At 35.3% G+C, this 57671-nt stretch carries 45 protein-coding genes and 2 tRNA genes (2 of these 47 running past the window's edge); 29 read left to right on the top strand and 18 right to left on the bottom strand.

Annotated features, from left to right (window positions below):
* The 7 genes from ACY0M5_RS04070 to ACY0M5_RS04100 all read right to left on the bottom strand — a co-directional run.
* Positions 1-2689: the 5' portion of a TonB-dependent receptor gene (locus ACY0M5_RS04070; protein ID WP_461630886.1), read on the bottom strand. Its footprint begins 29 nt before the window's first position; only the first 2689 of its 2718 coding nucleotides appear in the window; the start codon lies at positions 2687-2689; its stop codon lies off the left edge, out of view.
* An 11-nt stretch (positions 2690-2700) separates the two neighbouring features.
* Positions 2701-3390, bottom strand: a complete 690-nt coding sequence (locus tag ACY0M5_RS04075) for a hypothetical protein (RefSeq protein WP_461630887.1) — start codon at positions 3388-3390, stop codon at positions 2701-2703.
* 11 nt (positions 3391-3401) lie between these two features.
* Positions 3402-4526 carry a DUF4249 domain-containing protein gene (locus ACY0M5_RS04080; protein WP_461630888.1) on the bottom strand — a complete coding sequence of 375 codons (1125 nt, stop codon included), beginning with the start codon at positions 4524-4526 and terminating at the stop codon, positions 3402-3404.
* A 14-nt stretch (positions 4527-4540) separates the two neighbouring features.
* Positions 4541-5674, bottom strand: coding sequence for a DUF4249 domain-containing protein (locus ACY0M5_RS04085; protein WP_461630889.1), 1134 nt, complete (start codon positions 5672-5674; stop codon positions 4541-4543).
* Between the two features lie 14 nt (positions 5675-5688).
* Positions 5689-6816 (bottom strand): DUF4249 domain-containing protein, encoded by a 1128-nt coding sequence (locus ACY0M5_RS04090; protein ID WP_461630890.1) that lies wholly within the window; start codon positions 6814-6816, stop codon positions 5689-5691.
* 241 nt (positions 6817-7057) lie between these two features.
* Positions 7058-8179, bottom strand: a complete 1122-nt coding sequence (locus tag ACY0M5_RS04095; protein WP_461630891.1) for a DNA alkylation repair protein — start codon at positions 8177-8179, stop codon at positions 7058-7060.
* Between the two features lie 127 nt (positions 8180-8306).
* Positions 8307-8747, bottom strand: a complete 441-nt coding sequence (locus ACY0M5_RS04100) for an NfeD family protein (protein WP_461630892.1) — start codon at positions 8745-8747, stop codon at positions 8307-8309.
* Positions 8748-9030: 283 nt separating this feature from the next.
* On the opposite strand from ACY0M5_RS04100, the gene ACY0M5_RS04105 reads away from it, so the two are divergent.
* The 6 genes from ACY0M5_RS04105 (at position 9031) to ACY0M5_RS04130 (ending at position 15605) form a co-directional block, all read left to right on the top strand.
* Positions 9031-10176 carry an acyl-CoA dehydrogenase family protein gene (locus tag ACY0M5_RS04105; RefSeq protein ID WP_461630893.1) on the top strand — a complete coding sequence of 382 codons (1146 nt, stop codon included), beginning with the start codon at positions 9031-9033 and terminating at the stop codon, positions 10174-10176.
* Positions 10177-10185: 9 nt separating this feature from the next.
* Positions 10186-11181, top strand: a complete 996-nt coding sequence (locus ACY0M5_RS04110) for a beta/alpha barrel domain-containing protein (protein WP_461630894.1) — start codon at positions 10186-10188, stop codon at positions 11179-11181.
* Between the two features lie 126 nt (positions 11182-11307).
* Positions 11308-12639 (top strand): hydroxymethylglutaryl-CoA reductase, degradative, encoded by a 1332-nt coding sequence (locus tag ACY0M5_RS04115; protein ID WP_124994414.1) that lies wholly within the window; start codon positions 11308-11310, stop codon positions 12637-12639.
* A 3-nt stretch (positions 12640-12642) separates the two neighbouring features.
* Positions 12643-13569 (top strand): GYDIA family GHMP kinase, encoded by a 927-nt coding sequence (locus ACY0M5_RS04120; protein ID WP_461630895.1) that lies wholly within the window; start codon positions 12643-12645, stop codon positions 13567-13569.
* A gap of 14 nt (positions 13570-13583) precedes the next feature.
* Positions 13584-14636, top strand: a complete 1053-nt coding sequence (gene mvaD / locus ACY0M5_RS04125; protein WP_461630896.1) for a diphosphomevalonate decarboxylase — start codon at positions 13584-13586, stop codon at positions 14634-14636.
* Positions 14637-14642: 6 nt separating this feature from the next.
* The gene (locus ACY0M5_RS04130; protein WP_156195368.1) at positions 14643-15605 is read left to right on the top strand and encodes a GHMP family kinase ATP-binding protein; all 963 of its coding nucleotides are present in this window, start codon (positions 14643-14645) and stop codon (positions 15603-15605) included.
* A gap of 51 nt (positions 15606-15656) precedes the next feature.
* Here the strand turns inward: ACY0M5_RS04130 and ACY0M5_RS04135 are convergent, their stop codons facing one another.
* From ACY0M5_RS04135 to ACY0M5_RS04145, 3 genes are all read right to left on the bottom strand, one after another.
* Entirely contained in the window at positions 15657-17585 is a 1929-nt protein-coding gene (locus ACY0M5_RS04135; protein WP_461630897.1) for a tetratricopeptide repeat-containing sensor histidine kinase, read from the bottom strand.
* Positions 17586-17814: 229 nt separating this feature from the next.
* The gene (locus ACY0M5_RS04140; protein ID WP_461630898.1) at positions 17815-19794 is read right to left on the bottom strand and encodes a tetratricopeptide repeat-containing sensor histidine kinase; all 1980 of its coding nucleotides are present in this window, start codon (positions 19792-19794) and stop codon (positions 17815-17817) included.
* 181 nt (positions 19795-19975) lie between these two features.
* Positions 19976-21289 (bottom strand): OmpP1/FadL family transporter, encoded by a 1314-nt coding sequence (locus ACY0M5_RS04145; RefSeq protein ID WP_461630899.1) that lies wholly within the window; start codon positions 21287-21289, stop codon positions 19976-19978.
* Positions 21290-21471: 182 nt separating this feature from the next.
* Here ACY0M5_RS04145 and ACY0M5_RS04150 point away from each other — a divergent pair, with 182 nt between their 5' ends.
* Complete coding sequence (locus ACY0M5_RS04150; RefSeq protein WP_461630900.1) at positions 21472-22626, top strand: Fic family protein; 1155 nt, start codon at positions 21472-21474, stop codon at positions 22624-22626.
* Between the two features lie 70 nt (positions 22627-22696).
* On the opposite strand, the gene sucD is transcribed toward ACY0M5_RS04150, so the two are convergent.
* Both sucD and sucC read right to left on the bottom strand, forming a co-directional pair.
* Positions 22697-23575 (bottom strand): succinate--CoA ligase subunit alpha, encoded by an 879-nt coding sequence (gene sucD / locus ACY0M5_RS04155; protein WP_461630901.1) that lies wholly within the window; start codon positions 23573-23575, stop codon positions 22697-22699.
* A complete protein-coding gene (gene sucC, locus ACY0M5_RS04160) occupies positions 23575-24744 on the bottom strand; it encodes an ADP-forming succinate--CoA ligase subunit beta (RefSeq protein ID WP_461630902.1) in 1170 nt (389 codons plus the stop codon). Before sucC ends, sucD begins: the two co-directional genes overlap by 1 nt.
* Positions 24745-25214: 470 nt before the next feature.
* Here sucC and ACY0M5_RS04165 point away from each other — a divergent pair, with 470 nt between their 5' ends.
* From ACY0M5_RS04165 to ACY0M5_RS04200, 8 genes are all read left to right on the top strand, one after another.
* On the top strand, positions 25215-25610 hold the full coding sequence (locus tag ACY0M5_RS04165; protein WP_124994404.1) for a YbjN domain-containing protein: 396 nt from the start codon (positions 25215-25217) through the stop codon (positions 25608-25610).
* Between the two features lie 20 nt (positions 25611-25630).
* A complete protein-coding gene (locus ACY0M5_RS04170) occupies positions 25631-26335 on the top strand; it encodes a PspA/IM30 family protein (RefSeq protein ID WP_461630903.1) in 705 nt (234 codons plus the stop codon).
* 30 nt (positions 26336-26365) lie between these two features.
* A complete protein-coding gene (locus ACY0M5_RS04175) occupies positions 26366-26902 on the top strand; it encodes a DUF4178 domain-containing protein (RefSeq protein ID WP_461630904.1) in 537 nt (178 codons plus the stop codon).
* A 75-nt stretch (positions 26903-26977) separates the two neighbouring features.
* Positions 26978-27769 carry a hypothetical protein gene (locus tag ACY0M5_RS04180; RefSeq protein WP_124994401.1) on the top strand — a complete coding sequence of 264 codons (792 nt, stop codon included), beginning with the start codon at positions 26978-26980 and terminating at the stop codon, positions 27767-27769.
* Positions 27770-27865: 96 nt separating this feature from the next.
* Positions 27866-28738, top strand: coding sequence for a DUF350 domain-containing protein (locus ACY0M5_RS04185; RefSeq protein WP_461630905.1), 873 nt, complete (start codon positions 27866-27868; stop codon positions 28736-28738).
* Between the two features lie 110 nt (positions 28739-28848).
* Positions 28849-30390: a polyamine aminopropyltransferase gene (locus tag ACY0M5_RS04190; protein ID WP_461630906.1), complete on the top strand. Its 1542-nt coding sequence runs from the start codon at positions 28849-28851 to the stop codon at positions 30388-30390.
* Positions 30391-30521: 131 nt separating this feature from the next.
* The gene (locus ACY0M5_RS04195; RefSeq protein ID WP_156195376.1) at positions 30522-30872 is read left to right on the top strand and encodes an S-adenosylmethionine decarboxylase family protein; all 351 of its coding nucleotides are present in this window, start codon (positions 30522-30524) and stop codon (positions 30870-30872) included.
* A 10-nt stretch (positions 30873-30882) separates the two neighbouring features.
* A complete protein-coding gene (locus ACY0M5_RS04200) occupies positions 30883-31908 on the top strand; it encodes a potassium channel family protein (protein WP_461630907.1) in 1026 nt (341 codons plus the stop codon).
* A gap of 7 nt (positions 31909-31915) precedes the next feature.
* Here ACY0M5_RS04200 and rnhA read toward each other — a convergent pair whose 3' ends face one another.
* From rnhA to ACY0M5_RS04230, 6 genes are all read right to left on the bottom strand, one after another.
* Complete coding sequence (gene rnhA / locus ACY0M5_RS04205; protein ID WP_124994397.1) at positions 31916-32374, bottom strand: ribonuclease HI; 459 nt, start codon at positions 32372-32374, stop codon at positions 31916-31918.
* A gap of 459 nt (positions 32375-32833) precedes the next feature.
* The gene (locus ACY0M5_RS04210; protein WP_461630908.1) at positions 32834-35011 is read right to left on the bottom strand and encodes a S46 family peptidase; all 2178 of its coding nucleotides are present in this window, start codon (positions 35009-35011) and stop codon (positions 32834-32836) included.
* Between the two features lie 266 nt (positions 35012-35277).
* Positions 35278-35883: a ribonuclease HII gene (locus ACY0M5_RS04215; protein ID WP_461630909.1), complete on the bottom strand. Its 606-nt coding sequence runs from the start codon at positions 35881-35883 to the stop codon at positions 35278-35280.
* A gap of 64 nt (positions 35884-35947) precedes the next feature.
* Positions 35948-37027 carry a hypothetical protein gene (locus tag ACY0M5_RS04220; protein ID WP_461630910.1) on the bottom strand — a complete coding sequence of 360 codons (1080 nt, stop codon included), beginning with the start codon at positions 37025-37027 and terminating at the stop codon, positions 35948-35950.
* 19 nt (positions 37028-37046) lie between these two features.
* The gene (locus tag ACY0M5_RS04225; RefSeq protein WP_124994394.1) at positions 37047-37724 is read right to left on the bottom strand and encodes a DUF4956 domain-containing protein; all 678 of its coding nucleotides are present in this window, start codon (positions 37722-37724) and stop codon (positions 37047-37049) included.
* Between the two features lie 12 nt (positions 37725-37736).
* Entirely contained in the window at positions 37737-38885 is a 1149-nt protein-coding gene (locus tag ACY0M5_RS04230; protein ID WP_461630911.1) for a metallophosphoesterase, read from the bottom strand.
* Positions 38886-39018: 133 nt separating this feature from the next.
* On the opposite strand from ACY0M5_RS04230, the gene ACY0M5_RS04235 reads away from it, so the two are divergent.
* The 14 genes from ACY0M5_RS04235 to sov form a co-directional block, all read left to right on the top strand.
* Complete coding sequence (locus tag ACY0M5_RS04235; protein ID WP_461630912.1) at positions 39019-39471, top strand: DUF4268 domain-containing protein; 453 nt, start codon at positions 39019-39021, stop codon at positions 39469-39471.
* A 164-nt stretch (positions 39472-39635) separates the two neighbouring features.
* Positions 39636-39707, top strand: a tRNA-Met gene (locus tag ACY0M5_RS04240).
* A gap of 63 nt (positions 39708-39770) precedes the next feature.
* Positions 39771-39842, top strand: a tRNA-Met gene (locus ACY0M5_RS04245).
* A 121-nt stretch (positions 39843-39963) separates the two neighbouring features.
* Positions 39964-40836 (top strand): M23 family metallopeptidase, encoded by an 873-nt coding sequence (locus ACY0M5_RS04250; protein ID WP_156195381.1) that lies wholly within the window; start codon positions 39964-39966, stop codon positions 40834-40836.
* 24 nt (positions 40837-40860) lie between these two features.
* Entirely contained in the window at positions 40861-42009 is a 1149-nt protein-coding gene (locus ACY0M5_RS04255) for a 1-deoxy-D-xylulose-5-phosphate reductoisomerase (RefSeq protein ID WP_461630913.1), read from the top strand.
* A gap of 76 nt (positions 42010-42085) precedes the next feature.
* Positions 42086-43441, top strand: coding sequence for an RIP metalloprotease RseP (gene rseP, locus ACY0M5_RS04260; protein ID WP_124994389.1), 1356 nt, complete (start codon positions 42086-42088; stop codon positions 43439-43441).
* A gap of 52 nt (positions 43442-43493) precedes the next feature.
* On the top strand, positions 43494-43694 hold the full coding sequence (tatA, locus tag ACY0M5_RS04265) for a twin-arginine translocase TatA/TatE family subunit (protein ID WP_461630914.1): 201 nt from the start codon (positions 43494-43496) through the stop codon (positions 43692-43694).
* A 218-nt stretch (positions 43695-43912) separates the two neighbouring features.
* On the top strand, positions 43913-45361 hold the full coding sequence (locus ACY0M5_RS04270) for a lytic transglycosylase domain-containing protein (protein WP_461630915.1): 1449 nt from the start codon (positions 43913-43915) through the stop codon (positions 45359-45361).
* A gap of 28 nt (positions 45362-45389) precedes the next feature.
* Positions 45390-46388, top strand: a complete 999-nt coding sequence (locus ACY0M5_RS04275; protein ID WP_124994386.1) for a DUF4837 family protein — start codon at positions 45390-45392, stop codon at positions 46386-46388.
* 3 nt (positions 46389-46391) lie between these two features.
* Positions 46392-46772 carry a hypothetical protein gene (locus tag ACY0M5_RS04280; protein ID WP_461630916.1) on the top strand — a complete coding sequence of 127 codons (381 nt, stop codon included), beginning with the start codon at positions 46392-46394 and terminating at the stop codon, positions 46770-46772.
* Between the two features lie 199 nt (positions 46773-46971).
* A complete protein-coding gene (locus ACY0M5_RS04285; RefSeq protein ID WP_461630917.1) occupies positions 46972-48408 on the top strand; it encodes a leucyl aminopeptidase family protein in 1437 nt (478 codons plus the stop codon).
* A 252-nt stretch (positions 48409-48660) separates the two neighbouring features.
* Positions 48661-49716, top strand: coding sequence for a 4-hydroxythreonine-4-phosphate dehydrogenase PdxA (gene pdxA / locus ACY0M5_RS04290; RefSeq protein ID WP_124994384.1), 1056 nt, complete (start codon positions 48661-48663; stop codon positions 49714-49716).
* 142 nt (positions 49717-49858) lie between these two features.
* Positions 49859-50440 carry a Holliday junction branch migration protein RuvA gene (ruvA, locus tag ACY0M5_RS04295; RefSeq protein ID WP_124994383.1) on the top strand — a complete coding sequence of 194 codons (582 nt, stop codon included), beginning with the start codon at positions 49859-49861 and terminating at the stop codon, positions 50438-50440.
* Between the two features lie 42 nt (positions 50441-50482).
* Positions 50483-57671, top strand: the 5' portion of a protein-coding gene (gene sov / locus ACY0M5_RS04300) for a T9SS outer membrane translocon Sov/SprA (protein ID WP_461630918.1). It continues 380 nt past the right edge of the window; only the first 7189 of its 7569 coding nucleotides appear in the window; its start codon is at positions 50483-50485; the stop codon falls past the right edge of the window.

The following is a 57671-nucleotide window of genomic DNA, read 5'->3' on the forward strand; positions in this document are numbered from 1 at the left end:
GGATCACGTTTCCAAATACAGATAGTTTATATCCAGCTACAGAAGAATCTTCAGATCTAAAATAAACGGAGTAAGCATTATTGCGTGCTGTAAGATTATACAAACCAAAAGTCCAGGATGTGTGATAGGGTTTGTTTTTGCGTAAATTTCCCTCAACCAGCAGAGAAATATCGGTTCTAAAATAGTTTGGAATGCGATATTCATTTCGTTCGGAATAGTAAATAATGGGAATTCCTTGTAGGCTGTATTTAGCAATAGGATAGGTAGCAGGCCGACCAGTGTGATAAACTAAATTAGTTGAGAATATAAACCGTCTGGAAAGTTTAAAGCTGAAAAAGGCTTTGATATTATGTGGTTTGTCGTACGGTGCTCTATACCAATCACCATCATTAACTGCAAACTCGCCCGTATTATCTTTTGATTTGAGGTAACTTCTCGAATAAGTATAGCTCACCATTGTGTTAAACCTGCCTTTGTTTTTTCGGATGAAAAGTTCTACTCCGTAATTCTTCCCTTCTGCGTTAAGTACCTCATTTTCCGTATGCTCATTTAAATACAGTTGTGCACCATCCTTGTAATCTTTCGCATTTTGAACCTTTTTAAAATAGGTTTCTGCTGATAATTCAAAGTTAGAATTGAAAATATTCTTGTAAAAACCTAAAGAAATCTGATCCCCAATTTGAGGTTTTAAATACTTGTCAGAAAGTTTCCATGTATCTGTTGGAGAAATAGATGTTGTGTTTGATAAAAGATGTATGTACTGACGGGTTCTATTGTAACTTGCTTTTATAGATGTGCTTGGGTTTAATGCATAATTAACCGAAATACGATATTCAGGACCATGATATATGTTATTCAAACCAGTAGATGTAATGGTGTCCAAAATATTATAACGACTTGTAATTCCATCTAAATAAGTTAATTCTTCCCTTTTTCCGACATTGCCATATAATGAATATCTAATACCTGCTTCTGCAGTAATATTTCCCATAAATTCCCTTTTAAAACCTAAGAATAAGGCAGCCTCAAGACCATTTTCTTCTGGCAAATTGTTATTACTTACTACAGAAGCTTCAGAATAAGGTTTCATGTCTCCCGGACTGATGTTGTAATATTTTAGTTCGGTTCCCAGATCGATTGTTGTGTATAAATCTTTTTCAAGATTTAGATATGATTTAAATCCGCCTTCATTCACCTTGTGAGTTAATTTAAAAGCATTACTTGCTATCTCTGCCGAACTCATATCATAAGAAAAGCTTGTGAAGTATACACTGTTATTCATCTTTAGCTTTTCTGAAAATCGATATCTCCAATTTAGTGAGCTAACAAAGTTATTGAAGTTATAAAGGGTATCAGAATGCAATTGAAATTCATCTTTGCTCTTGTAATAACTTAACTCAAATTGATTATTCGAATTAGGTTTATAATTTATTTTTCCATGTAAGTCATAAAAATTCGATTTAGAGTCTACTAATTCTTTGGAGTCTATCTTATCTACTATCCAGTCAGAATAGGTGAATCGGAAAGAATTCATTATTGAAAGTTTGTTCTTGAGTAAAGGTAAATTCAAAAATGCTTTTGTAGTAACCGGACTAATTCCAACTTTACCATTTATTTTGTCGGCTATTTTATTGTTTGAATGAATATCATAAGTTGATGAAATTCGACCTCCAAATTGAACAGGAATGCTTGATTTATATAAACTGGCCTCCTGTATCATGTCGTTATTAAATGCAGAAAAGAATCCAAAAAAGTGAGCAGGATAGTAAATAGGTGCATTATCTATTAGTATTAGGTTTTGATCGGCAGAACCTCCTCTAACGTTGAAACCAATTGATCCTTCCCCAGCGCTTTCCACACCTGGTAACATTGTCGTGCTTTTTATTATATCAGGTTCACCAAGGGCTGAAGGTAAAGATTCAATATCCTTTGCCAGAATAAGTTCTAAACCCATTGATGTTCGCTTTACTTTGTCATTTTTTGCTAAAACACGTATTTCCTTGAGATTTTGGGATTCACTCATTAACTGAACATTAATTCGACCATCACCACGAAGATTAATTTTTCTGGAACTTGGTTTAAGTCCCATGTATCGAAAATTTAAATTGTAAAATCCAGGAGGAAGATCAAGTTCAAAATAGCCATCTTTATCAGATGTTACTCCTTTAGTAAGATTAGGAAGAAATATTGAAACGCCTTTAAGTGGTTGAGAGCTTTCAAAATGGCTTACCTTACCAAATAGTTTTACTTTTTTCTTGCCAAGAGCAGTTCCAATTTCATGAATTCTGTACTCCTGCTCCTGCAGGTTCGAAATGTCTTTATCTTCCTCAACTGATTCGACCTCTTTTGTGGTATGATTCACTTTTTCCCGAAGACTAAATTCGTTTCCAATGTTTTCATATTTCGAGAGAACAATTGAATTATTTCTAACTAGAAATCGAAATTGAGTGTCAGCTAGGATATCATCTAGTATAGCTGTAATATTTTCATTTGAATAAGACTTTTTTAGGCGAATGTTTTCAACCCAATTTTTATCAAAAAATACTTTTATTTGATATTTATCACTCAGATCATTTGCGAACTCAACAAATGTCATTCCTTCATGACCAATACTTATTTCTTGTTCGCCTATAGCCAAACAAGGGAAAAGTATGAACAAACTATATAGTAATAGGAGTGCTTTTTTCATTTTCCGTAATTTTATTGGTCAAATTTTATTAAAAGAGGGATTGCATCTAATGGATTGTGTCTGTTTATCTTTAACTTACTGAAGCGAACGAATTGCTTGATTTCTTTCTTTTGGGATGGAAAGAATTTGATGAGATCAGCTTTGCTTTTTATCGTGCTTAACTCTTTTTTATAAATGGCATACATATTAGTATCATCTATATAGTTGAATTTTTCAGAACCTGTTTTTGAACTTAGAACTCGTAATTGAGTACGTTTAATAACGTAGGTTATTTTTGAAGCAGTAAAAACTTGGTAGTAGTTGGCCGGACTTAATTTTTTATGAATCAAATCACCTCTTTTAAAATGATAAATCATCTGGTTATCTAAAACTGTAAATTCTTCTAAAAAAAACGGATTTACAACAATATTGCAAGTTGTATTGCTCTCTGTTTGAATTGGGGTTATTATTTCTTCTTTTGAGAGGTCGTAGAAGAACTTCAGATTATTGAAATTCTGTCCATTAAATTTAAAACTTCCGTTTAACTCCAGTTTTTTTAAGAAAAATTGTTCAGCTTGTGCTACCGAGTGGGTAGGTATCCAAATTTTTCCATTTATTATATTTTCCTTGTCAGAAGATAATTTGGGTTGACCAAATGTATTGGAGTAAAATGCTACAATTAACAGAATAGGTGTGAGCAGGTTTAGTAATTTAGATTTCATAGTATATAGTTTTAAGGCCAAAATGAAGGTTTATTCGGTGAATATTTAAAATTACAATCGTAACAATAATTACGTCGAACAATAAAAATGTGTGTTTCGCCTTCGAAATAATCTCTTACAATATGGAATATACTTTGATCAGGACTTCCATCCTTAAATTTCATTGTAATATCTTCACAATCCGAAGGAGAATCTTGAAATTTCATTTGGAAATCTTTCGAAGAAAAGCTTGCATTCATAGAGTTCACACTTGAGACTTCAAAATATCCGAGTACCGGATTTTTTGAATGGCAAGCGCAAATATTACCTTTTGCATTTGCAGTTATTACGTTATACAAACCACCATTTGTTTGGATTGACTCTTGAATTTTTTTCCAAAACTCATAACAATTAAAGTCAACAGAGTATAGAGATAAGTTAATGAAATATTCATAATTTAGTTTAACTTCATTTTCTGTTATGTAAGAGGTTGGTAGGTGCTTGAATTCCTTTATTTTTTGACCAGATCCATCAAAAACGAAAACATTATCTGAACGCAGAAAAGGATAGCATATTTTGGATGGATTTGCAGTTTTTGGTTCGAAATAAGGATTTCGCCATTCCCAACTTTCTCGATACTCCCACCTAACATAACTGCTTTGATTTGTTGGATCAGAGGCATCAATATATAATTTGGCAGCATTTACTGTACTTGCATCTTCTAATAATAATTTTTTTTCTTCACCATATATTGATTTAATGATTATCTCGGGTTGAATTGTTTCCGGATTGGATTCATATTTCTCACCGGAATTTGTTTGAATTTCAATCCAATAGCTTCGACCTATTTGACCTTGAAAATTTGAATTTTGAGTCCTGTAAACCCCGGGAGATGTTTCCCATAAAATTTCAGAATTTCCGAGATCGTCATTAATCATTATAATTGCGCCTTGTTCGGGTCTCAATGTATCGACTCTTATGAGATCAACAGTTCTAAATAATCTTACCTCATACGGACCAGGTTTATTTGTAATCTTTCCGTCAACAACTAAAATTGAAATATCAGCGTCAATTTCTGGATAAAACTTTTCTGTACACGAATAGATGAGCGTGAAGAAAAATGAAAGGATAATAAATTTTATTTTGGATTTATGCATAGTATTTATAAAAATCAGGGCCAAAAAGAGGGTTTGTTAGTAGGATGAACTACATTGCACTCATAACATTCGTTTCTGCGAACAATATAAACGGTGGCTTGTCCTTCAGTATAGCTTGAAAGGATCTGAAATTTGGTGGAGTCAGGACGGCTGTCTTCCTTTCTCATTTCGAAAGATTCACATTCTTTAGGATAATTTGCAAATTCAAGTGTGAAATCATTTTTGGAAAAGAAATTTTGCGTCCTGTTTACAGAAGAAACTTCAAAATATCCAATGGCTTTACATTTTTCATCACATCCGTTTATATTTCCTTCAATATTTGCGGGGGTGATATCGTAAAGAGCACCTTCTGAGAAGTTAACAGATTTTATTTTTTTCCAGAATTCATAATTGGTTTCTGAGATTGAAAATAAAGTGATGTCAATTAGATAGTTGTATGATAATTTTACTTCATCAGTATAGATAGCTGTGGTTGGTTGTTGAGTAATAAATTTTAGATTCAGGTTTGAGGCATCAAAAATATTTACCAAAGGGAAAGCAGTAACAGGGTAGCAGACTTTACTTGGGTTTTCAGTGATTTTTTCAGAATTTGAATTTTCAGGAGATCTCCATTCGTAACTTTCCCGGTATTCCCATCTTATGTAGTTGGCATCTGTACTATTTGCTTTTGCATCAAAATAGATTTTTACTGCGTTTTGTTTTTCGGAGGCATTAATAATTACCTCTTCTTCTTTTCCATAGATCGATTCTATTTCAAAAGGAGGGGGCATTTTTTCCGGAGTTGATTCATATTTCTCTCCTGTTGCAGTTTCTATTTCAATCCAATATGTTTGCCCAACTTCGCCTTTTATTATGCTGTATACAGTTTGGTAAACACCCGGCCGAATTTCCTGAAAAAGTTCACTGTTTCCTAAATCATCTTTAAGTATAATTTCAGCATTTGCCTCTGGTTTTAAAGTGTCAACTTTTATAAGATCAACAGTTCTGAATAATCTAACTTCATAAGGGCCTGAGTCATTAGTAATTTTACCGTCAATAACTAAAATTGAAACATCAGCGTCAATTTCTGGATAAAACTTTTCTGTACACGAATAGATAAGCGTGAAGAAAAATGAAAGGATAATAAATTTTATTTTGGATTTATGCATAGTATTTATAAAAATCAGGGCCAAAAAGAGGGTTTGTTAGTTGGATGAACTACATTGCACTCATAACATTCATTTCTGCGAACAACATATATAGTAGTGAATTTACCTCCGGGTTTCGTGGTAATAATATGATATTTTTTGGGATCGGGAGCCAATGTTAATTCTATAGTTTCACATTCTTTAGGATAATTTGCAAATTCAAGTGTGAAATCATTTTTGGAAAAGAAATTTTGCGTCCTGTTTACAGAAGAAACTTCAAAATATCCAATGGCTTTACATTTTTCATCACATCCGCTTATATTTCCTTCAATATTTGCAGGGGTGATATCGTAAAGAGCACCTTCTGAGAAGTTAACAGATTTTATTTTTTTCCAGAATTCATAATTGGTTTCTGAGACTGAAAATAAAGTGATGTCGATCAGATAATTATACAATAATTTTACTTCATCAGTATATATCGTTGAAGTGGATTGTTGAGAAATGAATTTTGAACTTAGGTTTGAGGCATCGTAAATATTAACCACAGGGAAAGTGGTAACAGGGTAGCAGATTTTACTTGGGTTTTCAGTAAATTTTTCAGAATTTAAATTTTCAGGAGATCTCCATTCGTAACTTTCCCGGTATTCCCATCTTATGTAGTTGGCATCTGTACTATTTGCTTTTGCATCAAAATAGATTTTTACTGCGTTTTGTTTTTCGGAGGCATTAATAATTACCTCTTCTTCTTTTCCATAGATCGATTCTATTTCAAAAGGAGGGGGCATTTTTTCCGGAGTTGATTCATATTTCTCTCCTGTTGCAGTTTCTATTTCAATCCAATATGTTTGCCCAACTTCGCCTTTTATTATGCTGTATACAGTTTGGTAAACACCCGGCCGAATTTCCTGAAAAAGTTCACTGTTTCCTAAATCATCTTTAAGTATAATTTCAGCATTTGCCTCTGGTTTTAAAGTGTCAACACTTATAAGGTCAACAGTTCTGAATAATCTAACCTCATAAGGGCCTGAGTCATTAGTAATTTTACCGTCAACAACTAGAATTGAAACATCAGCGTCAATTTCAGGATAGAATTTTTCAGTACAAGATGTGTTTAGCAGTATTAGTGCCAAAGCCCAACAAAACGGGGATTTTATAGGGGACATGAGGTTAGAGGTTTAGATGATGGTTTTAAAAGTAGTATTTTAAGTTTATAAATAAGGCATTATTGATGAGTAAATTACAATAGATTCCCAGTATTGATAATTATACAATATAAAAAAGTTTAAAATGTAAAGAATAACTGCTATACTTAATTGATATAAATAATATGATTGGTTGCGAAATAGTTAGACTAATTGAAGTAGTTGGTGGATTTTGTGAAATCTGGATCTAAAATCAAAATTCTCATTTTACTGCAAAACTCACCTTTCCATACCTTCTTCCATTAATCTGAATCTCAATTTCATGTTGTCCAAAATAGTATTTTCTTGTAGTAATTGGTTTAAAAGAGATTTTTTTCTTGAAACAAATATTTCCATTGGCAGGGATTGATTTTTTTGAAAGCTTAAAAACTTTTGGAGCTGTCCTGCCATTTGCTTTCATGTAATGAACTATAAAATCAATCATCAAATTTTGCTTGTCAGCAGATGAGGATTGTATCTCGAAAGAGAATTCAATTTCATTGCCTAATTGACATGTTGGCGTGTTGACGCTTAGATTATTTACTGCAATTTGTACGTTCTGCGGAAATCCTAAAAGCTCAAGTGCTTTTGGATGGCCTTGCTTAAGCAAAGTTCGGGAGGCGTGACCAATAATCCATTGCGTGCTTTTGTTGTTGGTTTTATTCCAGCGAGTTAATGTTTTAATAACTAAATCAGGATGATCTTTTGCAATGTCATTCAAATTATTGGCAACTGATCTACGCACATAGAGTTCATCATCTTCTTTTAATTTTTCTAATAATTTCAGTACTGGTGATGGATCTTTCTGGAATTCTTTGAGAGGTGATGCCCAAGGCAATTTAGGCCGGCTTCCTTCCGAAACTAATCTGCGGACATGTGCGTTTTCATCTGTTGTCCAGAGATGAAGGTATTCTATGGTTTCTTCGGGATATTTCCTAATGAATGGGCGTATGGCAAATTCTGAAGTGAATATTTTTGTTATTTCCTTTAAGGCTTTCATCGAAAGATGAAAATCTTCCTTTTGCAATCCAAATTGAGACACATAACTAGCAATAGGCATATAGTAGAAGCCTTCAATTTCTTTTTTGTCAGTTGTATTGTTTTCTTCTGTAATTGAGTTTATTAAAATTGCCAGAGCTTTTGGGTACGATGCTGGAAGATGATTGAATAATTCGGTACAAATTAGTTGAGAACGCTCAGATAAGCTAAGAGGTTTAAGCTTAGATATGATTGCATTGACGAATGAAGAGGTGTTGAATTCCCCCCAGGATTTGACAATATTGGAAGCCATATTGCCGACTAATTGATTGTTATATACATCTTTAAATAGAAATCCTTTTTCCATAAAGTATTGGCTGATTATGAGTTATTTTGAGCAGAATAAATTAATCATTATTGTGAACTAAGCAAAATAAAAGAAAGGCTGGACGATAGCATCCAACCTTTTCTGGTTTTAGTGTGTTTTATGATTGCTAGATCGTTTTTACAATAATAACAGAGTAGTCTATATTTAAGACTTTAACAAATGAATCTTTGGCAATTATTTCTCCGAATTGTGATTTGGCTTTCCATGTCGATCCGGAAAGAACTACTCTCCCTGTTTTTTTCCGGTCGTTAATTTCTTCCATAACAATAGCTTCTTTCCCAATCAAATTTTTGTGATCGTTATTGGGTTGGTATCTTTTACTTATGGAGTGTTTTGTAATGTATGGTTTAAGAAGGAGCAAACAGATTGCAGAGCATGTAATAAGTACAAGCAATTGTTCCGGGATAAGAAATCCCAAATAGGAAACTATTCCGGTTATCAGGGAGGCTATTCCATAACATGCAGAAACAAAGTTTGATATGAAGATCTCAATTACAAAAAGACCTACTGCAAGTAATAACCAAATATGCCAAAGTTCTAATTCCATTTCATAATTTTTAAGGTGAAAGTAAATTTACATTGAGAATATGTTAATAACAAGTGTCAAATGTGCCAAGTTTGTCAATTTTATACCTGAATTGTTTTGTTAAATCGAGAAGATGCTTTATTAACAGGAGGTTTGAGGTTTTTTCAGAAGAGGAATACAGGTAGTTGGTTTTGTCGTTATTGAAAATGGTTCTAAATAATTTTAATAAAATGAACTTTTTAATTAGGTTTGCGCTCTTATTAAAGAGTTGAAGGTCTTAAAATACATTGTAAAACACATAAGCATGAATCCATACCTGACATCAGAACACAAAATGATTCGAGAAAAAGTAAAGGCATTTGCCCAAAAAGAGGTAAAACCTGTGGCTTTCGAATTGGATGAAAAAGAAAAATTTAGTCCCCAACTTACTAAAAGAATGGGTGAGTTGGGCTTATTCGGTATATATTTGCCTAAAGAGTATGGAGGACAAGGGAAAGATTATCTTTCATTATTGATAGCTGTTGAAGAACTTGCCAAGGTGGATGCTTCTCAGGCATCTACTCTGGCGGCTCATAATTCTTTGGGAATTGGTCCCATTTATTATTTTGGAACCGAGGAGCAAAAACAGAAATATCTTCCAAAATTGACAAATGGTGAAAATGTTTGGGCTTTTGGATTGACAGAAAACAATGCGGGTTCTGACTCTCGGGGAACAGAATCAATAGGAATTTTGAAAGATGAGAATTGGGTGATAAATGGAAGCAAGAGATTCATTTCAAACGCATCTTCCGATTTGTCCTTAGGAGTAACTTTGCAGGTTGTAACAGCTAATGATAATGGAAAAAAAGAATTATCTGCTATATTAGTAGAGCGAAGTGCAAAAGGGTTTCATGCTGAGCCTGTAAAAGGGAAAATGATGTGGCGGGCTTCTGATACAGCTCAGTTGACTTTCAGGAATTGCAAACTTCCGAAAGAAAATTTGTTGGGAAATTTAGGCGATGGAGCCAAAATAATGTTGCAAACACTGGATTCCGGTCGGCTAACGATTGCCGCAATGGGACTTGGATTGGCTCAGGGAGCTTATGAACAGGCTTTGTCTTATTCGAAAAAAAGGGAGCAGTTTGGCAAACCGATTTCGAAATTTCAAGCCATTGGATTTAAATTAGCCGATATGGCTACGAAAATTGAAGCGGCCCGACATCTATTGTATCATGCATGCTGGTTGAAGGATAATGGTCATTCGTTTGGGAAAGAAGCTGCAATGGCGAAATTGTTTTGCTCTGAAGTGGCACAGGAAGTTGCAAATGAAGCTGTTCAGATTCATGGTGCGCACGGATTAATTAAGAATTCGGAAGTGGAGCGTTTTTACCGCGATCAGCGAATACTGCAAATAGGCGAAGGAACATCAGAGATTCTTAGATTGGTGATTTCAAGACATATTGGTTGTTAATTTGTAATTATGACAGACAGAAAAAAAGATCACATTGAATTGGCTTTTCGTTCTCAAATGAAGGACGCTTTGATTGATGAACGTTTTTATTATGAGCCTATGCTTAGTTCTCATTCTAAGGCTGATGATACAACGTTTACTTTCTTGGGGAAGGATATGCAAACTCCGATATGGGTTTCCAGCATGACCGGCGGAACAGAATTGGCAGGAAAGATCAATCGAAATTTGGCTCGTGCTTGTGCCGAATTTGGTATGGGAATGGGGCTGGGTTCTTGTCGTTCTCTTTTAGATAGTGATGAGTATTTTTCTGATTTTGATGTGCGTTCAATTATTGGTGATGATTTGCCTTTGTACGCAAATCTAGGAATCTGTCAGCTCGAAGAATTAATTCAGAAGAAAAAAATCAGTAAGATTATAAGATTGGTTGGTCGTTTGCGTGCTGATGGATTGATTATTCACATCAACCCTATGCAGGAATGGTTGCAGCCAGAAGGCGATCGAATCAATCAATCGCCGATAGAAAGTCTGGAATATTTACTTGATGAGGTTGATTTTCCAATTATTGTAAAAGAAGTTGGCCAGGGAATGGGACCTGAAAGTTTACGGGCTTTATTGCATCTCCCGCTTCAGGCAATTGAATTTGCTGCATTTGGAGGAACCAATTTTGCGAAAATAGAGTTGTTGCGTAATTCAGATTCTCAAATTCAATTGTTCGAGCCTCTCGCTCAAATTGGACATTCGGCTAATCAGATGACAGATTGGGTGAATGAGATTGTTGCCGGTGATGATCAGGTAAAGTGTAAGGAAATCATCATTTCAGGAGGAATACACAACTTTCTGGATGGCTATTATTTAATGGAGAAATCTACACTTCCTGCAATTTATGGTCAGGCATCTTCACTTTTGAAGCATGCAAAAGAATCATACGAAGAGTTAAGAGCATATTTAGAATCACAAAGGAAAGGATTACAACTGTCAAAGAGTTTCTTACGTGTTCGAAAATAATAGTTTTACCTAAAAAACCTTCTGTTTTTTGGGACAACTACTTAAAAAATGTAATTTAGGACTTCAAAGTATTTTATTATTTTGTTGGTTGATTCAAAATCAGCGAAAGAATTAAGATGAAAAGATATGAAGCGGAAAGCAATCATTTCAGGATTCTCCAAACTATCTCGTGAAGAGAAGATGGAGAAAATGGGTGAATTAACCGGCAGTGCAGAGCGAATTAAATCGCAACTGGATAGTTTTCGCCTGCAAAATAAGGAACAACAGGATTTGTTGGATGAGATTAGTGAGAACACTCTTTCTAATTTTTATCTTCCTTTTGGCGTTGCGCCAAATTTCCTGATAAATAATCAGTTGTATCACATTCCAATGGTTATCGAAGAGAGTTCTGTGATAGCGGCGGCTTCAAGATCAGCTAAATTTTGGGCAAGTCATGGCGGATTTACTGCTCGTGTCGTTTCTGTTGTGAAATCGGGACAGGTTCATTTTATTTGGAAGGGTGATTCGAACAAACTGAATGACTTATTGCCTGAATTAAAATTTGATTTGTATCGGGCAACCAATGAATTAACCGGAAACATGCGCCAAAGAGGTGGTGGAATTCAAAGTATTCAGCTGGTGAATCTTTCTGGTGAAATGGAAAATTATTATCAACTGCATGTGACTTTTGATACTGCAGATTCGATGGGAGCTAATTTTATTAATTCCTGTTTGGAGAAAATGGCTCATCAAATGAAACGATTCTTTAAACATTACGAAGGACTTTCGGATGTGGAGCGGGAATGTGAAGTAATCATGTCAATTCTTTCCAATTATACACCGGATTGTCTTGTTGAGTGTTCTGTGGAATGCAGTCTTGATGAGTTGGATGAAATTCATCCGGGGCTTAGTGGAAAAGAATTTGCGCATAAATTTCAGAAAGCTTCTAGAATAGCAGAATTGGATGTATATCGCGCAACGACGCATAATAAAGGAATTTTTAATGGAATTGATGCTGTTGCTTTAGCTACAGGTAACGATTTTCGGGCTATCGAGGCAAACGGACATGTTTACGCATCTAAAACAGGGAAGTATAAAAGTCTGACTCAGGCCAGCGTATCTCATAACCGATTCCGGTATCAGTTAACCATGCCTTTGTCGTTAGGAACTGTTGGCGGTTTAACAAGCTTGCATCCTTTAGCGAAGTTTGGCTTGGAATTGCTTGGGAAACCATCGGCAAAGGAGTTAATGATGATTACGGCTGCCGCCGGATTGGCTAATAATTTTGGTGCTTTGCGATCTTTAGTAACAACGGGAATTCAGCAAGGACATATGAAAATGCATTTGTCGAATCTGTTGAATGCTTTAAAAGCAGATTACGAAGAAAAGAAACAGGCCTTGGAATATTTTGCTCACAAGACTGTTTCTTACAGTGAAGTGGAAGCATTTATTAAATCACTGAGAACTAAGCTACAATAGAATTTGAAGCCTATATATAAATATTATTCGAACGCTAAATTATTGCTTACAGGCGAATATCTTGTATTGCACGGAGCTTTGGCTCTTGCAATTCCCTTAAAATATGGGCAAGTTTTGGAAGTTTTTGAATCTGAGGAATCTGATTTGGAATGGCTGGCCTACGAAAAAGGGAAACTATGGCTCAAATTTTCAATTTCAAATCAGGACATTATAAATCAAACCGTTGAAGGAGAAACAGAAAAAGATTTTGTGTGCTTTCTTTTGAATAGAGCCAAAAGTTTAAATCCTTCTTTTTTGAATAGCTGCAATTTTAAAATACGAACAGAATTCGATTTTGATCGAAACTGGGGTTTGGGCAGCAGTTCAACATTAATAAATAATGTTGCTCAATGGGCCGATGTGAATCCATACAATTTGCATTCCTTGGTTTCAAACGGATCTGGTTTTGATATTGCATGTGCAAATTACTGCAAACCAATCTTGTTTCGTAGAGATGGTGCTCATCCTTTAATATATCCTGTGGATTTTCCGGAAAAATTTGTGACTCAACTGCACTTTGTTTACTTGGGTAGAAAGCAAAAGAGTGCTGATTCTGTTAATAGTTTTCTTAATGAACGTAAGTGTACTGAGGAAGAATTGGATAGAATTACTCAATTAAGTAAGGATATTCTTTCTTCTAAAGATTCAAAGGAATTTGATCATGTGATTAAAATGCACGAGCTTTTGGTGTCTGAATTATTAGGGCAGGAATGTGTGAAAGAAAAGTTATTTTCTGATTTCAAGGGATCTGTTAAATCACTTGGAGCTTGGGGAGGAGACTTTGTTATGGTAAGAAGTGATTTGACTAAGAAAGAAATACAATCCTATTTTTACAGAGCGGGATTTACAAGTATTTTTTCCTGGAACGAAATGATACTGGGAACAAATTAATTTACGGCTAAGCGATGACAGATTATAAAAATTCAGGATCGATTGGCTGGGAAAGCCCTTCAAATATTGCATTAATTAAATATTGGGGAAAGAAAGGAAATCAATTGCCTTGCAATCCTTCCATAAGTATGAGTTTAAAAAACTCGCTTACCCGAACTGTACTTTCTTATGAGCCAAAAGGTAATGGGGATCAATTGAGTTTTTTGTTTGAAGGTAAAAGACAAGTTTCATTTGAGCAGCGAATAACAAAATTCCTCGGAAACTTATCAGATCATTTTAAATTTCTTACCGATTATCAATTATCCGTTTCCTCAGAAAATACATTTCCACATTCAACAGGAATTGCAAGCTCTGCTTCGGCTATGAGTTCTCTTGCTCTTTGTTTGTGCAGTATGGAAGAGGAAATTTCAGGAGTTAAAATGGCTGAGGATGAGTTTTACCGAAAAGCTGGTTTTATTGCCCGATTAGGGTCCGGAAGTGCTTCTCGATCTGTTTATGGCGGTTTTGTTGCCTGGGGAGAAAGCAATTCTTTTTCCAAATCTTCCGATGAATATGCTGTTCCTTTTTCGAAATACACACATCCGGTTTTTCAGGATTTTCAGGATGCTATTCTTTTGGTGAGTTCCAAAAAGAAAGAAGTTTCCAGTTCTGCCGGGCATCAGTTAATGGAAAATCATCCTTATGCATCAGCCCGTTTTGCTCAGGCAAATAAACATTTTGAAAGAATGTTAGGTGTACTGAGATCCGGCGATTTGGAAGAGTTTATTGAAATCATGGAAAATGAGGCATTGAGCTTACACGGATTAATGATGAATTCGACTCCTTCGTTTACTTTGTTGAAACCAAATACTCTGGAATTAATTGAGAGAATAAGATCCTATCGTTTAAGTAGCAATGTTCCTGTTGGATTTACTTTGGATGCAGGACCAAATATACATCTGCTGTATCCTAAATCAGAAAAGGAAAGAGTAGTTCCTTTTATCGATTCTGAACTATCTCAATTTCTTGAAAACGGAAAGTATATTGTTGATGAAAAAGGGGAAGGACCACAAAAAATAAAAATGTAGAGAGCTGTGAGAATACATCCTGACTTATTTTATGCGAAAATATTACTCTTTGGTGAGTACAGTGTTTTACTAAACTCGATGGGGTTAAGTATTCCTTATACCCATTTTAATGGAGAGCTAAATTTTATTGGTGATGATAAATATACCGATCGGAATTTTGCCAAACGATCCAATAGGGAATTGTTCAAATTTTTAAATTATCTGATTGATAATTCGGATAAATATGATTCTTTGCTTGATTTGAGAACCTTTGAAAATGATATTAATAAAGGTTTGTATTTTGAGTCAAGTATTCCGGAGAGCTACGGCTTGGGAAGTTCAGGAGCACTGTGTGCCTCTGTTTATAAGAAATATGGAATCAATCCAATTGGGAACAGTAAGAAGTTAAAAAATGGTGAAATTATTCAATTGAAGAATATTTTGGCTCAGTTGGAATCTGGTTTTCATGGTAAAAGTTCTGGTTTAGATCCTTTGAATTCTTATCTGAAAGTCCCTTTGTTAATTTACAATCAGAATGAAATTGAACAGGTAAGTTTGCCGGGGAAAAAATTTGGTGAAGACAGTGCTATCTTTTTAATTAATTCTCAGAAATCGGGAAATACAGAACCATTGGTTCGTTCATTTTTGAAGAATTGTGAGAACAAAGAGTTTTCGACCTTAATGGAGCAGGAGTTAATTCCAATGAATAACCAGTGTATTCAAGAATTGGTGAATGGAAATGCTGATTCCTTTTTTGCAGAGTTAAGCCAATTATCAAAGTTTCAGTTGACTAATTTTAAGTCGATGATTCCAGAGAATTTCCTTGATTTATGGACTGAAGGATTAAGCTCACAGCAATTTTGGCTGAAATTATGTGGATCCGGCGGAGGAGGCTATTTATTGGGTTTTACTAGAAATTATTCTACAACAAAAGGTCTTTTACTTGAAAAGGGATACGATATTGTGACTGTGTATGAGAATGAGAAATAGATTTCTGTTAAAGTTTGAAATGCATTTTAAAACGCTAATTCAACTTAAAAACTAGCTTTCACAAATATGTAAAGGAATGCTATATGTTATCTGGGTTCCAGATTGATTTGGGTCGTTATTCTTTAAATCAGAAATTCCAAAATTCATTTTTTTAGCAGATTTGAAATTGTAAATTTTAACACGGTCAAGAGCTATAGATGTAGCTATGGATTTATGATTTGTATTTGTGCGTGATTTTTTGGCCTCGTTTATACCAATCCCATTGTCTTTAATTTGAAATTGTACCGAATCCATATTTTTGCTAAGAGAAACCTTAACCTGTATTTTTGCATGGGGATTATTTCTCAACATACCATGTATTAAGGCATTTTCTACAAATGGTTGAGCAAGCATAGGAGGAACTAAAACCTGATCCTGATCGATATTTTGATCAATTTCAAAACTGTAATTTATTTCATTTTCGAATCGTAATTTCTGAAGACCAATATAGTCCTTTAATGTATTGAGCTCAGTTCGAAGGGGAACAAACTCCTCTCTGGAGTTTTCCAGTATCCCTCTTACCAAACTAGCTAATCTAGAAAGATAATTGTTAGCTTCTTCATTCTTTTTATCGAGTATAAAACTCTGAATGGCTGTTAATGAGTTGAATAAGAAATGCGGATTCATTTGTGTTAAAAGAACCTTTTGGCGTAAATTTAATATTTTATGGTCGGCTCTTAATCGGTTAATTCGTAAAGAGACCATAATGGCAACGGCACCCAATATCATTGCGATTATTAGAATAATAATCCATGAATTTTTTTTGCCTATTTCAAGATTTTGAATCTGACTTTTCTGAGTCAAAAGTTCAAGTTCTTTTTCTTTCTGTTCCGATTCATATTTCGCGGTCAGTTCTTTTACTGCTTTGTTTTGAAAAACTGCAATTAGAGAATCATTAATGAAATGGTATTTTTTTAAATAATTGATTGCTTCTTTTGGATGATTTCTTTTTTCTAAAAATTGGGAATAGAAGAAATAGCTCTCTTTTAAATCGTCAAACAATTGATTTTCTATGCAAGCTTGAATGGATTTTTTAAAATATGCTTCTGCTTTTATATTTTTATTAATCTTCTCGTAGGCTAATGCTTTTAAAATGAATACTTTGCTCATTCCCCAATGGTCGTTAAGTTGGATTCGCAGTTTTTCACATTGATCTAAATATCCTAATGCTTTAACGGGCTGATTTGTTGCAAAATAAGATTCGCCAATGTTCAAAAGAATGGTTGACTTGAGTTGAGTATTGCCTGTTTCTTCATTTAGGTCTAAGGCTCGAAGGCGATATGAGAGCGCTTGATCAGGATTTTTGAGTTCGCTGTAAAGGGAACCCATATTAATGAAGATATTTATTAGTTTTTTTCTGTTTCCTAATTTCTCATAAATTTGTTGGGCATACTTATAGAAATCCAAAGCTCTGTCAAAATCTCCGAGCGTTTGGTGCAGTCCTCCAATATTAAGGTAAACACTTGCAGTGCCATCTTTGTAATCAACAGCCTTGTAGATGTTTAAAGCCTCGTAATATTGTTTTAGAGCTTCGTTGAATTTTCTTGTTCTGCGGTAAAGAATCCCGATGTTTCCGGTTATTTTACCAATATTCAGACTGTCACCCACTATTTTATATTGTGCTATTGCTTCCCTGTAATAATATTCTGATGAATCAAAAATACCTTGGAGCAAATAGGTTCCTCCCAACGATTTGTAAGCGGAGGCTAAAATGTTGGAATTGTTTGTTTCAAGAGCTAATACAAGCGCTTGTTTTCCAACTTTAATACTTTCGTTATATGATGAGTCTCTTAACCCCTCTGCTTTATTTAAAATTTGGGTTATTTGTATTTCACTTTGCGATTGAACTTTGAGTGTCGCATCGGGTTTGGAAAAATTACTTGACAATAATTTGCTTGGCAGTAAGCAATATATAAGGGATAGTAAAATAAGATGTTTCATGTGCCTAAATTTGTTTTTTATTGCCACATGGAACTAACCATGCTGGAATTATTATCCCCTGTGTGTCAAAATATCCTTGTTATGGACATTTCATATCGCAAAAGTAATAGCGACACACCAAAAAGAACAATAATTATAGTGTTATTTCTATATTATTAAACATGGCAAGTGTCAAAAAAAATATGAGACAATGAGAGTTAAAATTGCAGATAAAAATAAATTTTATGAATTAGGATCTGTTGCAATAGAGGAGTAAGGGAATTGTGTAACAGACTTGAGTACCGTGAGAATTTTGATCAAGATGGTTAAGATCTATTATTTCGAAATACATTTTTTTAGATGATTTAAAATTGTAAATCTTAACCCGGTCAAGAGCTATTGACGTAGCGATAGATTTATGATTTTGATCTTGTCTGTTCTTTTTGGCTTCATCAATACCAATTCCATTGTCTTTAATTTGAAACCGAAGCAAATCCAAATTCTTGTTTAGTGATATCTTCACTTGTATCTGAGCGTTAGGATTGGTTCTCAACATACCATGAATTAAGGCATTTTCTACAAATGGCTGAGCCAGCATTGGTGGAACAAGTACCTGATCCTGATCAATATTTTTATCAATTTCAAATTCATAGCTTATTTCATTTTCAAACCGTAGTTTTTGCAAACCAATATAATCTTTTAAAGTTTCGAGTTCTGTTCTGAGTGATACAAATTCTTCTCTCGAATTTTCCAGTATCCCTCTTACCAAACTTGCTAATCGGGAAAGGTAATTATTGGCCTCTACATTCTTTTTATCGAGTATAAAACTCTGAATTGCCGTTAATGAATTGAATAAAAAATGAGGATTCATTTGAGTTAACAGAACTTTTTGGCGCAAATCCATAATTTTATGATCTGCCCGTAGTCGGTTAATTCGCAGGGAGACCACAATGGCAACAGCACCCAATATCATCACGATCATTAGAATAATGATCCATGCATTTTTCTTGCCTAATTCAAGGTTTTGAATTTGACTTTTTTGTTGTAATAGTTCCAGTTCCTGTTGACTTTTCTCTGTCTCATATTTTATTGAAAGTTCTGCAAATCGATTAGACGTTTCGATTTTATTTATTGAATCATCTACTTGAATCCACTGACTTTGGTGGATAAATGCCTTTTTGAAATCTTGTTTTTCACGATATACATCAGTTAAGGAACTTAGAATTTCAGATCGCCATTTAAGCATGTTATTTTCAATTGCTAATTGGTCAGCTTCCAGAAGGTATTTTTCTGATAAATTGGCGTTGTTTTGGCTCATTTCGATTTTAGCCAGCTCTAATTTTGCACTAATTAAACCATCCTTATCACCAATCTGAATTCTTATCTTTTCAGCTCTTTTCACATAAGCAGTGGCAGAATCAGGCATATTTTGAGAGTGATACAAATAGCCAATATTGAAAAGTAATTTGGATTCGAATAGAACATTCCCAATTTTAGAATTTTCGTGAAGTGATTTGTTATAAAAGTCTAAGCTTTTTGTGAAGTTCTTATTTTGTTCAGCTATTGCGCCAAGGTTGCAGTAAGCATTCGCAATTTCTACGGTGTTTTTAAAATTCTTAAAGTTAGAAAGGGCTAATAGATAATAGTTTTCGGCTGTTGCTAAATTCTCCTGTAAATAATAAAGATTACCAAGATTATTGAAAATACTTCCTAGACCTTCGCGGTAATCAATTTCTTTATAGATTTTTAGGTTTTGCAGATAATACTCCAGAGCCATGTCATACTTGGCTTGTCTTTTATATAGAAGGCCAATATTTCCCAGTACTTTTCCAACATCCGATTTTGAATTTAAAGCCTCGAATTGAGGAATAGCTTTCTGGTAGTAAAGGAAAGCTGAATCGGTGGTTCCAGAAATGTAATAATTGATTCCCTGTGTTTTATAAGCTTTTGAAAGGAAGTTTGGATTTTGAGTTTCTTCAGCTATTTCAATAGCCTTTTGGCAAATAGTAATACTCTTGTTTATGGAGCTGTTGCGAAAATAAACAGACGAGTCTAAAAAAAGAGTGATTTGTTGCGTAACAGGATTTTCTTCTTGCTTATTATTTGTACTAAATATGTTGGCGAATGCAGAAGAATAGCAACAAATCAATATAAAAATCAGAGTCGTATTCAATAGCTTCATAATTATGAATTTGTAGTGACGGGAATCAGTAGTTTTGATTGATTTCATTCTTGTACAAAATAAAGAAATTGTTTCGATAATTTGTACTAAAGATTTATTAATCTTAATCAAAGTCGAATGTATAGAGAGTAAGGAGTAGACTATTAAATGATTACTTTAAGTTGTAGAGAAGAAAAAAAAGCCTGATCTTTCGATCAAGCTTTTCAATTATAATGGGATATGTATGTAATTACAAGTTGTAGGTGATTCCAATTCCTGGTAAGAAACCAGAATTTTTATATTCACCACCAAAATATACGGGTGCTCCATTTGTATCTGGATTTAAATTGTTATTAGTGTCAAATGCGGTTGTCTTTTCACCATTAATGTAAAGTAAAGAAACATCAAGGCTTAATTTATCTGTCAGCAGATAAGAGAAACCAGCTGAGACACCAATTTTATTGGCACCAGGAGTTTCAGGAGTGTAAAACTTTTTGTTCGTTGGAGTTTCATCATAGTAGAAACCTGCACGAATGTCTAATTTTTCATTGGCAGAATACTGTGCTCCAATACGGTAGGTAACGGAATTGCTCCATTCTCTTTTGCTATTTGATTGTTTATATGGATCTATACCAGTAGCAGGATATGCATCAAGTTTTTCAAAATCAAATGTTAATGCTTTATATTCATTCCATTGAACAAAATTTGCATCGGCAGAAATCAACCATTTTTTGTCAATTTGGTAGGCAAGTCCAATATTATAACTTGCAGGTAAAGGTAGTGTAGCAGCAAACCCCCTATCTGGGAAGGCAGGTGCTACAGCAGGATTTGCAACAGTAAAATCAGCGTCACCTTCTGTCTCATCTAGCTCAATATCAACTTGTGAGCGATACGAAAGACCAATATTTAATTTTTCTGTTGGTTGAAGGAAGACACCTAAGTTATAACCATACTTTATAGTATTACCTGACAGATTTGCATTATCAGCTGCTCCACCTGTAGGTAAAGCTCTATTTAAACTAAATTCACCATAAACAATATTTAGTCCGGCTCCAACACTAATCCAATCGGCAAGTTGATAGGATACGGTAGGCTGAATATAAATAGCTTTCAATTCAATGTCTTGAATTAAATATTTTCCAGACCATGTTTTACCCCAATCTACCTTATTTCCAAAAGGAGTATAAACACCCAAACCAATTGCAAGCTTTTCATTTACTTTCATCGATCCATACAAATAGAATGGTGTTCCTGTTGGGTTATCTGTTTTTTCTTTCCCTAAAGCTCCTGTGAACTCAGTTTTAATTATGGTTGCAAACCCTCCTACGGAGAAACTATATTTTTGATCTAGTGTAGCTAAAGCTCCTGGATTCCATTGCATACTACTTGCATCAAAATTTAATGCAGTACCAACATGCCCCATACCAGTTTGTTTATTCCCTTGAACGTTAACGGCGTAACCCTCAGCCTTTACATTAACAGCCATAACAATTATCGCAATGGCTAAACATATTTTTCTTATCATAAGTAGATGATTAATTAATTCGTGGGAAATATAATCCAAATTATAGGTATTGCAAGTAAAAGATCAAAACAACAAGAGAATAAACCTTGTGTATCCCTTTAAAAATGGCATGTATAGATGTATCTAAATTTATAAGTAAGATGCATGGTTTTGCTTCTTGTATTAGTTTTTATTAAATTATTAATACTTTTAACCTGAATAATAATTCCTTATTCAATTATATGAGCGTTAAGCTGAATAAAAAAACCGGAGGAGATTTCGTTTATCAAAGTTTTAAGGAAGGCTACAAAAGTGTTACGCCCTCTTTAATTAACCGTTCATTTGAATGGAACGACAAACAAATAAATATACTTTTAGAGTCTGCCATGCTTGAATTGGGGGAGTTAAATGCCTATTCTAAATTTTTCCCCGGAATCGATAATCATATTCCTTTATTTATAGCTCAGGAAGTTATTGCATCGAATTTAATTGAGGGAAATAAAAGTGACCTGTATCAAGTTTTCGTTCCTGATGTTTCTCAATCGTTTAAAAGTCAGTATGCACAAAAAGAAATAGTGAATCATATTAAAGCGATTCACTGGGGTGTAAATGAACTGCAAAAGTTTCCATTGTCAGTTCGTTTGGTGAAAGAGGCGCATAAAATCCTGTGTTCCGATCTTCCTGCCAAGGAAGAATTTGGTGGAAAGTTAAGATCGTTTTTTCATGCTCATGAGAATTCTTTTGAAGAGGAGTCGAATTATTCGCCACCCAATAAACATGAATTGAAAATATTAATTAATGATGGTAAAAAATTCTGGAGAAATGACGATTTGGAATTACCACAGCTCATTAAAATGGCTATTTCTTTGTATCAATTTGAAAATATTCTGCCTTTTTTGGATGGAAATGGAAGAACTGCCCGTATTTTAATTTTGTTTGAGACTATAAGTTTAAAATTTGTGGCTCGTCCAATCTTCTGTCTATCCGTTTTTTTTGAAAAGAATCGTTTGGAATATTATCACCGTCTGAATCTAATACGTTCAAAAAATGATATTGAACAATGGATTAAATTTGTACTTACCGGGGTAAAGGAAACAGCTTTGCATAGTAAGAATCTTTTGGGAAATGTAGAAGGTCTTACTAAGTATTATGAGTCAGTCATTGAAGAAAAAATGAGTAAAAAAAGAAAGCAATCTGCCAAACAATTGCTTTCAGAGTTTTATTCGAGCCCATTTATGTCTGTTAGTGATGTGAAGGAAAAATTGCAATTGAGTTTTCAATCGGCGAACTTACTGGTAAAAGAGTTTGAAACACATAACATTCTTAAAGAGTATGCCGGTGCCCGCAGAAACAGAGTTTTCTATTTGTGGGAATATTTAAATTTATTTGAGTTGTAATAAAATAGATGATATAAAAAAAGAGCTTGATTCACATTTGAATCAAGCTCTTTTTATATTTGTGAAGTTCTTATTTACCTAAAACTTCTTTCATTTTCTTACCAATATCCGCAGGAGATTTCACAACATGAATTCCGGCGGCAGCCAGGGCTTTCATTTTTTCTTCGGCAGTTCCTTTACCACCGGCAATAATAGCGCCGGCATGGCCCATTCGTTTGCCTGGAGGCGCAGTTTGACCTGCGATAAATGCAACAACCGGCTTGTCCACATGTTTTGCGATGTAAGCCGCAGCATCTTCTTCATCCGATCCGCCAATTTCGCCAATTAAAACAATGGCTTCGGTTTTAGGATCTTCATTTAAAAGCTTTACTGCATCAAGGTGCTTGGTTCCTATAATTGGATCGCCGCCAATACCAATAGCTGTTGATTGACCTAATCCGGCTTCGCACAACTGATGAACAGCTTCGTAGGTTAACGTTCCTGAACGGGAAATAATACCAATTGTACCTGGTTTGTGAATAAATCCCGGCATAATTCCGATTTTAGCTTCGCCCGGTGTGATAACTCCCGGACAGTTGGGGCCAATCAATGTTGTTTTTGGGTATTTTTTAAGATACTCATGAACCTTTAACATGTCCAAAGTAGGAATGCCCTCAGTGATACAAACAACCAAAGCAACACCTGCTTCTGCAGCTTCCATAATAGCATCTGCAGCAAATGGTGGCGGAACAAATATTACAGATGCATTTGCACCGGTTTTTACTACAGCACCTCTCATGGTGTTGTGAATCGGAATTTTATCCATGAACAGCTGACCGCCTTTTCCAGGAGTAACACCGGCAACTACATTTGTTCCATATTCTATCATTTGTTGGGTATGGAAAGCCCCTTCAGAACCAGTGATTCCCTGAACCACCAGTTTAGTATTTTTATCAACTAATACACTCATTATGCTTCAATTGTTTTAAGGGTGGCTACTACTTTTTCGGCAGCATCCCGCAATTCTGTTGCTGCAATAATATTCATTCCTGATTCTTCCAAAAGCTTTTTACCTTCTTCAGCATTGGTTCCTTGTAAGCGAACCACAATCGGCACTTTAGTATCAATATTCTTTATGGCTTCGATAACTCCTTTGGCAACCCGGTCGCAACGAACAATACCACCAAAAATATTAATCAGAACAGCTTTAACGCTGCCATCTGAAAGGATAATTTTAAAGCCTTTTTCAACTGTTTCTGCAGAAGCAGCTCCTCCAACATCAAGAAAGTTAGCCGGTTCACCACCAGTTAGTTTAATAATATCCATGGTTCCCATTGCCAGTCCGGCGCCGTTTACCATACAACCAATATTTCCATCCAGTTTAATGTAATTTAAGCCTGATCTGCCTGCTTCTATTTCTAAAGGCTCCTCTTCATCTAAATCGCGAAGAGCAGTAATGTCTTTATGACGATACAATGCATTATCATCGAAATTAGCTTTTGCATCCAAGGCAATAACATCACCTTCTTTGGTTACAACCAATGGGTTGATTTCAAAAATGGAAGCATCAGTTCCTATATATGCTTTGTAAAGAGCCATCAGGAACTTAACCCCGTTTTTAAAGGCATCTCCGGTCAAATTTAGAGCAAATGCCATTTGTCTGGCTTGAAATGCTTGTAAACCAACAGCGGTATCAACGGCAACTTTTACAATTTTCTCAGGAGTTTCTTCTGCAACTTTTTCGATTTCCATTCCCCCTTCGGTTGATACCATAAAGGTAACTTTTGAGGTTGCACGATCCATTACAATTCCGGCATACAACTCACGATCAATATTCGAAGCGGCTTCTATTAAAACTTTCTTCACCAAATTTCCTTCCGGACCAGTTTGGTGCGTTATTAGAGTCATTCCTAAAATATCGTTTGCGTAACGAGTTACATCCTGAGCTGTGGGTGCAAATTTAACACCTCCGCCTTTTCCTCTTCCACCTGCGTGGATTTGGGCTTTTACAACTACGGGCAGACCAATTTCGGCAGCTGCTTTTTCAGCTTCCTGAACCGAAAAAGCAATCTTGCTTTCGGGAACAGGTACACCAAACGACCGTAAAATTTCCTTTGCTTGATATTCGTGAATCTTCATTATTACTAATTTTTTGTTAGGCTTGGAAAAGACCTGCTATTGATCTGTGTTTATTGTTTTAATTGATTTTGAACAAGTAAGCAAGTCGGTAGCTATTAATTATAAATGATTAATTTTTTGACGAACCTAAATATATAAATATCTGCATGAAATAAAAAGTACATTTACTGTAAATTTAAAAGAGTTTTGAATCTTTTTATTTTCTGAATTTTTGAAGTACCTGGAATGGTTAAAAATTAACTGAACTTAGTTGAGAACAGAAAAACATGTAAAAACTTCCATTTATCGAATAAAATGAAGATTCTCCCTATAAAATGAGGGAAGAGACTCTCATATTTAGTAATTTCAAATTCAAAGCAAAAAATCCATAATGTAAAGGATGTTTATCGAAATGTGGCCAATGATGGTAAATATTTTATTAGGTTAATTATTTGTTTTAATTTTAATCAGAAATTTAAAAGCACAGAAAAATGAGCACATATTATAACAAGGTAAAAGATTACCTGTTGAATTTAGAATTCAATATTATTAAAGAAGATAAGACAGAAGAGCTGTTTGTGGTTGAAAATCCGGAAGGTGGAATTGCAAATCTGATTGTTGATTGTGAAGACCCGATTTTGATTGTTGAAGGTGTATTGTTTGAGCTGACAGATGATAATCCTGAAATTTATAAAGCTTTACTGAAAAAGAACAGAGAAATTATTCATGGTGCGTTTGTTCTCGACGGATCAGGAAAAAAAGTTCTTTTTAGAGATACTCTTCAGTTAGAGAATTTAGATCAGAATGAATTAGAAGCAACACTTAACTCATTGGAAATGTTATTAAGTGAGTATTCGGAAGAGATTATTTCATATTCAAAATTGTAACCTAATAAATCAATATACAAATGGGAGTTTTTAGTAGATTATTCAACGTGGGCAAAGCAGAAGCTCATGCCGCTATAGATAAGTTAGAAGATCCAATTAAGATGACCGAGCAGGGAATCAGAGATCTGAAAAATGATTTGGATAAGAGTTTACAGGCTTTAGCAGAGGTTAAGGCAATGGCAATTCGCAGCAAAAGAGAATTAAATGAGCAAAAATCAGTAGCTAAAAACTACGAGCAAAAAGCAATATTATTATTGCAAAAGGCAGAAAGAGGCGAGCTTGAGATGTCGGAGGCTGAACGTTTGGCAACCGAAGCCTTGGCAAAAAAAGAAGATGCTGTTTCTACCGCAACAAGATCGCAGGAAGAAGTGATTAAGTTTGATGCCAATATTAGCCAATTAGACACGAATGTAAAGAAGTTGAAATCGACAATTACTCGTTATGAGAATGAGTTGAAGACTTTAAAAGCTCGTGCCCGTGTAAGTCAGGCTACTCAAAAAATTAACAAACAACTTTCCGGAATTGATAGTTCGGGAACTGTTGGGATGTTGGAGAAAATGAAAGATAAAGTGGCGCAGCAAGAGGCAATGGCCGAAGCATATGGCGATATTGCTTTTGAAAATCGTAGTTTGGATGATGAAATTGATGCAACTTTAAACGAAAGCAATGTGAAAGCATCCAATGCGTTGGAAGAGTTGAAAGCGAAAATGAAGAATAAAGAATAGCTGTTTTTACAAATTTGAACGAAATTAAAAATGGGATTTACCGATTTTTTTAAACGGAAACAGCCGAAGTATGACAGCACCAATATCCGGGTTACCGACCTGGATGTTGGTTTTGTTTTTGAATACGATCTGGATAGTTGGGAAGTGCAGGCGGGTTATGAGTACGATTGGGGGGATAATTATTTCTCTAAAGAATACAAGATTAACAATGGTAGTAAAACACTTTTTCTTTCGGTTGAGGAGGACGATGAAATAAGTCTTTCCGTTTGCGATAAGGTTAAGGTTCGTGAATTAGGCGAGAATGTACTTGCTGATTTGCTGTCTAAGCAAAAGCCTCCAATGACTTTGTTTTATAAGGATAAAAAGTATTTCTTTGAACAGGAATCACCGGGTTATTTTAATGATAAAGCCCGTGGAGAGGATTGGGTGGAATTTATTTCATGGGATTTTGTTGATGAATCCGGAGAATATATTGTTACCATTGAGCAATGGGATGAAAAAGAATTCGAAGCTTCGGCCGGTAAGGCAATTAAGGAGTTCGAAATATCTAATATTTTACCTAAATAAGTTAGTAAGAGTTATTAGTGAAAAGCATCTGACTTTCATTGATAACTCTTAACTCGTAATTATAAACTACAATTTATGAACACAGTAACTAAAGTAATCATTGGGATTATTGTAGTGTTTTTTATAGCAAAGACTTGTGGACGATCAGGATCTTCCTCCTCTTCTTCAGTTGCAGAAACATGGCAAAAATCTCCCGTTGATAATTTGATTAAGGAGTTGAATAATGAACAGAACTTCTCGATAATTCTATTCGATATGGACGCTAGTGAAGGTTCTGACAATTACCGTCATCAATATCAGGTGATTATTCAGCGTCCGGACACGGTAGTAGAACAAAAAACCACTTGGAAAAAAGTGAGCGAGCCGTTCTTTTCTCAGAATTTGAATAATATGGGAATGGAAATTGTTTCTAAAAAGGATGGGGTTGTGACCAAGCAGGCTGTACCTGCAGGATACAATCACTATGTTGGAAATGAGAAATACGGACGATGGGAAAATCGGGGAGGATCTTCTTTCTGGGCGTTCTACGGACAATATGCTTTCATGTCGCACATGTTCAATATGGGATCGTACCGACGTTCGTACTGGAATGATTATCGAAGCGGTGGATATTATGGAAGTTCAAGAGGATATTACGGCCCTCGCGGAAGCAGTCCTGTTTATGGAACGAAATCTTATACCTCTTCCGGTTCGGGAAGCAGCAGTAAGTGGGGAAGCAAGCCTTCCACATTTAAGGATAAGGTTCGAAGTAGAGTAAGTCGTTCTTCAAGTTCAAGCAGTGCAAGATCTTCACGCAAAACAACAAGAAGTTCATCAAGATACCGCACAAGTTCAACACGCTCCCGCAGCGGTGGATTTGGAAAATAATTTTTGACGTAACGAGTATTAGTCCATAGTCTTTAGGCAAAATGCGATATTTCTATTTACTAACTACTAATTACTAATGTACTAAAACAAATACTTATGATATCATTATCAGAAATTTCGTTTATCGTTTATGATGCTGTGGTTTATATCATGGCAGCATTTGTCATTTTCCTGATTGGAAAATTTATTTATCAATTGCTTCACCCTTCTTTTAAAGTGAAAGAGGAGTTGGTGAAGAAAGATAACTTTGCCTTTGCCATTTCTCATGTAGGATACTATATCGGCTTATTGTTTTCAATAGGAAGTGCAATCGTGGGACCATCAAATGGTTTGGTAAATGATGTGATTGATATTGCCGTTTACGGTTTATTGGCCATCGTACTTTTGAACATTTCTATATTTTTATCTGATTATTTAATACTTCGAAAATTTTCAGTTCGTAAGGAGATTATTGAGGATCAGAATGCCGGAACCGGTGTTGTAGAAGGAGCAGTTTCGGTAGCATCAGGTTTAATTATTTTTGGAGCCGTTTCGGGCGAGAGCGAAGGACTTTTGTTTGGGATTCTTACAGCCGTTGTTTTTTGGGCATTTGGTCAAATTGCTTTAATTGTAACTACACGTATTTATAATTGGATTACTCCATACAATTTGCATGAACACATCGAAAAAGACAATGTTGCTGTTGGAATTGGTTTCGCCGGAGCTATAATTGCGATAGGAAATTTGATTCGTTTTGGGTTAACCGGAGATTTTGAAGGTTGGTTGCCAAGTTTTACCGAAGCTGGTTTTGAGCTTGTTGTGGGAATTATTCTATTGCCGGTTATGCGTTTAATAACAGATAAGATATTACTGCCGGGTGAACGGTTAACCGATGAAATTATTAATCAGGAAAAACCCAATGTTGGAGCTGCTTTAATTGAAGCATTTGCTTATATCGGTGGATCGGTTTTAATCACATGGTGCTTATAAAATTATGAATTATAAATGTTGAATTATGAATTAAAGATCATGAGTTGGATAATGTCGGTTTGTGCATTCCAATTCATGATCTTTAATTCGTAATTCATAATTCTCTGAAAGTGTTCAAGAATAAATCAACATTATTAAAAGCGGCAATTTTTGCTACAGGATTTTCAGGTGTAGTGGCAGAGTATATTTTGTCCACTTTGGCACAGTATTTCTTAGGTAATTCTGTTTTTCATTGGGTGATGATTATCTCACTCATGTTATTCTCAATGGGTTTGGGTAGTCGAATTACTAAGAATTTTGAGACCCGTTTATTGAAACGTTTTCTGATCTTAGAATTTGTGTTATCGTTCATCGTTTCGTTTGCTGCTTTACTGGTTTATACGGCTTCTGCATATACTCAATCGATAGGAATTCTTATTTACAGTCTGGCAATTTGTATTGGATTGTTGATTGGAATGGAAATTCCTTTGGTGATCCGCATTAACGATGATTACGAGAAATTAAGGTTCAATATTTCGAATATTTTAGAGAACGATTACTATGGAAGTCTGCTTGGAGGGATATTTTTTGCCTTTATCGGATTACCCGTATTTGGATTGATTTATACTCCTTTTATTCTTGGGTTTGTAAATTTCTCTGTCTCGATTGTGGTGTTGATTTTTCTTTGGGATCTTTTGAAATCCTCAGAAAGGCAAGCCTTGATTGTCTTAGGCACATTTGTCATGATTTCGCTGACAACCGGGGTTTTTGTTACCGATCCTATCATTAAATATGGCGAGCAGCAAAAATATTCCGACAAGGTAATCTTTGCGGAGCAAACTAAATATCAGCGTATTGTAATTACGAAATGGAAGAATGATTACTGGCTGTACCTAAATGGTAACGAACAGTTATGTACGCGTGATGAATTGATGTATCATGAGCCTTTGGTTCATCCTGCAATGAGTTTGCATCCAAATCCGGTTAACGTGCTGGTATTAGGTGGTGGTGATGGTTGTGCTGTTCGGGAGATTTTAAAATATCCCAAGGTTGAGAAAATCACCTTAGTTGATTTGGATCCAGCCATGACCAAATTGGGAAAGACGAATCCCATCTTGACCAAATTGAACCAAAACTCGCTGAATAATGCAAAGGTTGAGGTATTGAATGATGATGGTTACAAGTATTTGCTGTCGAATGATGATTATTATGATGTAATAATTATTGATTTACCAGACCCGAGAGGTGTAGAACTGGGACGTTTGTATTCGCATGAATTTTATAAACTTTGTTATCGTCATTTACGTCCCGGAGGTGTTATTGTAACTCAGGCAGGCAGTCCTTATTTTGCAACGCAGGCATTTTCGTGTATTTTAGAGACAATGAAAAGTGCAGGTTTCCAAACAGTTCCAATGCACAATCAGGTGATAACTTTAGGCGAATGGGGGTGGAGTTTAGGGGTAAAACAGCCTGCTGATACCAATGTGAAAAAGCAATTGCAAAATATCGAGTTTCATATACCAACACGTTGGATCAATAAGGAAGCTATGACCTTGATTACATCTTTTGGTAAGGATATTTATCCTTGGGAAAAAGACAGTGTTTATATCAATAGAATTCATGAACCTGTGCTGTATAAGTATTATTTAAAAGGCAATTGGGATCTTTATTAATAATAAATCAGATTTGAATTATTATTGAAACAGAATCCTCAACAGAGAAAATGTACTGATAAAACAGAGGTAGAAATAATCAGCTTTTATCTTATACAATCATAAAAATCAGCGTCTAAAATTAGTGTCGAATGAAGACGAAAACAAAAATATTAGCAGCAAAAATTCACAATCTTCGATTTTGGGTTTCCGAATGTGAACCCAAGGTTTTGCAAGCTCAGTTCCAAGATTATTTGGAGCAGGTTGGCTTTGTGATTTTGAATTTTACCGATCATCATTTTCCGGTTCAGGGATATACTGCTTTTTGGTTGCTTGCTGAATCACACTTAGCCATTCATACTTTTCCAGATAAAGGATGGTCGTATGTTGAGCTGAGCAGCTGCAACCAGAAAAAATCAGAAGATTTCCGAAGTTTGGTAAATGCCGGTAAGCTTGACATTAAATGGAACGGTGATGGTGTAGAGATTTGTGTACCTGAATAAGTAGAATCACATGAAGAAAAGGCTAAGTATTTTTATTGCATTTTTAATATACGTAATTGCCATACTGGGAATTAAATATTTTGAGGGGCAATCGCCTGATTCAAATATCAAGACAGTTGGAGATGCTTTTTGGTACGCCATTGTAACTCTTACAACAGTAGGATACGGTGATTTTTATCCGGTAACATTTGCGGGTAAAATTATTGGTTTACTTGTGATTATTGGAAGTTTGGGAATATTGGGATTTGTTATTGGTGAAGTAACTGTTAGATTTAATCAGTATATGGAAAAGAAAAAAAGTGGTTTCTGGGGAAGTGATTTTGATAATCATTACATTATTATTGGCTGGAATGAATTTGGACAAAAAGTAGCGAGCCAAATTATTCAGGCAGGACAAAAGGTAGCTTTTGTAACCAATAATAAAGCTGATCTGGATTTAATTGCTGATTTATATCCTTCTAAAAATACATTTAGTCTTTTTGCTGATTACTCCAATGTTGAAGCTTTAAGTAAAGTGAATGTTGAGCGTTCAAAACGAATATTTGTGAATTTCGATGACGATTCGGAAACCTTGGTTTTTGTGATCAACTTAAAGAAAAGATACCCTGAGGCAAATATTGTTGTTACTTGTTTAAACCCTAGTTTGAGGGAAACTTTTGTGAATGCTGGTATTGTTCATGTAATTGCACAGAGTGAAGTTGCTTCAAAATTGGTTGCATCTTACTTGTTCGAACCTTATGTAGCCACCTATACCGAAGATTTAATTTCTACAAGTGTTGCTGATGAAGATTCGGACATTCAGCAGTATATAATTACAGAAGAATGCGATTTTTCCGGTGAGGAATATATGGCTGCTTTCATGAAACTGAAGCTGGATTACAACGCAATTTTGATTGGGATGGTGAAGGAGGGCAGGTTAATGAAGAATCCGCCAAAGGGAACAATGGTTGCAACGGGTGATTACTTGATTTTAATCTCCAGCGGAGAAACGAAAAAGAATCTGGAAGATTTCTTTGGCGTGAAGGAAGGTGAATAAAGCTGAATTATTCAGGATTATAACCAACATCATCGGGAAGATTTGGCGCTTGGGAAGCCATAACCGCTAACTGATCGGCACGTTCGTTGCCCGGAATGTTAGCGTGACCTTTGATCCAAACAAATTTCACATTGTGTTTTTTGTAAACTTCCAGGAATCTCATCCATAAATCTGCATTTTTTTTCCCTTTAAAGCGCTTTTGCACCCATCCAAAAACCCACTTTTTCTCTACAGAATCAACCACGTATTTCGAGTCGGAGTAAATAGTAACATCACAACCGGGTGTTTTTAATGCCTCCAGTCCAACAATAACAGCCATCAGTTCCATTCTGTTGTTTGTAGTAAGCTTAAATCCCTGATTTAAATCTTTTCGATGCTTTCCCGAAATTAAAACTACACCATATCCACCCGGTCCGGGGTTTCCACTTGCAGCTCCATCAGTATACATGGTTATTTTAGTCGACATATTATTGGTTTGCGGTTTTCAAATCAAAAGTAAGAAAAAATGAGATGCAGAAAGGATGTATAAGAAAATTGGCTGTCGAATTTGTTCCTGATTTTTTCAAGTTGTAAGCAACTCAAATTATTTTGTAAATGGTGTAAGATGATTTTGGATAAGGAAAAGAGATTTCAGATACTGGTACACACCAATTGGTGTATGCTTACTTACTATTTTCGCTCTGCTTACTGCAACTTTTTGCATTGCTTACCGCAAATTTTTGCGGTAGTGTTCGCAATTTATTGCGATAAGCAGGCAAGAACAGACTATTAAATTTGGATATTTTAATTTCTCCTTTGTATCCTTTAAAATCCTTAAAAAAAGGATGTCCGAAAATTCGAACATCCTTGTTAATCTATTTTGATATGATTTTAAAATTATCATGTAAGTCAATCTAATTACTCACATCTAAAATCTCAGTACTATTTATTTCACAATAGTCATTTCGTCAATCAGATTTTGAGCACCGGCAAACTTATCAATAATGAAAAGTGTGTAACGAATGTCAAGATTGATACATCTTTGCAGATTTTCTTCAAAATCGATATCACCTGACATGGCTTCAGAGTTACCATCAAAGGCAGTACCGATTAACTCACCGTTTCCGTTAATTACAGGAGACCCTGAGTTACCTCCGGTAATGTCACTGTTGGTTAAGAAACAAACAGGTAAGTTGCCGTTTTTATCGGCATACTGACCAAAGTCTTTTTTATTGTACAGCTCTTTTAGTTTAGCAGGAACAACAAACTCATCATTTGTAGGATCTTCTTTTTCCATTACCCCTTTAAGAGTTGTGAAATGTTTATAGTAAACACCATCTTTTGGAGTGTATCCACCAACATTTCCGTAAGTTAAACGGATAGATGAATTTGCATCCGGAGCCAGATTTTTCTTTTTATTGATTTGCATTAAACCATCAACAAACAGGCGTTTCCCTTTTTGCAGTTGATCAGATCCTTTTGATAATTCAGTTCTAATCTCTTTGTATTTAGCAATGATTGAGTTACCTATTTTGAAAGCAATATCATTTTCAAGAGTTTCCAGTTTTGGGTCATCTAGAAATTTATTGAAACTTTCAGATGTAGCAAAAATGGAGTTTGAATAAACGTCAGAAGCTAATTTGTTAAAGTCGTTGTTGTATTCTTCGCTAAAAGTTTTGAATATCTCCGGCTGTTGATCTGCCGGAATATTCTCTGCGTACATTTTGTACATGCCGGCCATTAGTTTTTCATCGGTTGGAGCATTGTAATCTTTATAGAAACCTTCAGCGGCTTGACGGTAACCAGTAATTGCCTTTTCAATTGCCGTTGTATCTGGAGTTTCAGCCTCAAGTAACGATTTTAGACCTCCTAGTTGAATCGCAAAAACAGGCATTTCCGCACCACTTAGCAAAGCTTCTCTTAAGTACGAACTGGCATTCATTACTTCTTTACGTTCTGCATAAACCTGAGCAATCATTTCAAGAGCTTTTCCATATTTAGCTTCTCTTTTTGATTTTTTATTTGCCCATTCAAGATATTCCTTTTCAATTTCTTTTTTGTGCCCCATTGTATTCAACTTTGTAAGGGCTTTGTTTTGCTCGTTTGAATATTTCCAATAGTTGGCACTCTGAGCATGTTTGGCCGCATATTGAATACGAACTTTTGCATCTTTAAGCATATCTTCCTTCATAATATCCAATTTTAAAGTACGGATATCGTAACGGTTTTGGTTGGTGATTTTCATTGTTTCTTCCAAACCAAAAGAAGTAAGATAGCGGTCGGTAGTTCCAGGGAATCCCATAATCATTGCAAAATCCTGTTCTTCTACGCCTTTGGCAGAAACAGGAAGGTGATGATTTGGTTTTAATGGAATGTTATTATCCGAGTAATCAGCAGGTTTTCCATCAGGTCCTGTATAGATTCTGAACATAGAGAAATCTGCAGTGTGACGCGGCCACATCCAGTTGTCTGTATCACCGCCAAATTTACCCATTGATTGTGGAGGAGCTCCAACTAAACGAACATCTTTATAAATTACATATACGAAAAGGAAATATTGGTTTCCTTCAAACATGCTTTTAACATTCGCTTTGTAATCTGTTCCTTCTTCAGCTTTTTTCTCCAATTCTACGGCAACTTTTTCAATTGCTTTGTAGCGCTCTTCCTCAGTCATTTCGTCATTCACTGCCGAAAGAACTTCTTTCGATACATCTTCCATGCGAACTAATATAGAGGCTGTAACACCTGGATTGGTGAGCTCTTCATTTTTATCGTAAGCCCAAAATCCATCTGAAAGATAATCATGCTCTGTTGTAGAGTGTGATTGAAGAGCACTGAATCCACAGTGATGATTTGTAAGAAATAAACCTTGATCAGAAATAATTTCACCAGTACAGAAATGACGGAATGGTCTTCCTTCAAATCCTAAACCTACAATCGCATCTTTTAAACAACTTTTATTGATGCTGTAAATATCATCGGCAGATAATTTTAAACCTTTTGCCTTCATTTCGGCAACGTTCTTATTTAATAAAGATAAAAGCCACATGCCTTCATCTGCTTTTGCATTGGAAAAGCTAAGTAGTAAGCTTAATCCCAAAATTAATGATGCAAATTTTCTCATTTGATTTACTTTAAATTTTTAATATAACCAAACCGGTTTTTGGTAAACCAGAATGGTTATCAGTTGTTATAAGTATTTAGTCGAATAGCAAAGTTAATATTAATATAGGATTACATTTTTCTTGGAAAAGAGCTAAAAAGCGCAGGGAAAAATAATCAACTGCTAACCAGTGTGTTGTGTTTTTATTGGATGCTGAAAATTAGATGAACCCTGTGTTTTTCTCGTTAAATAGAATTGATAATTGCTTGTTAATGAGCTGTTTTTCCTCAAAATTTCAACTCTAATTGATTTGGCAGGAGAGAAAAGGTTTTTCGGTGAATGGGATTGATTCCGTGTTCCTGAATGGCTAAGCGATGTTTTTTGGTCGGATAACCTTTGTTATTTTTCCAATCGTAACAAGGAAATTTCTCATGCTCGGATAACATGTAATCGTCGCGATAGGTTTTTGCCAAAACAGAAGCAGCAGCAATCGATAAGTATTTCCCATCTCCCTTTACGATACAGGTGTGATTGATATTCGGATAAGGAGTGAATCGGTTTCCATCAATAAGCAGATGTTCAGGTGTAATTTTGAGTTGCTCAACAGCTCTGTGCATGGCTAAAAAAGAAGCATTCAGAATATTAATCTGATCGATTTCGGTGTGGCTGACAATTCCAACTGCCCATGCAATTGCTTCTTTCTGAATTACTTCTCGAAGCAAATATCTGTTTTTTTCAGAGAGTTTTTTTGAATCGTTTAATATTTTGTTCGAGAAATTTTTAGGTAAGATTACTGCCGATGCGAATACGGGGCCGGCAAGACAACCTCGTCCTGCTTCGTCGCAACCTGCTTCAATCATATTTTTGTGTAAATAGGAGGCTAATTCATTCATAGATGCAATATTTGTCTGTAAAAATAGATCGAATTTTCTATGGAATCAAATTGCATCTGTTAAATTAATTTTTGTATTTAATAATTCGGGCGCCGTCAATAAATTCGGACTTTACACTTCTAGGATTGTCTATTATTTCATAGAATTCATCGAAATAATTCAAGGCACGTTCTTTTTCTTTATCATCCAGATAAGGACAATTTGTGTACAGCTTGTATAAAAATTCTTTTTTCATTCTAAATTCCCTGAAAATACCTTCCAGTTCTTCAGCGGTTCGTTGATAACCTCTGTAAAGCCGTTCGTGAATAGACTGAATATCTAATTTTGCATTAGGGGTGGCATATGGAGCATCTACCAAACTGGCCCAGTCAAAATCATAGGGTACTGTTATTAAGCGAGAAGTTGGTGTCTTCGAAATAAGTTTGATGTTATGAAGGGTTGGAACTCCCCAATCTGTATTCCCAACCATGTATTGAAAGATGGCAAGTTTGGTTACCTTACTGATGTTGGTACGATCCTGATGAACTTTTTTGTCGTAACGTGCTATCTTGCCATTCCTTGCAGCCATTTTTTTAAAGTCTTCTATAAAGAATGCAAATTTTTCTAGAGGTTTCATCTCTCCTTTACTGTCCTTGTAAGATATTTTTACCAAACGAACCCTAAAACTTTCAGGTGTGAAAATATTATATGCTTTGTAGATCAGGTATTCATGGATAAGCATTTGTTCATACCTATCGTTTCGATTTTGACAATGAGAAACCAGTTTTAGCTTATTGTTATCGTGAAAGAGTGAATAGTTTGATTCTGCTTTATTGAATTTTACAGTTAACGGGGGAAATGCACAAATACTGCGGTCTTTCCTGAAATTACCTCTGGTTTTAAGTTCTACAATCATGGAAACTATTGAATCACCAAGTAGGTAGGAGAGTCTTCCCTTGTGATATTTGTTATTATCACCTACATCTTTAACCAATGACTTTAGATCAGTAGTTATTGATAATTCAATAAGCGTATCGGATTCAAATAAATCCGGAGCATGATAAACAGAATCTATTTTTTCCTGACCAATTGCAAATAGTCTCGTGCATCCCAGTGAGAATAGGAAGAGTATGAGAAAAGTCTGGTGGCGAATTAGTTTTATCATAACAAAGGTGCTTTATTAGTCAGGTACTCCTGTCGCTTATTTCTGCATCGGTTAATATATTAGGAGTTACAGACTCTTTGTAGAATACAATTAGCTTTGTATATCCTTTTGCCAAATCTATTTGTCCGATACTAAATTTTGCGACTACCATTCCTGTCCGGGTTTCGATGTCATCAATTAATTCCTGATGCTTGCTGGGATGAATTAAATCAAGTCGATCGTATACTATGGTTCTTCTCGCAAGATGACGCTTCATCCAAACCCTTTCCATCACCCAGGTGGTTGCCATAAAAGCTGCGTTGGTAAAAGCAATTTCGCCAAAACTTACTTCCCCTCTGGTTAATGCATTAATAACTGATATGGTAATGACAAGAAAAAGGTAGGTCATTTCCCGGATTGGTATGGTATCGGTACGGTAGCGGATAATTCCAAAGATTGCAAATAATCCAAGAGCAAAACCAAGTTGTAATTCAATACTTCCAAGTAAAAAACAAAGAAAGAATACGGTTGTACTAATCATGATGTAGGTAAAAACGTAGGATCTTTTTCCTGTAGCTCTGAAATAAACGTAATTGATTACAAAAACCGTTACTGCTAAATTAAGTATGAACCGGAATAATAATTCAAGTATATTATTCGAGTCCATAAATGATGTTGGAATATTTGGGTTCGTTATTATATCAGTAATAAATTCCATGCTGTTTTCGTTTTATTGTAACCGTTCTTTTTCCTTATGTGCAAATATCCGATAATATTTCTGATTCTCTATAAGTAAGCCCTGATCAATATAGTTGGGATCGCCTATGGGCACATCCATTCCAATGAGTTTAAACGAATAAAATGCATATACTTTAGCGACAGGAGTGTGTCCAAAAATAATAACGTTAGCATGATAAAAATCAAGTGTCTTTAGTACCTCCTGTAAAGATATACGGTCATATTTTGGTGTTCTTGATAAATAGCCGCGATACCATAACGGACTATTTGAATATAAAAATAAATCAACTAGTGTCGTGTCTTTTAGCTCGGTATAATTATTTAAGTGGTATCTCATACCAGTATTTACTTCATCAATACTCATTCTTTTCTCTAAAAAATCAGGAGAAATACCACCATGTACAAATAATTGTTCTCCTATGCGGACAATAGTATTTTTAGATCGCAGCCATTTACCCAAAACCGAATGTTTGTCGAAAAAATGTGAGTAATGAAAGTGAATATAATGAGCCGCATGCTGATATTTATCAACAACATATCTATCATCAAAAAGTAAAGCCATCATTTCATGGTTTCCCAGAAGGTAATGAACCATTCCACCTTGTTTTTTCGCTTGAATTTCCAATTGAAAAATGAACCATAAGCATTCTGTCACTTTATCCCCTCTGTCAAATACATCGCCGGTAAAAACTATTTGTCCATCCCCAAAATTCCATTTGTTTTTTTCATCAATAATTTTGTTGTAACGAAGAATAGCTAATAATGATTCAAATTCCCCATGGATATCCCCCAGAACGACTATCTTATTATTTGAAGGATTTTCCCCAGATTCTGGCTTGATTTTATGAGGAATAATATAAGTCAGAGTATCATTTCCTGCAAATCCGAGGAAGGTCACGGTGTCATTCTTAAACCGGAAAGTTTTGCTTATTTTTCTGGTTTTGTTTTTTATGCTGTCGTGCACTATGTAAAAAGCCTCAACTCTTGTTGAAGAAATGTATCTAACGTGAGGGCCTTCAACATAGCTGGCAACAATCAAGGAGTCTTTGCAAATTGTGTCCTGGTCAAAAGATGCGCGAGACTGAAAGGAGCCAAGCAATAATATGAGGAGTAAATATATGTAGACCTGTTTTATCTGCATTAATTATCTGATTGCATTATTTAGAGTGTTTAAAGATAAGATTAATTTCCATTTTAATTAAATGCGAATTCATATTCCTGTAAACCATTGTATCTTGTAAGATATCCTTATTTTTGTAAAAAAAAGCAAAATAATGTATACTAAAGAAGAATCTAAAGAAGTTAAAATTCAATTTTGGGATGGATTTAAAAGATATTCAAAAGAAAAGGGAAGAAAGATGACCTCATGGGTTTTGCGCGGAACTCAGATTAAGGAAGTGCAGTTAAAGTTTGATCTGAATGAGAATGGAGCATTTGTTATTATTCAGATTGACAGTAAGTTGGATTCGAAAAGACATTCTGTTTATGAACAGTTCGAAAAGTATAAGCCTGTAATAATGGGTACTTGCGGAGCGGATTTAAAATGGGAAAAAGACTATTTTATTGAGGGATTTAAAGATGTAGGTATGATTTATTACCATTTGGGAGGAGCATCAATTTATAACAAGGATGAATGGAAAAGCTATTTCGAATTCATGTTCTCGAAAATGACAATTTTGGAAGAAGCATTTTTAGATGTTAAAGATGTCGTATTGCAAGCTGTGTAGGATATTTTTTTTGGAGTCGTATCTGTATGGTAAACAGTGCTTATGTCTGTGTTTAGTGCCGTATCACTAAGGATTTGTTTAAATTTTATCAGTATAATTTTGTTTTCGAACAAAAGCCTCCTATCTTTGCAACCGCAAAACGAAAGATATTTCTTAAAATATATTGCGGGATGGAGCAGTGGTAGCTCGTTGGGCTCATAACCCAAAGGTCGTCAGTTCGAGTCTGGCTCCCGCTACTAAGGATTAGGATTAAGCAGGCCTAAACAAGAAATAAAAGATAGTATCTTTCGAAAATATATTGCGGGATGGAGCAGTGGTAGCTCGTTGGGCTCATAACCCAAAGGTCGTCAGTTCGAGTCTGGCTCCCGCTACTAGCAAAAGGGCTTTGGAGAAATCCAAAGCCCTTTTTTAGTGGTAATTTTTACCTTCTCAGAAGTAAACATTTTACGCTAATTCTCTTACCTTTGCGTAAATATTTTAGATCCTTTCATTATGAGTCGTTTAAAAGAGAAAAAGCCTTTACTTGAGAAATTAAAAAACAAATACAGGTTAACTATTTCCAATGAAGGTACTTTTGATGAGGTATTATCGATTCGATTATCACGTTTAAATGTTTTTACGGTAACTGGATTGTTTTCAATTATCCTTATCGCGTTGGTGACTTTACTTATTGCATTTACTCCGTTACGTGAATATATTCCCGGTTACCCCGATGGTGAAATGCGAAAAAATATTGAGGATAATGCGATTTTAGCAGATTCTCTTATTGCAGAACTGGATAAAAGAGATCGCTTTTTTCAAGGAATTCGAAATGTTATTTCAGGAAATGATTTCGATAATGTTGTTGAGAATGCTGATGATTCAATTGTTGATCCCAAATATAAAGATTTAAGCTTTAGTATCTCTTCAAATGATTCAGCTTTTCGGAAAGAGCATGAGGAGGATGAGAAATATAATTTATCTTTTGGAAGCGCTCCAAAAGCCCGAGGCTTGTCCAACACCTACTTTTTTGCGCCGATTAACGGCATGGTTTCTAATCATTACGATAGTAAAATTGAGCATTTTGGTACCGACATTGTCGGGGGGCTGAATGAAAGAATCTCATCGGTATTGGATGGAACCGTTGTGTTTTCAGAATGGACACTAAATACTGGCTACGTTATTCAGATTCAGCATTCGAACAATTTATTGTCGGTTTACAAGCATAATTCTGAACTGTTGAAGAAAACTGGTGAGCACGTAAAAGCCGGCGAGGCAATTGCTTTACTGGGGAATTCGGGAGAACTTACATCCGGGCCTCATTTGCATTTCGAGTTGTGGCACAATGGACAAGCATTAAATCCTGAGGATTATATCAAATTCTAACTACAAATAAAACTCTAATTATTGATGAGTAAACATATTGCCATTTTGGGATCTACGGGTTCCATTGGAACGCAGACCTTAGAGGTGGTGGAAGCCAATCCTGATGAATTTATTGTGGATGTACTGACGGCGAATAATAATATTGAGCTGTTGATTCAGCAAGCAAAAAAATTCCATCCCGATGTTGTTGTTATTGCCTGCGAAGAAAAATACACTGAGCTTTCCGAAGCTTTAAAAAATGAACCCATAAAGGTTTATGCCGGAATTGATGCAATAGCACAAGTCGTGCAAATGTCGGCAATCGATGTTGTGGTTACAGCAATGGTTGGATATTCAGGACTTCTTCCCACTATTAAAGCAATTGAGGCAAAAAAGAATATTGCTTTGGCAAATAAGGAAACTCTTGTGGTTGCAGGTGAAATTATTCAAAGATTAGCCTTAGAGAATGGTGTTAATATTTACCCTGTAGATTCGGAACACTCAGCAATCTTTCAGTGCTTATCCGGCGAGTTCGATAATTCAATTGAAAAGATTTATTTGACCGCTTCCGGAGGACCGTTTCGAGGCAAGGATAAAAAATTTCTAGAAACCGTAAGTTCTAAGCAAGCCTTGCAGCATCCTAACTGGGACATGGGAGCAAAAATAACCATTGACTCTGCCAGTATGATGAATAAAGGTTTTGAGGCGATTGAAGCCAAATGGCTGTTCGATTTAAAAGCTTCTCAAATTGATGTAATTGTGCATCCGCAATCAATTGTGCACTCTATAGTGCAGTTTGAAGATGGATCGATGAAAGCACAAATGGGATTGCCGGATATGAAATTACCTATTCAGTTTGCACTTACCTATCCGAAAAGATTAAAAACAGATTTTCCACGTTTTAATTTTTTAGATTATCCGAATTTGAGTTTCGAAGCAGCCGATTCAAAGAATTTTAAAAATTTAAATTTGGCTTTTCAGGCGATGGAAAAAGGTGGAAATTTGCCATGTATTGTAAATGCTGCCAACGAAATTGTTGTTAATGCCTTTTTAAGAGATGAAGTTGGGTTTTTACGAATGAGCGATATTATAGAAGACTGTATGCACAAAACCGGATTTATTAAAAATCCAACCTACGAAGATTATGTGTTAACAGATAAGGAAGCAAGGAAATTGGCATTATCTATGTTGTAAAAAATACCTATCTTAGGCATCCGCTAATTTGCTGATTCTATTAGTCGGCAGAGTTTAAATTATTAATTGAAATTGAATGGAAGTAATCGTTAAAATAGGACAGTTTTTGTTGAGTTTGTCCATCTTGGTTGTGTTGCATGAATTAGGGCATTTTACCTTTGCAAAATTGTTCAAAACCAGAGTTGAAAAGTTTTATATGTTTTTCGATCCTGGATTTTCTTTGTTTAAATTTAAAAAAGGAGAAACAGAATATGGTATTGGATGGCTGCCTCTTGGTGGTTATGTAAAAATATCAGGAATGATTGATGAATCGATGGATAAGGAGCAGATGAAATTACCTCCTGAGCCTTATGAATTCAGATCGAAACCGGCATGGCAAAGGTTATTGATCATGGTAGGTGGTGTTTTGGTGAACTTTGTTCTTGCATTTGTTATTTATGTTGCAGTGCTTTACACTTGGGGCGAGCAATATCTGCCTGCTGAAAATGTGAAGTATGGTGTTGTTTGTGATTCTTTAGCCGAGAGTATTGGATTGCAGGATGGTGACAAAATTGTTGCTTTGGATAATCAAAAAGTAAAAAAGTTTAATGATATCGTTCCGGATATCTTGCTAAATAGTCCTAAGTCGATTCAATTCATAAGAAATAATGAGCAGCTAAGTGTTGATATTCCTTCTTCTTTTGTGCCGGCATTATTGGAGAAAAGCAGTAAGGGATTCTCTTTAAGTCCTGTGTTTGATATTCGTTATCCTTACAGTGCTGTTTCTATTGGAAAAGTGTTGAAAGAATCTCCTGCAAGTGAGGCCGGAATTTTAAAAGGAGATAAAATTGTATCGATTGATTCTGTTGGTTTCAGCTACTACGATCAATTTCAGACTTTTTTACAGTCGAAGAAGAGTCAAAGTATTTTGGTTCAGTTGAATCGAGACGGTAAGTCCGAACAAGTTCAGCTTACTGTTGGTGATGATGGGAAAATTGGATTCTATCCACAAATAGAATCGGGTTTGTTCGAGTATGAAACATTGGAGTACACTTTCGTTGAATCAATTCCTGCAGGTTTTAATAAAGGGATTGATAAGCTCGGATCCTATTTAAAGCAGTTTAAACTGATTTTTTCTTCTGAAACTAAAGCATATAAATCAATAGGTGGTTTTATAACTATTGGTAATATTTTTCCGGGTGTTTGGAATTGGGAGGCCTTTTGGAATCTGACAGCATTCCTCTCAATTATTTTGGCGATCATGAATATTCTTCCAATTCCAGCTTTGGATGGCGGACATGTAATGTTTCTGATGTATGAGATCATTACAGGAAGAAAACCAGGAGATAAGTTTATGGAGTATGCACAGATAACCGGAATGGTGCTGTTGTTTGGTCTTTTAATATTTGCAAATGGTAATGATGTTGTAAAATGGATTTCTAATATGAAATAGAAATTTCAGTAAAATTAGTAACTTAGTATTCCAAATCATTAAATAAATAGATATGAACCTTTTTGTTTTAGCCGGAATGGTTGGTCCCTGGCAAATTATAATTATAGTATTTGTAATTGTACTTCTTTTTGGTGGAAAAAAAATTCCGGAACTAATGAAAGGATTGGGTCAGGGAATGAAAGAGTTTAAAAAGGCTACTGATATGGATGACGATAAGGATAAAAGTAAGGATAAAGAATCCAAAAATAAATAAGATAGGAAAGGCAGGAGTTACTTCCTGCCTTTTTTGTCACGTCTTTTTTTCCTAAATAGGAATAAAATAATAATGATCTGAAAACTAACTTTTTAGTTATTTAGATTCATTTTGAGCGGAACATTTAGAAATAAATGTTTTTTTTATGTTATTTTGTTGATGAAATATCTTCATTTCGTATTATTTTACGAAATTTAGGAGCATTTAAATGCTGATATATGAGGAAATATTTACTTCTTATTTTTCTTTGCTTTGCTTTTGCTATTCAGGCAGATTCACAGTCGCTTTTCAATATTCTGAACAAAGAAAAGCCTGAGAATATAAATGAAATCAATCAACGTTTGATTCATTTCACTTCGGAAATATTGAAAGAAGATCTTCCGGAAAATACTGTAATGGATGCTAATTATATTCCAGTTTTTTCTGATGAAGTATATCAGGAGAGAATGGATAAACTCAATGCAAAAAGTCCGATTCAGTTGGATTTTAAGCCAATTGTCAGAAGATATATTGACGCATATGCAATTAGGCATCGTGAAAAAACTGCAAAAATTATAGAGCGTTCCGAATTGTATTTCCCTTTGTTCGAAGAGTATTTGGATAAGTACCAGCTTCCATTGGAATTGAAATATTTATCAGTTATAGAATCAGCTTTGGATCCTAAAGCAAAATCACGATCAGGAGCAATTGGCTTATGGCAGTTCATGTATAATGCCAGTAAAATGTTCGATTTAAGAATCACTTCGTATATTGATGAGAGAATGGATCCGGATAAATCGACAGAAGCAGCCTGTAAATATCTTCAGTATTTGTATCGGATTTTTGGTGATTGGAAACTTGCATTGGCAGCTTACAACGGAGGGCCTGGTATTGTGCGTGAAGCGATTCAACGTTCCGGAGGAAAGACTGATTTCTGGGAAATATCACCTTATCTTCCCGAACAAACCAGAAATTACGTGCCTGCATTTATAGCCGTTAATTATGTCATGAATTATAGTTCTGAACACAATATTGTGCCTGCGAAAAATGTATATCCATACTTTAGAATATCTCCCGTTACTGTAAATAAGCCAATCTCGTTTCAACATGTTGCCAAAGTGCTTGATTTACCCATAGAGGCAGTTCGGGAGTTAAATCCAATTTATAAGTGTGATTTGATTCCTTTGTGTGAACTTCCGGCCAAATTGATTCTTCCAATAGGAAAAGTGGGCAAATTTATTGATTTGGAAGAGGTTATTTACGGAATGAAGGATGAGCCTAAAAAATATCTTGATCTTCAAAAGGATCTTTCAACGACTGAGGGGAAATACTGTATAATACATAGTGTAGAGGCGGGAGAGTATTTTCATAAAATTGCAATGAAGTACGGCTGTACAATTAATAATATCAAGGCATGGAATGAGATGGATAGTCCTGATATTTTTATTGGACAAAAACTGAAAATCTGGGTTTACCCTTCCGATACCTTGGCTCAAAAACCACAAAGGGATCCTTTATTGAAAAAAAGTAGTTTTTTACTTTATGAAGTTCAGGCTGGAGATAGTTTAAGCTCAATTGCAGATAGATTTCAACTTGAATCGACTACCGATTTGGTTGAATTAAATAGTATAACCCGTTCTAAGAAATTAGTGCCGGGAATGGTATTAAAAATAGTTCATTACGAATAGAAACATTTGTCTCTGTAAATTTAAAATTATGAAGAGAATAATTCAAACAACATTACTTTGTTTGCTTGTAACGGTAAGTATTTCTTCCTGCAAGAAAACAACACAAGGACTAAGACCTGTAGTAACCGGGAAATCGGGAGAAATAGTTGTAATAATAAATGATGCTTTATATGAAGGAAGTGTTGGAGATACATTAAAGGCGGTACTAAATGATACTCAAATTGGATTGCCGCAAGATGAGACACTTTTTGATATACTGCAGATTTCGCACAATGAGTTTTCCAGTATGTTTAAAACTCACCGAAGTATTTTAGACCTCAGGGTTTCGTCGAAAGTGAAGGAAAATAAGATCTCTGTAAAGAATGAATTGTATGCGAAAACACAATCGTTCATGAAGATCGAAGCTAAGAGCAACAAGGATATGATACAGCTCTTGAGCGAAAATAAAAATAAGATTATTGCCTATTTTCATATTGGTGAACGGGAAAGGAAAATTAAGGTTTTTAAAAAGAATGTTGTTCAGGAAATTTTCGAAAAGCTAAAGGAGAAAAATAATTTCACTCTATCTTTCCCTGCGGGATATACCATAAACAAAGAAGAACCTGATTTTCTTTGGGTAAGCAAGGAGACTCCCTCAACGAGTCAAGGGATGTTTATTTATACCTACGATTATATTTCCGAGGATTCATTCACGAAGGATGAGGTGATTAAAAAGAGGAATTTACTACTTAATAAGTTTGTTCCGGGACCTAAGGAGGGTAGTTATATGAGTACCGAAATGGATTTTCCAATTTCGAACCGTCAATTCAAGTTTTTCGATAACTATGCAGTGGAAACAAGAGGTTTATGGAAAGTGAACGGCGATTTTATGGGAGGTCCTTTTATAAATATTACTTTTCTTGATCAAAAGAACAACAGAGTTGTGTGTATGGATTCGTACGTTTACTATCCAAACCACGATAAGCGTGAATTGTTGAGAGAACTGGAAGCGATCATGTATTCTTATACAAGTATAGAAAAGGAATAGAACGTGAATTTACCCGATTTAAAAAATTTGAGCATTGAACCTTATCGTAATCGCGAAGAGGTGATTCGGCAGGTTGCTGCCCAGATTGAGAAAGATTTTGATCAGTTTGGGTTGGAAGTGAAATTTTCCGGAGAAATACACAATGCATACGAAGAACTTTTTAGTCAGTTAAATGAACATTTAACTTATTTATTGGATAGGGATTATCATCGTTTAATTCTATTGTTGTATCAGATAGATGTGAGTGAAAAACAGATTATTAAAACGGAATTAAATTTTTCTGATGTTCCAAAATCAGAGTTACTTACTGAGCTAATTATTTTAAGGGAACTCAAAAAAGTATTGATAAGGAATTATTTCAAGGAAAATCCGGATAAATTATAATAAAACCGCAGCATCAAGCTGCGGTTTTATTTTTTCCTTATCAAGGAGTAATGTTTTCCGCTTAGTTTTTTACTATTTTTACTTGGCTGTAAAAATCCACAGGAAATATCTGTTTATCAGAATTTGGAAATATCAAGTTCGAAGTATTGGGGAATTACTGTGTTGATCGATATGGTTTTTCACACTAACATGAGTTCCGATGAAAATAGAAGTAAAAAGCTTTCAGAAGCCAGATGAGAACGAGAACATTCTTTTTTTGGCAACTGCCGGGAATTATAAAAATCTTCCTCTTTCCGAGCAGGAGATGAAGTTTGCTGAAGAGCAAATTGCCACCGAGAATACGTTAATAGAGTTGAATCGTTATACGCGCAAAATTTATTTACATGTGGCAGATAATAAAGAGTATACTAATTCCGATTTGGAGAAAATGAGGAAGTTGGGCTTCTCTTTTCATGCCAGGATTCAGGAAAGTAAAATCACCAAAATTGTTTTGCAGGATTATCTGAACGATGCAGAAGCAATACTTGCTTTTGCTGAAGGTGTTGCCCTGACAAATTATCAGTTTCTAAAATATTTTACCGATACAAAAAAACAAAAGCATACTCTGGAAGAAGTAATTATCCATAGCGACGCTATCAGCTCAACACAGCTTAATGAGTTAATTGCAGTTGTTGAAGGGGTGAATTTTGCACGCGAACTTGTAAACGAACCTTTAAGCTATCTTACAGCAGAAAAATTAAGTGAAGAAATTCAGGAAATGGGAGTTAAAGCTGGATTTACTGTTGATGTTTTTGGAAAGAAAAAGATTGAAAGTTTAAAGATGGGCGGTCTTTTGGCCGTGAATAAAGGCAGTCTTGACGAGCCTACTTTTTCTATATTGGAGTGGAAATCGAAAGAGGCGGTTAATTCGAAACCAATTGTTTTTGTTGGAAAAGGGGTTGTATACGATACCGGCGGATTGAGCCTTAAGCCAACTAAGGACAGCATGGATTTGATGAAATCTGATATGGGTGGTGCAGCATCGGTAGCCGGAGCAATTTATGCAATTGCGAAAGCTAAACTGCCAATTCATGTAATTGGATTAATTCCTGCAACAGACAATCGTCCGGGTGGAAATGCTTATGTACCCGGCGATGTTATTAAGATGTATAATGGGAAAACTGTTGAGGTTTTAAATACAGACGCCGAGGGAAGAATGATTTTGGCCGATGCTCTTAGTTATGCAGATCAATATAAACCGGAATTTGTTGTCGATTTGGCGACATTAACAGGTGCAGCGGCTGTGGCTATCGGGAAGTATGGCATGGTGGCAATGGGAAATGAGGATAGTAAGGATAAGATGACTCAATTAAAGGAGTCTGGAGAGAAAGTTTACGAAAGACTGGTAGAATTTCCTTTTTGGGAGGAATTTGGAGAGCTGATAAAATCGGATATTGCAGATTTGAAGAATATTGGTGGTCGTGATGGTGGAGCAATAACAGCTGGGAAATTCCTGGAGCATTTTACAAATTATCCATGGATTCATCTCGATATTGCCGGACCTGCGTTTGTAAGTACAACAGATAATTACAGAGGTAAAGGAGGCACAGGTGTTGGGGTTCGCTTGTTATTTGAATTTATTAAACAATATCGATAGTAGGAATAATTGAAAAGATGATGCTCTTTTATTGAATCTTTCTATTTTTGTAATGATTTTTTTAAGATTTAAGGCACAAATGTTTTGCAAATGTATTTCTTAATCACTCTGTTAATTGTATTGATAAAGTCAGAGAGTATAAGAAGTAACAATATAGCTGATCATTTTCCAGTTCACTCTATTTAAATAGCAACGGCTTAAAATTGGACTTTTGAAAGTGATATCAGTCCACTGATATAAAATAAACAGCAGATGAAAAACACTAAAATAAGAGTTGGAATCACTCATGGCGATATTAACGGAATTGGCTACGAGGTTATTATTAAAACCTTGATGGATGAAAGGATGTATGAAATTTGTACTCCAATTATTTATGGCTCTCCAAAAGTTGCAGCTTATCATCGAAAAGCACTCAATATAGAAACTTTTAGTTTGAATAATATTAAGGAAGCTCAGGAAGCACATCCTAATAGAACAAATATTATTAACTGTGTTGATGAAAATATAAAAGTTGAGTTAGGTAAATCAACAAGTAGTGCCGGTGAATCTGCATTTAAGGCTTTAGAAGCTGCTGTTGCAGATTTAGAAAAGGGATTAATTGATGTGTTGGTTACAGCGCCAATAAACAAGAAGAATATTCAATCTAAGGATTTTGTATTTCCAGGGCATACTGAATATTTGGAAAGTAAATTGAATTCCGGTAAATCGTTAATGCTTTTAATCAGTGATAAGCTAAGAGTGGGTGTTGTTGCTGGTCATGTGCCTATTTCCAAGGTGCCTGAGGTTGTTTCAAAAGAAAATATTATTAGTAAGCTAAATATTTTGAATAGTTCTCTTCAAAAGGATTTTGGAATTAGAAAGCCACGAATTGCTGTCTTAAGTCTAAACCCGCATGCAGGGGATGATGGATTGATTGGAACAGAAGAGATCGATGAAATAATTCCTGCTTTGGAACAGGTTCGCGAAAAAGGAATAATGGCTTTAGGTCCCTATCCTGCTGATGGTTTCTTTGGCTCTTCAGATTACATGAAGTTTGATGCCATTCTGGCAATGTATCATGATCAGGGCTTGGCTCCATTTAAAGCTTTGGCATTTGATTCAGGGGTAAATTTTACCGCAGGATTATCGAAAATACGCACATCGCCTGCCCATGGTACAGCATATTCCATTGCCGGAACAAATGTTGCATCTGAAAAATCTTTTCAGCAGGCATTGTATATGGCTATTGATGTTTTTAGAAACCGGGAAAATTTTGAGGAAATTAGTAAGAACCCCATGCAAACATCAGAAGCATCAAAAAATTCGTAATAAATTTTTAACAAAATAGTAAAAAGAGCGGTTAAATTTGAATCGCTCTTTCATTTTTTGTTAAAAACAAAGTCTTGATTGTAAAAATTGCATAATTTTACATATTTTAAGGATCTAAACAGAAAAATTCAATTCATATTTTATGTTTGAGTATATTAAGGGAGTTATTGATGATCTTACACCAACTTCAGTAGTTGTTGAAACTAGCGGAATAGGTTATTTTTTAAATATTTCATTGAATACATATTCGAAATTGTCCGGGCATAAGGAGGCACAATTGTATTTGCATCAGGTTGTTCGAGAGGATGCTCATATATTTTTCGGCTTTTTTGATGCTAACGAACGCGGTGTTTTTCGACATTTAATTTCGGTATCTGGAGTGGGAGCTAATACGGCACGAATGATGCTTTCATCTTTAACGCCTTCCGAAATTCAAACTGCTATTGTTACAAGTGATGTGAAAACGTTACAGGGAGTTAAAGGAATTGGAGCTAAATCGGCACAACGAATTATTATCGAATTAAAAGATAAACTTGGAAAAGATACTGATATCTCTGACTTTTCTTTACCACAGAACAATACTACTAAAGAAGAAGCGTTATCTGCTTTAGTGATGTTAGGTTTTGCGAAGAATTCAGTAACTAAAGTTATCGATAAAATATTTACAGCAAATCTTGATGCAAGTGTAGAGGATTTGATTAAGCTGGCCTTGAAACAATTATAATTGAAGAACGTAATTGCTTTACTAACCTAAGGTAATCAACCATTGAAGAAACTTATTAAATATACTCTGACCTTATTAATAGTGTTGTTCTGTAGTGCTTTGGGAAGTAATTCCAGCTTAAGTGCCCTTAATTCTAATCCTCAATTTGGCATTCAAACTGTACAGCAGCAGGATACTACCAAACGATCTAAAAATGACTCAGGACGCGTAATCAATCTGAAATCACCATTTCATAAAGACAATCCTGATGCAAAGGACAATTCACTTCCTTACCCCTTTGATGATGTAAACGATAATCAAGAGTTTGGTTCTCAAAATCAATCTCCATTGTATCTTAAGGATCCAAAAAATATTCTGACATCCATTCAGTACGATGCTGTTACAGGTAATTATATTTTGGTGACGCGAATTGGAGATGTCGATTACCGTCGTCCGATTAGTATGACTGCAGAAGAGTACAAGCAATACGAAGCAGAAAAATCTCTTCGGGATTATTGGATGGAACGTAGTCGGAGTGATGGGACTGCAGGAAGTAATGAGTTAGTGCCGGATTTAAAATTAGGGGGGCAATTTGTTGATAAAATTTTTGGCAGTAATACAATTTCCATAAAACCGCAAGGGTCAGCCGAGTTAACTTTTGGTATTAACACAACCAAGGTCGAAAATCCAACTCTTCCTGTAAATCTAAGAAAAACAACTAGTTTCGATTTTGATGAGAAGATTCAAATGAATGTGACTGGTACAGTTGGCGAGAAGTTGAAGATGGATGTGAATTACAATACCGAGGCCACTTTCGATTTCGAAAATCAGATGAGACTGGAGTATTCCGGTGATGAAGATGAGATTATTAAGAAGATTGAAGCAGGTAATGTTTCCATGCCCATTTCAAATACATTGATTACCGGTGGACAAAATTTATTTGGAGTTAAAGCCCAAATGCAATTTGGGAAGTTATCTGTAACTTCTATTTTTTCACAGCAAAAAGGAGAAACCAGTGTTGTTGAGATGGAGAATGGAGCGCAAAAAAATGAGTTTGAGATATCAGTTGATAAATATGAAGCCAACCGACATTTCTTTCTTTCCAAATATTTCTACGATCACTACGATCAATCTCTGCGAAATCTTCCTGTAATTAATTCAGGAATTACAATCAATAAAGTTGAAGTTTGGGTGACTAATAAAACATCTAATTTTCAGGATTCCCGTAACCTTGTGGCTTATGTTGATTTGGGTGAAGATGGTGCAAATATTTCCAATCCTTCAGAATTTTCGCAAATAGGAACAGGTAACCTGCCTAATAATGAGTTGAATGATTTGTATCAGAAAATGACAAACACTTATTCTGGTATAAGAGACATTAATCAGGTTACAAGTACATTATCCCCATTAGCTCCTGGTTTTGTTAGTGGAACAGATTACGAAAAAGTTGAAAATGCCCGCAAATTATCTGAATCGGAATATTCTGTAAACGAAAAATTGGGTTATATATCCTTAAATCAGGCATTAAATGCAGATGAAATTTTGGCGGTTTCGTTCGAGTATACCTACAGAGGACAGGTGTTTAGAGTTGGAGAATTCACCAGTGATGGAGTGAGTGCTCCTCAAACACTCATTATGAAGTTGCTGAAAGGAACCAATCTTAGTCCCCAAATGCCAACATGGAAATTAATGATGAAAAACATCTATAACATTGGGGCTTTTCAGGTTAATCAAGAGGATTTCATATTAAATGTATTGTATCAAAACGATAATGCGGGGACTGCAGTAAATTATTTGCCGGAAGGGGACATTAAAAATAAAATTCTTCTCGAAGTCTTGAATGTAGATAATCTGAACTCACAATTGGATCCGGGTGCAGATGGAATGTTTGATTTTATTGACGGGATTACAATCTATTCTACAAATGGCCGAATCATATTCCCGGAAATAGAGCCTTTTGGCAACTACCTTAGAAAAAAGATTAATAATGATGCAATTGCAGATCAATATGTGTTTGAAGAGCTTTATAATTTAACTCAAAATGATGCACAGCAAATTGCCGAGAAAAATAAATATAGTCTGAAAGGAAGTTATAAATCATCAACAAGTTCAGAGATCTCTTTGAATGCTTTGAATGTGGAGCCGGGTTCGGTTAGCGTAAAAGCGGGTGGTAGAGAACTAATCGAGAACATTGATTATACCGTTGATTATACATTGGGAAGGGTGAAAATAATCAACCAAAGTCTATTGGAATCAAGTACTCCAATTTCCATTTCTTCGGAGAATAATTCGCTGTTTAACATTCAGACCAAAACATTGATTGGGGTTCAAATGGATTATCAGTTTAATGATGATTTCAATCTGGGTGCAACTATGATGCATCTTTCCGAGCAACCTCTTACACAAAAGGTTAATATTGGTGACGAACCTATTTCGAATACCATTTGGGGGCTGAATGGCAGCTATAGAACCGAATCGGAGTTCCTGACCCGCATGGTGGATAAAATTCCATTTATCGAAACAAAAGAACCTTCATCAATTGCTGTTGAAGGTGAATTTGCTCAATTGGTTCCAGGTCATAATAAAGCAATTGGTAGTTCGGGTACGGCCTATATCGATGATTTTGAGGGAACAGAGACTTCGATTGATATGAAGAGTTTGAGTTCATGGGTTTTGGCCAGTACTCCGCAAAATAATGAAGCTTTATTTAAGGAAGGAAATTTGAACAATGATTTAGCATATGGATATAACCGGGCAAAACTGGCTTGGTATGTAATTGATCCGTTGTTCTTGCGTAATAGTTCTGCAACACCAGGGCACATTAAATCGGATAAGGATCAGCAATCAAATCACTTTGTCCGAGAGATATTTGAAGAAGAAATTTGGCCAAATAAAGAGAGAGCCTCCGGGGTTCCTACTAATATTTCGGTTCTGAATTTGGCCTACTACCCAGAAGAAAAAGGGCCTTATAATTTTGATGTTGATGGACAAGCCGGGATTTCTCAGGGTATGAATCCTGATGGTACTCTTAAAGCTCCGGAATCGAGATGGGGTGGTATTATGCGTAAAATTGAAACCAACGATTTTGAAGCTGCAAATATTGCTTACGTTGAGTTTTGGATGATGGATCCATTTGTTTATGAGCCTAACCATAAAGGGGGGAATTTATATTTTAACCTTGGAAATATCTCCGAAGATATATTAAGAGATTCGCGAAAATCATTTGAGAATGGGTTGCCTGCGGATGAAAATATTACTTTGGTTGATAGTACAAAATGGGGTCGGGTTCCTTTGGTACAATCACTCGTAAATGCTTTTGATAATAATACAAATGCAAGAAGATATCAGGATGTTGGATTGGATGGATTGAGTTCCAAAGATGAGTTGAGTTACTATAAGGAGTACATTCAGGCAATTAGTATTTCGGCAAACTTGGGAACAGGTTCCGAGGCATATGTTCTGGCTCAGAAAGATCCGTCAAATGATGATTATCATTATTTTAGAGGCGCAGATTACGATAGTGATGAGCTAAGTATTTTGGAACGTTATAAAAAGTATAATGGTCCGGAGGGGAATTCACCAACATCTGAGTTATCAGGAAGTGCATATCCTACATCCGCAACAACATTGCCTGATGTAGAAGATATTAACCATGATAATACTCTGAGTGAGACCGAAGCATATTATCAATGCAAAGTACATTTGGCGCCGGCAGATATGCAGATAGGTCAAAATTTTATTGTGGATAAAGTGACCAGTAATGTGGATTTAGCTAACGGAACGAATGGCTCGGTTGATTGGTATCAGTTTAAAATTCCGGTTGATGAATTCAAGGATACGTATGGTAATATTAGTGACTTTACGTCGATTCGTTTCATGAGAATGTTCTTGAGGGATTTTGAAGAAGATGTGGTTCTGCGATTTGCCACCCTTGATCTGGTTCGTGATGATTGGCGGAGATATGATCAGTCTATTAACGAAAATGAAACGGATGATATCGTATCAGAAGCTGGTTTCGATATTACAGCGGTAAATATTGAAGAGAATGCAAGTAAAGAACCGGTAAACTATATTTTGCCTCCGGGAATTGATCGGGTTGTGGATCCAAGTAATCCTCAGTTAATTCAATTGAATGAGCAGGCTATATTGTTGAAAGTTACCGATTTGGAAGATGGAAAAGGAAAAGGGGCTTACAAAACCCTTAATATGGATATCAGGAAATATGGTAAGTTTAAAATGGATGTTCATGCTGAGGAGATTGAAGGTTATTCTGTGAGAGACGAAGAAGTGAGTGTGTTTGTTCGTTTAGGATCAGATTATCAGGACAATTACTACGAATATGAAATTCCCATGCGGTTAACACCTGCTGGTCTTTATAACGGCGATATTGAAGAAGATCGTTTAGCAGTTTGGCCTGATGAAAATCGTTTTGATTTTAAGCTTCGTTTGTTTCAGACAATAAAGCAGTTAAGAAACGATGCTGTACGCGGTACTAATGCGAAATATTCCGACATATATGATTTAACAGTTGGTGATTTGTCTAATGATGCAGATCCGCAACATCAAAATCATATTGTAAGAATAAAAGGAAATCCAAATTTGGCAAACATTAGAACGGTTATGATTGGGGTGAAAAATCCCACCAATGATGCTACCGGAATGGATGATCATCAACTAAAATCGGTAGAGGTCTGGCTGAATGAAATGCGATTGACGGATTTTGATGAAGATGGAGGTTGGGCTGCAAATCTGCGGGTAACAACAAAATTAGCTGATTTTGGTACAGTAACTTGGGCTGGAAGTAAAATTACATCTGGTTTTGGAGGGATAGAAGATGGTGTTAATGATCGATACAAAGATGATATATTTCAATATGATTTATCAGCCAGTTTTGAGTTAGGTAAATTTTTTCCTGAAAAATCGGGTGTTCGTATTCCATTGTATTACGCTATTTCTGAAGAAACAAAAAGTCCGGAATACAATCCTTTAGATCCGGATATCCCACTGGATGTAGCACTTGAGAATGCGAATTCAAAAACAGAGCGGGACTCCATCAAAAAAATGTCTCAGGAATATACGAAAAGAAAGAGTTTTAATTTAACGAATGTTCGTATAGAAAAGGCGGAGGGAAAACCTAAATTGCTTGATGTTTCGAATTTATCTCTTACCTATTCCTATAACGAAACTTATTCAAGAGATGTAAATACGGTTCGTGATTTGGAAAAGAATTACAGAGGTGTATTGAGCTATAACTATAATAATGTGCCGAAAAATGTTCAGCCGTTTAAGAGGGTTAAAGCATTTCAAAATCCGATGTTCAGATTGTTAAAGGATTTTAATTTTTACTATTTGCCGACACAACTTTCTTTCCGGTCTGATTTGCAGCGCTATTACCGCGAAATTGAGAAAAGACATATTCCTGAAATAGGAAGTGGGAATACCGAACTGGCAACCATTAAAATTAAACCTACTTTCGATAAGGATTTTATCTGGTATCGCTATTACGATTTAAAATACAACTTAACTAAAGGACTGAAATTTGATTTTTCAGCGACAAATACATCTCGAATTGATGAACCGGAAGGAATTGTTGATAGAGATAGAGATCGTGAAACCTATAATATTTGGAAAGATTCCATTTGGAATAATTTAATGGATGGTGGTCGAAATATTCAGTACCATCATAATTTTAATCTTACTTATACAGTTCCAATAAATAAAATTCCATTGTTGAATTGGACATCCGTTACAGCACGGTATGCGGGGGCATATGATTGGAATGCCGGAGCAATAACTGCCGATACTATCGAGTTGGGAAATACCATTCGAAATTCCAATAATATACAGGTAAACGGGCAGCTAAACCTTGTTAATTTGTACAATAAAATTGGTTTGCTGAAAAGAATTAATCAAAAATACGGTTCGAACCGGAAATACAAAAAGAAAACAGAGAATTACAAGAAGGTTAATTATGAAGGTACTGTTGCTGAGTTGAAAGCTGGAATTCCTACCTCTATATACCATAAATTGTCAACCGAGGATATCTCCATTAAGGTTTACGATACTCAGGGAAAAGAAGTAAAGGTTAAGGTGAAATCTGTAACAGGCAACAGGGCTAAAATTACTTCAAGCGAGAATGTGAAAAATGTTCGGGTAAGAGTCAATGGCAAGCTTTCGGAGAGTGAAGGAGTTTTTGCCTTAATAGGGGAGAATTTTCTGAGAACAGTAATGAGTGTTCGTAATATTTCCGTTAATTATTCAGAGATTAACTCAACAACGTTACCTGGATATATGCCGCAAACAAATTATTTTGGTGGTGAGTCATATAACGGAACCAAGGCTCCCGGTTTTAACTTTCTGGTTGGTAATCAGGATAATAATTTTGCAAGAAGTGCAGCTGAAAAAGGTTGGATTACAACCGATGAAGCTTTGAATGAACCATATGTAATGAGTCATACTCAAAATTTTACCATAAGAAGTACTATTGAACCGGTAAAAGGATTGAAAATTGATTTAACGGCAAATCGTAATTATTCAAGAAACCGAAGCGAATACTATATTTACGATTCGGGGAATGATAATTTCACGGCTGAGAACCTTGTTAAATCGGGTAATTTCAGCATGAGTTTTTTAAGTTTGAAATCGGCCTTTTTTACAATAGGGAATACAGGAGATTACTCTTCGGCCTATTTCGATAAATTTTTAGATTTAAGAAAAGAAGAAAGTTTACGATTGGCAAAAGAGAGATATGGTGAAAATTATGAGGACAAAAAAATATTCACTAAGGTTGTTGTAGGAACAGAAACAACGAAAGTAGAGACGGATTACTATGAAGGTTATGGAGAAACATCTCAGGAAGTTTTAATTCCAGCTTTTCTTAAAGCATATGGTAATGGAGGAAAAGGGTATAATAGTTTGTTCCCGGCTATTTCGAGGATGAAACCAAATTGGAGAGTGACTTTCGAAGGCTTATCCAAACTGCCGCTAGTTAAGAGGTATTTCAAATCTATAAATTTGAGTCATTCATATAGTGCAACATATGATGTGGGTTCGTATAATACCAATTTAACTTACGAGGAAGGTGACGACGGATATAGTATTATTCAGGATATGGCGCATAATTTTCTACCTCTTTATGAAGCCAATTCAATTTCCATTAATGAGCAATTCAATCCTCTGATAAACGTTGATATGATTTGGAAGAATAATTTCTCGACGAGTTTTGAAATTAAGCGCACACGAAATTTGATTC

Origin of the sequence: Labilibaculum euxinicum, from assembly GCF_963678175.1 — a bacterium.
Classification (GTDB): Bacteria; Bacteroidota; Bacteroidia; order Bacteroidales; family Marinifilaceae; genus Labilibaculum; species Labilibaculum euxinus.

Excerpts from the sequence above, each read along its gene's own strand:
- ACY0M5_RS04105 (WP_461630893.1), top strand. The coding sequence starts at position 9,031 with ATGAATCCATACCTGACATCAGAACACAAAATGATTCGAGAAAAAGTA.
- ACY0M5_RS04225 (WP_124994394.1), bottom strand. The coding sequence starts at position 37,724 with ATGGAATTTATTACTGATATAATAACGAACCCAAATATTCCAACATCA.
- mvaD (WP_461630896.1), top strand. The coding sequence starts at position 13,584 with ATGACAGATTATAAAAATTCAGGATCGATTGGCTGGGAAAGCCCTTCA.
- rseP (WP_124994389.1), top strand. The coding sequence starts at position 42,086 with ATGGAAGTAATCGTTAAAATAGGACAGTTTTTGTTGAGTTTGTCCATC.
- ACY0M5_RS04115 (WP_124994414.1), top strand. The coding sequence starts at position 11,308 with ATGAAGCGGAAAGCAATCATTTCAGGATTCTCCAAACTATCTCGTGAA.
- sucC (WP_461630902.1), bottom strand. The coding sequence starts at position 24,744 with ATGAAGATTCACGAATATCAAGCAAAGGAAATTTTACGGTCGTTTGGT.
- ACY0M5_RS04200 (WP_461630907.1), top strand. The coding sequence starts at position 30,883 with ATGAAGAAAAGGCTAAGTATTTTTATTGCATTTTTAATATACGTAATT.
- ACY0M5_RS04185 (WP_461630905.1), top strand. The coding sequence starts at position 27,866 with ATGATATCATTATCAGAAATTTCGTTTATCGTTTATGATGCTGTGGTT.
- ACY0M5_RS04175 (WP_461630904.1), top strand. The coding sequence starts at position 26,366 with ATGGGATTTACCGATTTTTTTAAACGGAAACAGCCGAAGTATGACAGC.
- ACY0M5_RS04090 (WP_461630890.1), bottom strand. The coding sequence starts at position 6,816 with ATGTCCCCTATAAAATCCCCGTTTTGTTGGGCTTTGGCACTAATACTG.
- ACY0M5_RS04215 (WP_461630909.1), bottom strand. The coding sequence starts at position 35,883 with ATGAATGAATTAGCCTCCTATTTACACAAAAATATGATTGAAGCAGGT.
- ACY0M5_RS04250 (WP_156195381.1), top strand. The coding sequence starts at position 39,964 with ATGAGTCGTTTAAAAGAGAAAAAGCCTTTACTTGAGAAATTAAAAAAC.
- ACY0M5_RS04110 (WP_461630894.1), top strand. The coding sequence starts at position 10,186 with ATGACAGACAGAAAAAAAGATCACATTGAATTGGCTTTTCGTTCTCAA.
- pdxA (WP_124994384.1), top strand. The coding sequence starts at position 48,661 with ATGAAAAACACTAAAATAAGAGTTGGAATCACTCATGGCGATATTAAC.
- ACY0M5_RS04170 (WP_461630903.1), top strand. The coding sequence starts at position 25,631 with ATGGGAGTTTTTAGTAGATTATTCAACGTGGGCAAAGCAGAAGCTCAT.
- ACY0M5_RS04230 (WP_461630911.1), bottom strand. The coding sequence starts at position 38,885 with ATGCAGATAAAACAGGTCTACATATATTTACTCCTCATATTATTGCTT.
- ACY0M5_RS04150 (WP_461630900.1), top strand. The coding sequence starts at position 21,472 with ATGAGCGTTAAGCTGAATAAAAAAACCGGAGGAGATTTCGTTTATCAA.
- ACY0M5_RS04135 (WP_461630897.1), bottom strand. The coding sequence starts at position 17,585 with ATGAAACATCTTATTTTACTATCCCTTATATATTGCTTACTGCCAAGC.
- ACY0M5_RS04140 (WP_461630898.1), bottom strand. The coding sequence starts at position 19,794 with ATGAAATCAATCAAAACTACTGATTCCCGTCACTACAAATTCATAATT.
- ACY0M5_RS04270 (WP_461630915.1), top strand. The coding sequence starts at position 43,913 with ATGAGGAAATATTTACTTCTTATTTTTCTTTGCTTTGCTTTTGCTATT.
- ACY0M5_RS04275 (WP_124994386.1), top strand. The coding sequence starts at position 45,390 with ATGAAGAGAATAATTCAAACAACATTACTTTGTTTGCTTGTAACGGTA.
- ruvA (WP_124994383.1), top strand. The coding sequence starts at position 49,859 with ATGTTTGAGTATATTAAGGGAGTTATTGATGATCTTACACCAACTTCA.
- ACY0M5_RS04165 (WP_124994404.1), top strand. The coding sequence starts at position 25,215 with ATGAGCACATATTATAACAAGGTAAAAGATTACCTGTTGAATTTAGAA.
- ACY0M5_RS04210 (WP_461630908.1), bottom strand. The coding sequence starts at position 35,011 with ATGAGAAAATTTGCATCATTAATTTTGGGATTAAGCTTACTACTTAGC.
- ACY0M5_RS04075 (WP_461630887.1), bottom strand. The coding sequence starts at position 3,390 with ATGAAATCTAAATTACTAAACCTGCTCACACCTATTCTGTTAATTGTA.
- ACY0M5_RS04080 (WP_461630888.1), bottom strand. The coding sequence starts at position 4,526 with ATGCATAAATCCAAAATAAAATTTATTATCCTTTCATTTTTCTTCACG.
- sucD (WP_461630901.1), bottom strand. The coding sequence starts at position 23,575 with ATGAGTGTATTAGTTGATAAAAATACTAAACTGGTGGTTCAGGGAATC.
- ACY0M5_RS04235 (WP_461630912.1), top strand. The coding sequence starts at position 39,019 with ATGTATACTAAAGAAGAATCTAAAGAAGTTAAAATTCAATTTTGGGAT.
- ACY0M5_RS04085 (WP_461630889.1), bottom strand. The coding sequence starts at position 5,674 with ATGCATAAATCCAAAATAAAATTTATTATCCTTTCATTTTTCTTCACG.
- ACY0M5_RS04285 (WP_461630917.1), top strand. The coding sequence starts at position 46,972 with ATGAAAATAGAAGTAAAAAGCTTTCAGAAGCCAGATGAGAACGAGAAC.
- ACY0M5_RS04180 (WP_124994401.1), top strand. The coding sequence starts at position 26,978 with ATGAACACAGTAACTAAAGTAATCATTGGGATTATTGTAGTGTTTTTT.
- tatA (WP_461630914.1), top strand. The coding sequence starts at position 43,494 with ATGAACCTTTTTGTTTTAGCCGGAATGGTTGGTCCCTGGCAAATTATA.
- rnhA (WP_124994397.1), bottom strand. The coding sequence starts at position 32,374 with ATGTCGACTAAAATAACCATGTATACTGATGGAGCTGCAAGTGGAAAC.
- ACY0M5_RS04095 (WP_461630891.1), bottom strand. The coding sequence starts at position 8,179 with ATGGAAAAAGGATTTCTATTTAAAGATGTATATAACAATCAATTAGTC.
- ACY0M5_RS04220 (WP_461630910.1), bottom strand. The coding sequence starts at position 37,027 with ATGATAAAACTAATTCGCCACCAGACTTTTCTCATACTCTTCCTATTC.
- ACY0M5_RS04255 (WP_461630913.1), top strand. The coding sequence starts at position 40,861 with ATGAGTAAACATATTGCCATTTTGGGATCTACGGGTTCCATTGGAACG.
- ACY0M5_RS04195 (WP_156195376.1), top strand. The coding sequence starts at position 30,522 with ATGAAGACGAAAACAAAAATATTAGCAGCAAAAATTCACAATCTTCGA.
- ACY0M5_RS04100 (WP_461630892.1), bottom strand. The coding sequence starts at position 8,747 with ATGGAATTAGAACTTTGGCATATTTGGTTATTACTTGCAGTAGGTCTT.